Below are 57,671 nucleotides of genomic sequence, written 5' to 3'. Positions count from 1 at the left end.
CCGTGATCGCATCATCGCGGAAAAGCGCGATCAGAACACGCGCCGTGAAAAGGAACTGGTCCAGCGGCTGCGCAGTCTGATCGCGGACGCGCGGCTCTTCGTGCGGGGCACCGAACTGGAAATCGGGGGTGAGGACCCGCAGGATCGACTGGTCAAAGCCTTCCAGGTCCTGGTGGACAAAGTCTACACCAGCCTGCCGGTCCTGCGCGGCGCGACCTACACCGAAGCTGACCTTGGGCGCGCAGGCTGCGTCGATGGCGGACTTTTTGGCGGCGAAGGCAGCGGCCTGACCGAAGCCGAGCAGGACGTATTGAACCATGCCCAAGCCCAGATGCGCCTTGGCACACGGGTCTCGGCCAAGGCTTTGGTCGAGAAATTCGGCGCCAAACCCTATGGCTGGCCCACCATCGCGGTCCTGTGCCTGACCGCGAGCCTTGTCGCACGCGGCAAGCTTGAGGCGCGCGCCGACAGCAGCGTGCTGGAAGGGGATGCCCTGATCCAGGGGCTGCGCAACAGCCATGCGCTTGGAAATATCCTCCTCTCGCCACAGATCGAATTCACCGCCGCCCAGATCCGAAAATCGCGCGAACTGTTTCAGGAGCTGTTCGATCTTCCCGCCTCGGGGAATGACGCGCGCAGTCTGGGTGCGGAGTGGCAGACGCAACTGCGCAAGCTGCTTGGTGATGTCGAGCAGGAGAGTCGCGCCATTGCAGCCTATCCCTTTGCCGCCGCCCTCGATCCCCTGCGCACCTTGTTGGATGGGATGCGCGATCAGTCTGCCACCTGGTTCATCACCGGCCCGATAGGGCAGGAAGACCAGCTTCTGGATGCAAAAGAGGATGTCTTCGACAAAGTCCGCAGCTTCATGCGCGGGCCGCAAAAAGCCATCTATGATGAAGTGCGTTCTTTCCTGACCAGGCAGGAACAGAACCTTGGCTATGCCGAAGGCACCACCTCCGACAAGCTGCGTCAGGTTCTTGAGGATCCGCAGTGCTACAAGGGCACCGCGATTCAGGAACTGAAGACGGATTTCTACGCCCTGAAGGAGCGTATCGAGCAAACCGTTCTGGCTGAGCGCACAGCTGTCATCACGGCGATTGACGAGGTTGCCGGAAAAGTCGCCCAGACTTCGGAGTTTGGCGCACTGCCGCCCGAACAGCAGGCGCGCATCCGCGAAGAGCTTGTATCGCGGAAATCAGGCCTAGCCGCACAGAGCCTGATCCCGGCCTTGCGCCATCTGGTGACTGAAGTGCGTTCCAACCTTCTGGCAGACACGCTGACGCGCATTGCTGAACTGACATCTGCACCAGCTCCGACGCCCGCGCCCCAGCCCGAACCTTCCGGTGGCGTAGCCGAACCTCAGCCAGCGCCATATGTGCCACCGGTACCGGCCAAGCCCCAATATATCAAGGCGCAGTCGATCACCGTCCCCTTCGCGAAAACCTATCTCGAAGATGAGGACGATGTGACCCGCTACCTTGATGAGATGAAAAAGACCCTGCTGGCCGAGATCGGCGCGGGCAAGAAAGTGATTGTCTGATGGATACCAACGCCCTGAAGAAATTTGCGCAAAGCGCGCGCAACCTGCTGATCGATCAGGTCACTGCCCGGCTGGACATGGTGCTGGCCGAAGGCGCAGCGGCTCGCCGCGAGCATCCCAAGGCGATTGCGAAGCTCGAGGCCGCCGCCAACAGCAACCGCGCCCACGTGATCGAGCAAGCAGCCTACACCTGGTTCAACCGCTTCACCGCGCTGCGCTTCATGGATGTCACGGGCCTGACCAACCCGCGCGTGGTGTCGCCTGCCGATGGCGCCACCCGGCCAGAGATCTTGGCGGAGGCGATGGCAGGCAACCTGCCGGATCGCGCCCGGCCTGAGATTGCCGAATATCTGAACGGTACACGCCCCGCCCATGATGGGCAGGCGGAGGCCTATCGGCTGCTGCTGATCCATGCCTGCAACGAATGGCACGGCGCGATGCCCTATATGTTCGAGCGCGCCGATATGCTCGACCGGGCCGAGGATTATACCGAGCTGCTGATACCCGACGATCTTCTGTCGCCGGACAGCATCCTTGCCCGCCTGCGCGAGGTGATGACGGAAGAGGCCTGCCAGGATGTTGAGATCATCGGCTGGCTGTACCAGTTCTATATCAGCGAGAAGAAGGATCAGGTCTTTGCAGGCCTGAAGAAGAACCAGAAGATCACTGCGGAGAATATCCCCGCCGCAACACAGCTGTTCACCCCGCACTGGATTGTCCGCTACCTGGTGGAAAACTCGCTGGGGCGGCTGTGGCTGCTGAACCGTCCGCAATCGAAGCTGGCGGCGAAGATGGATTATTACATCGCGTCGGAAGAGCCGGAGACGGATTTTCTGCGGATCACCCGGCCCGAGGATATCCGCATCTGCGATCCGGCCTGTGGCTCGGGCCATATGCTGACCTATGCGTTTGACCTGCTCTACGAAATCTATGCGGAGGAAGGCCATGACTCGGCCGAGATCCCCGGCCTGATCCTGAAGCATAACCTGACCGGCATCGAGATTGACGACCGCGCCGGTGCCTTGGCGGCGTTCGCGCTGTCGATGAAGGCAGCGGCAAGGCTGGGGCGGCGGCGTTTCCTGCGGATGGAGGCGAAGCCCGACATCGTCGTGCTGCAGGATGTGCGCTTCACACCTGCCGAGATGCAGGACGTGGCCGCCGTGGTGGGCAAGGATTTGTTCACCGATGAGCTGCGCGAGACGCTGACGCAGTACGAGCAGGCCAAGAACTTTGGCTCGCTGATCGTACCGAAACTGCGCGACCCGGTCGAGGCGCTACGGGTGGTGGAGGCGCGGGACTTTGGGTCCGACCTGCTGCTGAAGGAGGTGCAGGCGCGTGTTGTGGCCGTGCTGCGCATGGCTGAGGCGCTGTCGCCCAAGTATCATGCGGTGGTGGCCAACCCGCCGTATATGGGCGGCAAAGGGATGAACAGTAAGTTGGATGCATTCGCGAAGGAACTCTATCCTGATTCAAAATCAGATCTCTTTGCAATGTTCATCGAAAGATCTGCCGAATTGTCTTTCGCAAAAGGCTTTGTCGGTATGATCACCATGCAAAGCTGGATGTTCTTGTCACGTCACCAAAAGCTGCGCGAAAAAGTAGTCTCTAGTATTCCGATTAGGTCTATGGCCCATTTGGGAACTGGTGCTTTCGACTCAATCGGAGGAGAAGTCGTCTCAACTACCGCTTTTGTGCTTTGCAAGGATGGCTCCCGCGAGTTTGCAGGGGATTTCATCGATCTACGCGATGGTCGCTCAGAAGCAATTAAATCAGAGAAGCTTGGCCTCGCAGCAAAGGGTCTCGCACCTTTCAAGCGCGCCAGTTCTGAGACATTCGAAGCCATTGAAGGCAAGCCGATTGCCCATTGGATCTCGGACAACTTTAGGTCCTGCTTCGGCAAACTTGATGCCGTAGAAGATGTATTTAAACCAGCAGTCGGCCTCAATACGGGGGATAATGACCGCTTTCTGAAACAGTGGTTTGAAGTTGAATTTGCTGACATCTGCTATGATGCATCGAGCATCGAAGATGCTGCCTCGCGCGAAGACAAGTGGTTTCCCTACAACAAAGGCGGGGGTCATAGAAAATGGTATGGAAACCAAAGCCATGTTATAAACTGGCAGTATGATGGACAAGAGGTGAAGGACTTCGCCACCCATAGGAATAAGGGAAAGCACTGGTCGCGCTACATTCAGAACCTCGACAAAATGTTCCTCGAATGCGTAACCTGGTCCGACATTTCGACAAGCTCTTTTGCAGCGCGTTTTTCGCCACAGGGATTCCTGTTCGATGTTAAGGGCTCATCGGGTGTCCCACATCACCCGGATGATTTGAGCCCTGTCCTAAGTCTTCTTTGCAGCAGCCTGATGCCGCAATTTATGCGTTGCGTGAATCCCACTTCGACGTTTCAAGTCGGTGACTTGGCTCGTGTTCCCTTCACGAAGCCAAGTCAATTTCGCAATTTGCGTGTGCATGACTTGCAAACTATTCGATTTGCTAGGTCTGACTGGGACGCCTACGAAACCTCGTGGGACTTCACCACCCTCCCGCTCCTCCAGCCCGAGCACCGAGCCGAGACGCTCTCGGCCACCTACGCCAACCTCCGCGCCCATTGGCAGGGCATGACGGACGAGATGCAGCGGCTGGAGGAAGAGAATAACCGCATCTTCATCGACGCCTATGGCTTGCAGGATGAACTCACCCCCGAGGTGCCAGTCGAGGAAATCACTCTCACCTGCAACCCGGCCTATCGCTATGGTATTAAGGGTTCGGAAGAGGACCGCGAGGCGCGGCTGCGCGAGGATACGGTGGCCGAGTTCCTCCACTATGCCGTGGGCTGCATGTTCGGGCGCTACAGCCTCGACGCGCCGGGCCTGATCCTCGCCAATCAGGGCGAAGGGATTGAGGAATATCTGGCGCACGTGCCGGAACCCAGCTTCGCGCCCGACCGCGACAATGTCATCCCGGTGCTGGATGCTGACTGGTTTGCCGATGACATCGTCACCCGCGCCCGCGATTTCCTGCGCGTGACCTTTGGCGAGGCGAAGTTCCGTGAAAACCTCGCCTTCATCGAAGCGGCCCTCGGCAAGGATCTGCGCAAGTGGCTCACGAAGGATTTCTTCGACTATCACGTGCGCCGCTACAAGAAGCGCCCGATCTACTGGATGTTCTCCAGCCCCAAGGGCAGCTTCAATGCGCTGATCTATATGCACCGCTACCGGCCTGACACCGTCTCGGTCGTGCTGAACCAATATGTGCGCGAATTCATCCACAAGCTGGAGGTGGAGCGCACCCGGCTGGAAAAGCTGGCCGTCGATCCTGCCGCTACGCCCGCCCAGCAAACAAAGGCGCAGAAGGAAACAGCCACGGTTATCAAGCAGATCGCCGAACTGACCGAATGGGAACGCGATGTCGTCTACCCGATGGCGCAGCAGAAGATCGCCATCGATCTGGATGACGGGGTGAAGCGCAACTATCCGCTGTTCGCCGGTGCACTGAAGCCGATCAAGGGGCTGGAGGCTGCGGATGACTGACCGCATCACCGCCGGTCTGATGCGGCTCTATGAGGATCAGGGCCATCGCATCGTCTTCTGGTATGACGCCTCCCGTGATTTGCGCGAGGCGTTCGATGCGGTTGACCTGCCCGGCGTGACCAAGCTGGAGATCGCCAATAATGAGTTCGGCCTGAAATATCGCATGCTGCGGCGGGAGCCGAAGGCGCGCTTCCTGCTCTACAAGGACGGCCCCGAGCCGCCGATGGTGGAAAACTGGCTGCTGGATGTGCAACTGGCCAGCGCCGTGTTCCGCGCCGATCAGGCGGCGATCTGGGTGGCTGATTTGGGCATCCCGGCGAAACACGAAGCCGCCGTGCGCGACCACGCCGAATTCTACCGTTCGGGCAAGCGGCTGGAAGCGTTGCGCGCCATCGAGCGCGAGCGGCCATCGCAAAGCGCCAACGATGTCCGCCGCAAGATGCTGGCGGTCTGCGCCGGTGTGGATGGTGATCTCGATACGGTGATCGAGGCGTTGCTGGCCGAACTAGCTGACGGCCATGATGATGTGTTGAAGCTGGTGGATCGGGTCGGGCTGGCAGAGTTCTTCTGGAAGGAAGTGACAGCGCGTTATGGCTATGCGGCGGATGCGCCGGATTTTCAGGATTTCGCCATCACGCTGTTTTCCAGCGCTTGGGCGCGGGCCATGGGAGAAGCTGCCCCCCTGAACACCGATGCCGCGCTGATGTTCCGCCGCTGGAGCGCGTCGCGCCGGTGGGGTGAAGCGTTCGAGAAGCTGTCGGGCGATTATAAGGATGTGCTGAAGATCAGGGACAATCTGGCTTCCCGCGATTTCCGCACCCTCATCCCGCATGATCATTTCGAGGAAGTGGATCGGCGGATCGTCGTCGCCATCGTTGAGGGGCTGGCCCGACAGAGCCTGTCCGCGACAGATGTGCTGAAATGGGTGCGCGATCGCCGCCAGAGCCATTGGTTTAGTCGTTACGCGGATGTCTATCAGGCCATTGGCTATGCGACCGAGTTTCAGCAGGCGCTGGCCGAAGCTGATTTGACGATGATCAGCCTGTCCGATGGTGTGAAGCGCTATTCCACAAGTTGGTTCCGGCTGGACCAGCTTTATCGCAAGTTCATCTATCACATGCAGAAAAGCGGCCAGTCAGGGCTGCTGTCAGCGCTCTATGAGGCGGTTGAGAACCGCTACACCACGAATTTCGTGCTGAAGCTGAACGATGCCTGGCAGGATCAGGTTGCTCGTCTGACCGATTGGGTGGTTCCAGGCTTCCCGCGCCAGATGGATTTCTACCGGGAACAGGCCGCCGAGTTTCGCCGCAAGGACCAAAAAGTCGTGGTGATCATCTCGGATGCGCTGCGATACGAGGTTGCCGAAGAGGCGCTGCGAGAGATCCGCAAGCTCAACCGGTTCGATGCCGAGCTGAAACCGATGATCGGGGTTCTGCCCAGCTATACCCAGCTCGGCATGGCGGCGCTGTTGCCGCACCGGCAACTGGCGATCCGCGACGACAATGATCTGGTGCTGCTGGACGGTGAAAGCACCATGGGGGCCGCCGCTCGTGAAAAGGCGCTGGCGGCAGGCAGGGCAGGGGACCGGGTAAAGGTTCTGGCGGCAAAGGACTTCATGAATCTGGGATCGTCCGAGGGCCGGGATCTCTTCCGGGATCATGATGTCCTGTACCTCTATCACAACCAGATTGATGCGATCGGCGACAAGCTCGCCACCGAGGAAAATGTGCCGGCGGCGGCGGAAACGGCCATCGAGGATCTGGTGAAGCTGGTTCGCAAGCTGACCTCGGCCAACTTCTCGAACATACTGATCACCGCGGATCACGGGTTCCTGTGGCAGCACAGGGCTCTGGAGGAGAGCGGCTTTGCACTGGGCGAGCCGGAAGGCGAGGTGGTGACACGCAATCGTCGTTTCGTGATCGGACGAGGGCTCGGCAGCACGGGTGGTATGAAGAAGTTCACGGCCGCCGAGCTTGGCCTGGGTGGAGATCAGGACATCCTGATCCCCAACTCCATCAACCGTCTGCGCGTCAAAGGGTCGGGCAGCCGCTTTGTCCATGGCGGAGCAAGCTTGCAGGAGATCGTCCTGCCGGTGCTGCGCGTCGGCAAGCAGCGCAAGGAAGATGTCGGGCAGGTGTCGGTGCAGATCATCCCGCCGGCCCGTGCCCAGATCACCACAGGGCAGATCCAGATGACATTCTATCAGGCCGAGCCGGTGACCGATAAGCAGCAACCCCGACAGGTCCATGCGGCGATCTTTGCCGGAGATGGCACGCTCATCTCCGACGAAGTCGAGTTGGATTTCGATTTTGTGTCCGAGAACCCGCGCGAGCGCGAGCTATCGCGCGGCTTCCTTCTGTCCAAGTCAGCAGACGCCTATAACAATCAGACGGTCTTCCTGAAGCTGCGTACGCGCATCGGCAAGACCAGCCATTTCGACGATCACGCTTCGCAGCCCCTGCTGCTGAAACGCGGGATCAGCACAGACTTCGATTTCTGAGGTGCCGATGTCGACCCTTGATGACAAGATCAACGAGCATTTTGCCGGTTTCGTAGTCCGCAAGGACCTGGTGAAGGCCGTGAAGGGGAACGCCATCGTTCCCACCTATGTGCTCGAATACCTGCTCGGCCAATATTGCGCGACCGACGACGAAGCCTCGATCGCGACAGGCATAGAGACGGTCAAGGATATCCTGCGAAAGCATTACGTCCATCGGTCCGAAGCAGGCTTGGTCCAGTCGACGATCAAGGAGCGTGGCCGCTACAAGGTCATCGATCAGGTCAGCGTGGCGCTGAACGAAAAGACCGATGCCTATGAGGCGGTGTTTGAGAACCTCGGGATCAAGCGGGTCGCGATCGACAGCGCCACGGTTAAAGCGCATCCCAAGCTGCTAGTGACGGGTATCTGGTGCATCGCCGATGTGCAGTATGAGTTTTCGGAAGACAGCCGGATATCTCCCTGGATCATCGACACGCTGAAACCGATCCAGATCGCCCGCGTCGACTATGATGGCTATCGCGAAACACGCGGCAAATTCACCACCGACGAATGGATCGACCTGCTGATGCAGAGCATCGGCTTTGATCCGTCCATGTTCGGACGCAGGTCAAAGCTTTTGCAGCTGTTGCGCCTAATCCCATTCGTCGAACGAAACTACAATCTCATCGAGCTCGGGCCGAAGGGGACGGGCAAGTCGCATATCTATTCCGAGTTCTCACCCCACGGCCAACTGATCTCTGGCGGCGAAGTCACGGTTCCCAAGCTCTTCGTGAACAACTCCAACGGGCGGATTGGCCTGGTCGGGTATTGGGATGTCGTGGCCTTCGACGAATTCGCCGGGCGCGAGAAGACGGCCAACAAGGCGCTTGTCGACATCATGAAAAATTACATGGCGAACAAGCAGTTCTCACGCGGGGTCAACCCGATGGGAGCGGAAGCGAGCTTCGCCTTCGTGGGCAACACAGAGCACAACGTTCCATGGATGCTGAAGAATACTGACCTGTTTGAGGCGCTCCCGCCGCAGTTCCATGACAGCGCGTTTATCGATCGACTGCACGCGTATTTGCCTGGGTGGGAAGTAGGCATCATCCGGGGCGAGATGTTCACTTCCGGCTATGGCTTCATCGTCGATTATCTCGCCGAAATCCTTCGACACTTACGCGCCGAGGACTTCTCACACCGGCCGGATCAGTTCTTCACCGTACCTGTTCAGACCCATATCCGGGACCGCGCGGCGATCAACAAGACGATGTCCGGGCTTCTGAAGCTGATTTTCCCGAATGGCGGCGAGACGGAAGCGGAAGTCGAAGAGCTTCTGAGATTTGCTATTGAATGCCGCAAGCGAGTGAAAGATCAGCTCTTGCGAATCGACAGCACTTTCGAGACGGCCAATTTCTATTACATTGCTCAGGATAGCTCAAAGCACATTGTCACGACGCTGGAGGAAGAGGAGTTTTCTCAATTATACCATCGGCGATCTGTTGGTCATGGCGAAGCAACCGGAGTACAGGAGAATACAGCGCCGGCTGAAGTTCAGCCCGCCAAGGTCCGAACCCGTTCTGAAACGCCAGCAAGCAACGCCTCCTCAGCGATTATCCCAAAGCCTGGGCATGTCGTCTTCGCCGAGAACCGCAAAGGTGTCAGTTTCGACAAGATCTTTGGCCCTTGGACGGATGGGGCCAAAAGGATCATCATCACGGATCCTTATATCCGCAAGTTCCATCAGGCGCGCAACGTCATGGAACTTATCGAAATGCTGATCCGTCGCAAGCAGCCGGAAGATCAGGTCTCAGTCCATCTCGTCACCGCAGCAGAAGATGTAAACATTCAGGAGCAGCGGGAATGTCTCGACGGGATCGCGGACGCTTGCACGGGCACGGGCATTGAATTCACCTGGGCCTTTGATGGAAGCGGAACGCTGCACGCCCGTGACATCACCACTGATACCGGATGGAAGATGGTTCTGGATCGAGGGTTGGATATCTTCCAGCCAACACCCCGCAAATTGAATGGCTTCTCCCTTGGGGAAAGAATGCAAGACCATCGTATGGTTCGCGGCTTCTATGTGACCTACGTTGAGAATCCTGTGATAAACAATGAACCGTTTTGAATTGTGCCGCCGCAGCGGGCGGGAGCAGAGTGACATGCCCCACCTCGCTGCCGGTTTTAGTAAAGATCGGACGCCGAGCGCGCTGCGCTGTGCGGTGGAGGGCAGCGGGACAGCACGTGGGGCCACATGGCCAAAATCGCAGCTTCGGTCCGGCGGGGCCATGATGGGGGCGTCACATAAAACGAACCATCCAGTACCAAGCCAACAATTTTTCAGTGCCACGCACCATGCTAACAAATTCGGCTTGCGGCACCTCCGAAGGCACGACATCTGTCGATCTATTCGACATTGACCCGAGGGAAGAATGGCCGACGCGATAGGACCGCAGTTATTAAAGCGAGCGTCTGAAGGTGAATTGGATGCTGTCCTTGCACTCAGCACACGGGAAGAACTCGATCCACTTGTGCAAATAATTACGTCTAAATTGACAAATTTTCTGGTCGTCGATTCATCTTATGCAACTCACAATCCCGACCATACTAAATATCACACAGCGATTGGCAAAGAACTTCGTCTCTATGGCGGCAATACGATAGCCAATATTGGGCGCGGAGGAGAAGGCCCTGCATACGATGAACTCGTGTCCGACGTTTGCAGGAAGTTGAAGATTCCCTTCGAGAAAGGGCAAACCCTCCAAAACGAGTCAAATCTGCTCGATATATTTCTTGAGCAACGATGGCTCGCACTGACGCCAGTCGAGCGAGAACAATTGGCCGCCAATGCCCGAGAAACGGCACTTGGACGCACTTCCGAGAAGGGCTGGTACTTGAAGGCTGGCGCATCGGCCCTAATGATCCCACTGTTAGCCTCTGGCGGTTGGGGACTGCTCGGCATCTCAATGCTTGATCCGAGCTACAAAGTGACTGTGCCATGCGTCTTCCATATCGCCTACCTTCGACGCAAAATCATTGGTGAGGGACGCGGGTTAAGTGTTGCTCAAACTTCACTTCGCGGCGTACCCGAAACCGCAAACTGTGGTGACGTAACAGCCTCACCACCGGAAATCGACGATACCAACGAAGTGGCCCTTCTCTCAATCACCGAAGTGTCTGATCCCGGGCATCAAGCGTGGCACTGGATCGACCCTGGTCACGATGGCGTTAGCAGGCTGAACTCGATCATACAGACTTTACCTGCCGTTGGCACAGCCGCTGAGATCGCCGGCGCAACGGGAACAAAATACATGGAGGTCGTTTGTAATGGCGACCTTGCCGAGGCAGCAAAAGGAGGCGGCTTTAGGGCGTTTGCCATTGGTTCTGATGGAATCAAAGAGCATGCAAACCTCTTCGCAACGGATAAGCTAGCGGCAATTGCTAACGCTTCAGCTCTGATGAACATTGCGTCCGTCGCACTCGCGCAAAAACACCTCGCGGATATCAGCAAAAAGCTATCTGACTTGAAGGATGACGTAGAAAGAGTCGTCTTATTTCAGCAGGATGGCCGTCGTGCGATCCTAACAAGCGCAATCCACTATTTTGAACAGATTGCGCCAGCAGTCGCCGCTGGTGAGCATTCAGCCAGCGCACTAGGGCAGATCGAGCGTCACGAAGCCGACCTGATCCAAGTCCAGCACCACCTTCGCGGAGACCTGACCGCAGGGATGCAGAAACTCGAAGCCGCCAAAGACGAAGGATGGTTCAGTTCCGGCCAATTCGTCAATGTCGTAGCGAGGCAACAACGAGAACTGGGCGATCTATTACAGCAGCTTGTGTTGTGCCTTAGGGCGCGGGCGCTTGGATGGCAGCTTATGTGTCAGTTCCCGGGAGGGGAGATTGGCAAACAGCGTCGCCGGGAAGACATTCTGCAATCGCTGAAGGAATTTGATGACCGCGGAGCAAACCTGGCAGCGTTTGATGCCAAGTTGCGCAATAAGCTTGAAAAAGCATCATCTCTCTGGTCATCGGGAGAAATAAACAGGCGAAAATTAGAGCTTCTTCGTTACGCAGACGAGACGCTCAAAGCGCTGTCGAGAGACACGGCCAAGATGGTGCTTGCAATGGCTGACGTTGATGAGATGCGCACCGCGTTACAAAGGCCATTCCGCCTCAAGTTAAAGGTCAGAAATGGCCAGATTGTAGGCGCAAACGATTTTAATTCATCTGAGGCATAGATTATACATAATGAATATCTGTAGAGATTATTCACACGTCGTGAATTTAAACTATTAGATGAGAATGGGGTGCAAATGAATAATAGAATATTTACAATCATGGCCTGTTCTGCCTTGATAACGGCTTGCTCTAACTCACCAGACGCCATGCTCAAGAAAGGTGACCCCAAGGTCTGCGCCTCGGACGAGATTCTCGAGCAAGTATATAGTATTGTTAAAGATAATGCACTGTCTCCGACCAATGTAAATATTTCCCCCGCTGAGTACGAAAGTAGCAAGCAAGGTTGGATCAGCAAACTGAAACTCAGTGCCGATAATGTCACAAGCTCATCAGTCGACACAGGAAATCAAAAGATTTCGTGCTCTGGAACGCTTACTTTATCAGCTGCCGATATAGGTGAAACTGTTAGCGCGCCTCTTGAGTTTGAGGTGCAGGCCAATCAGTCAGATCAAAGAAAACCGATCATCGTGGTTAACATGGGGCCGATTCAAGGACATATTTTCTCGATCCTGACCTCGATCGCCAAACCGGATTTTGACGCCGCTCAAGATAAGCTTGACGCACAGGAAGATGCATTAGTTAAACAGGATGAGGATTTAGTCCGCGACACTCCAGGTGCTACCGAGAAATTGCAAGCGAGATCTAGAGAAAATCTAGTCGCAAATTTATTCAGCGAGCAGGAGCTGGCCCTTATAGATCGGATCTACCTCTCTCATATGATGTGCATGAGTACGGATGCGCGTAACCGCGACGCTTTCTGCCGGAAAGAAAGAAGGCTGAACAAGGAAGCTAAGGAAGCAGACTTGTGCAGCACGGCAGGCAATGAATGGTATCACTGCTCGAAGGAAGCCGAGTTACAGCAGCAGCGCGACGCTCTTCAACAGCCCGAAAACGCAACCCCCTCAAATTCTTCCGAGTAGTGCCAAGAGGGTCGTCATACCTTGAAGGCCACTTTCAAAATGGTCGTCCGTGAAAAAGCCCGCGATGTCGCTGGCGCGTGTGCGCGTGTGCGCGTGGGGTTTCCTAAAGATTTGCGATGCAGTCCAATCTTCAGGGAATCTGAAGCACGAAAATTTTGCCACCACCTATGTCCGATAACATTCCTTATCGGACATAGGTGGGGGGCTTCAATTTTACACCAATCCTGTTTTGTTCTGGCGTAAAATCGCCACGTGATGTACACTGTCACTCCGCAACCAGCCAGGACATTCGCCATGACCATGCACAGCGTCAAGATCACCAGCGACGGGCGCATCCAGATACCGGCCCAACTGCGCCGGGAAATGAACCTGCGTGCCGGTGAGACACTTAATCTCGAACTGCACGACGGCACGCTTTCGGTGCGGCGCCCCTCCAAGACCCTGGAACGCATCCGCGCCAGGCTGGCGCCTTACCTGGCGCCGGACGCGGATCTGCAGGGCGACCTCAAGGCGATGCGGATCGAGGATGCGCAAAGGGATACCGGGCGTGGCTGACAAGATCCTCGACACCTCGGTTCTCGCCGCGTTCGTCCTTGGCGAACCTCATGACGTGGACGAGAACGAGCTCCTCGCCGGCGCATGCATGTCGGCGGTGAACCTCGCCGAGTTTCGCGCGGTCCTGGCAAAAAACGGCGTCGCCGACGAAACCATCGCTGCAACCGTGCGAGACTTCGCCTTCAAGATCCTGCCTTTTGGCGATGCCGAAGCAGACATCGTTGGCAAACTGATCGGGCCGGCGCGGAAATTGAACATCGGCCTCGGGGACTGCGCCTGCATCGCCACGGGCCAGATCGAAGGTCTGACGATCTGGACCGCCGATCGCGACTGGCTGAAACTCGAGGCGCCCGGCGCCGAGATCAAACTCATCAGGAACCAGACATGACCCGTCCCGCCCAGGATATCGAACTCGTGGCGCTGATCCGGCCCGGATCGGCGCTGGCGAGGAGCTGGAAGCTCGCCAAGCCGACCTACGGCATCTACCAGTACGACAAGGCCTTCGATCGCCATGAGCTCCGTTTCGGCGACGGCGCGTGGCAGAATCTGGAGCCCGAGCACATCCCCGACCTGGTGCTGCTCGAAGCCTACGGCACCGAACTGGTCGAGCGGCTGTTCGACGACTGATCCCGGCTGACCTCAGGAGCGCGCGTCATGACCCTTGATGAAGACGACGGCGATCATGGCTATGCCATGTCCGCGCATGTCGCGGCGCTGATCGAAAGCGAAGAAGACGAGGAGGCCACGGTCCGCGCCTTCATCGCCGACATCTTCACGCAGCGAATCCGATCGCACCATGCCCGCGCCATGGAAGGCCCGCGGTTCTCCGAATGTCTCGACCGCTTCATCGAGCGCGCACCGCAGATCATCGAGGTCGTCGTCATCACGATCGGGGTCGAGAGCTTCTCGATCCAGCAGGTGCAGCGCATCACCGACGATCTTGTCGAGCTCGAGGATCGCGAATTTGTCGCGCGCTATGGCCTCGAGGAGCTGTTCGCGGCGCTGACCGAGGCGCAAGCCGCAGGCGAACGCGATCCGGAGACACCCTACGAGGCCCTGGCCCGTCACCTGCGGCCCGACGATCCCGCTGCCGGCGCCCGCGAGGTCGACCAACTCATTCTCCTGGTGAAGCGGTTCCGCGGTGCGCAACACAACCGCCGGCAGATCGTCACGCTCGCCGCACCGCTCTTCCTGGCGATCGGGCTGACCAGTCTCGGCCTGCCGGCGCTCTTTCACGCCATCGAGCCGGCAACGCCCTTACCGCTTCCCACGCCCCCGCCGGGCGCCGCGACCGTCGTCTTGGCGCTCGGTGTCGGTCTGCTTTGGCGCATCTTCCAAGGGTCGGACGTGATCGATCCACCGCTTCCGGCGGCCGCCGCGCAATGGCTGGCGGCCCATGACCGGGACTATGGCCTGCGCTCTTGGGATGAGCTCTACTGGCCGACCGCAAAGCGCCTGGCGTGCGAGCGCACCTTCCTTGGGTTCGATTTCTGGAAGAAGGTCCCGCCGCCGGAAAGCGAGTGGCCCGAGATCCGCTGTGCCGACCCCGAATGGGATTATTGGGAGCATGGCCCCGGCAAGCCGGTGAGCGCGCGCTACTACCGGCCCTTCATGGCCCGCATCGAGCGCTGGGATCATCACGCGTCGCGTGTGCTTCTGGGCTGCCTGGTTCTCGTAATCGGCGCCGCGCTCGCGGACACTGTCTGGAGCATCCTCTCCCGCGATCATATCGGCCTGTTCGCCAATCCATCGTTGAAAGTCGGGGTTGTGCTGGTCGCAATGCTTCTGACGTTTGCGCTCGCGCATGGCGGTTTGCCACGGCTGCGTTGGCTTCCCCGCGCCCTGCGCCGCCACTGGTTCGGACCGCTCCCGGCCGATGCCGAAGCCTATCGCGACTATCTGCTCGGCCGGACCTGAGGCAACGATCGTGACGGGGGATTTTTCAGAGATCGCGCGGCAAGCAGGCGCCCGGATTGGCCCGATCGGCGGTCTGGCCGGCCTCTACACGTTTCTCGCTTCGCTCCACCGCCGGCGCCTGCGGGTCGCGGTCGATTATGTCAGCGGAACCGATCTCAGCGGCTCCTGGCATCGCTTCACGGTGACCAACCGCTCCGATCTCACCCTGACCTTTCGCACCATCGGTCCAGCCTGGTTCCTGAGCACGCCGCTCGGCCGCCAGTTCCTCGGTTTCACGTTCGATGCCGAAGACAATGATCCGCCCTTGACTATCCTGGGCGCCCACACTTCGATCGAGTGGCACATGAGCGATGACGACTGGCAATTGGCTTCTCCCGCGCGTCTGCGCGACCGTGCGCATCTGCGCGTCGGTGTCGAGATACCACGGCTTGGGCGTCTGGCGTGGATCAAACCGCGCCGCCCGACGTCCTGGGATCTGTCGCTGCGCGAGCGCACCATCCATCGCCTCTACGGCCTGTGGGGCGCGAGCCTGCCGTGAGCGACGAGCTGACGCCCCTGCCCCCGATGGCGACGTTGTCAGAGCGCCTCCACGCGGAAATCAAGACCGCGCAGGAGACGATGAAAGCCGCGCACGCCGGCGCCACGCTCCGCGCCTATGCGTCCGACTGGGTCAGCTTCTGCGAATATTGCGAGGAACGAAATTTCGAGGCGCTCCCCGCACACCCCGATGTCGTCGCGCTCTACCTCGAGCGGCAAGCCCGCGAGGGAATGAAGACGTCCACCGTCGGCCGCCGCCTCGCCGCCATCAATCGCTACCACCGCGATGCCGCGCTCGCACCGCCCTCCGCGCGCGACGCCGCAGGCACGATCACGACGATGCTGAAAGGCATCCGGAACACTTACGGGAGCAAAGTCCAGCAAAAGGCCCCGGCCGAGGTCGACATCCTCACGGGCATGCTGGCTACCATCGAGGGCATGGGCCTGCGCGCGGTGCGTGACCGCGCCATCCTGGCGATCGGCTTCGCCAGCGCGCTGCGCCGCTCCGAACTCGTCGCCGTGCAATACGAGGAGATGTCCTTCGTGAACTCCGGCCTCCGGATCTTCATTCCCCGCTCGAAAGGCGACCAGGGTGCGCAAGGCACGACGATCGCGGTGCCCAACGGCCGGTCGATTCGACCCGTAACCCTGCTGCGGCATTGGTTGCACCAAGCCGGCCATACCGAGGGCCCTGTGTTCCGCCGCCTCACCCGGTCCGACACCCTCACCGATGCGCCCATGACCGACAAGAGCGTCGCGCGCCTGGTCAAAGCGGCTGCGGCGGCCGCCGGCCTCGATCCCGCGCTCTATTCGGCACATTCGCTCCGTGCCGGCTTCCTGACGTCAGCCGCCGCATCACGCGCGAGCCTTTTCAAGATGAAGGACCACGCGCGGCACAAATCGCTCGATACCGTTGCGGGTTACGTGCGCGACGCCGCCCTGTTCGACGATCATGCCGGAGACGAATTCCTTTGATGCTGCTCTTCACAGATCTCCTGGCCAAGGCAGGCTTTAGCCCGGCCGACGTGCGGCTCCTGCGTCACCAGACAAAAGGCCCCAACGGCCGCACGCCCTATCTCTTGTGGCGGGATCAGAAACCGGCCTTCGAAGACTACCAATGCGTACAATCGACGCATAATCGCACCAGCCTCGCCGCGCCCATTTGGGCAAGCTTCGTCGCTCCACCTACGGGCGGCACGCTGTTTGCCGGACTCTATTCGGCAAAGCGTATCGGGCACGCTGGCGAGCACTGGATCGATCCCTTGCACGGCGTCCCGGGCAGCACACTCACGAGCCACGCTCTCGATCGCTACGAAACCGAACCAATTCCGGACCTCGCCGACTACGCCGGCCGGCTCTGGATCGATTGGGGATCCGGAACCCGTTCGTGGGTCCAGCGCGCGGACCGCCAAAACAAGACCATTTGCGAGTTGACGCGCGCGTTTCGCGAAGACGCCTTCCCGGGTTACACGCATTTTCTCGCGCGGATTTCTGAGCTTCAGGGCTTGCCGGCGACCTGGGTGACCGCTCTCAGTGCCGCTCGAGGCGTCTACTTGCTCACGTCATCAAGAACGAAGGAGCAATACGTCGGCTCGGCGACTGGAGCCAATGGGTTTTTTGGACGCTGGCTCAACTACGCGCAGGACGGTCATGGTGGGAATCTCGGCTTGAGGAGCAGCGAACCAAGCGATTATCAGGTCAGTATCCTCGAGGTCAGCGGATCCGCCGCTACTCAAGACGATATAGTAGCCATCGAACAGCTCTGGAAGCGAAAGCTTCAAAGCCGGGAAATGGGGCTCAATCGCAATTGAGCTGCTCCGTCCTTGACCATCACCGGCATTCGCAACGAATAACCCTTCCCAATGCACCCATAGGCACCGGACCACCCCCACGTCACAGATCGTTCTTTTTGGGACTCGTGGGCTGATTCCATGGTGAATTTCGTCGCTCAAAATGAGACTCGCGATTGTCGTCATTCGATACGTATCCCGGATCTGATCCGGACGAAGATCGCTCGCGGTGCAACCAGCGGCGAGTGGCCCGCAGCTCACTTCCGACTTTCTCGTCACCGCCTCTACATGCTACATCGACGTATGGCACACGAACTCGATGACATTCGAGCCCAAACCGAATGCCCCAATTGCGGCATCGTCATTTCGGTGAGCTACAAGACCCTTCGGCTTGCACGAACGGTGGAATGTCACGGATGCGGCGAGACAATTTCGCTGATCGACGATACTCCGATCAGCACAATCCAGAAACTGATCGACAACGTTTGACGGTCACGAAAGCGTTGGTCGTTCATAGACCGGAAACTGCCCGAGGTTGGATAGGGCGGATTGCCATATGTCGATCGGAATTGCGTCTGGCAGCTCAAACTGGATTGCCTCCGCGAGCTTCCCCCAAACCTGTTCCTCTTCCGCAACCAGCACCATGCGCTCGTCCCTGAAACCAAGGGCAAGAACAAGCATCGTTGATTGCTCGACAGGTATCCTCGCTGCTTGGATGTCGCTGACCGCGTCCCAAGGTTCGACCCACGTGCGTTCACCGTCGTGTAAGAACACGCCGTCGGTGTCGACATTGATGATCCGCACGACAGGGAGCGATGATGTGGCCGTCGATTCCGTCATGATTCTCCGACTCCTGACAATCCGATTCTAGAAGGCTATAATTGAGGCAGGCGCACAAGGGCCTCTGCTATGGAACGTTTTGCATATGTCATGGGACGATATCGAAATTTGGCGCGCGGACGCCCCTTTGACCCGCCCCAGTTCCTCTGCGGTCGACGGATTTCTCACAGGTTCAATACTTTCATTCGATGAAAGTGACGACGACGCCACCATCAATGCGATCATCGGGGCCGCGGAAGCAAGTGCGCCTGCGAACAAAAAACAAAAGCTGGCCGCCGAACATCTTGCCCATCGCCTCGATGAAATCAGGCGCGCGCTTTCTGACGAACGTAACAGCTATGCACCAATGCTAACGCTGCTCGATAACGGTGACATCGACCTGACAGAATGGGCTACCGGTTTCCTGGAAGCCGTGGGCCCGGATCTCGACCTATGGCTATATCTGTTGCAGGGAAAACGCGAAGCAGGCCAGTTTGGCCTCATTGGCGCGCATGCTGCAGGTCCGATGGGACAAGCCGCCCGAGAATGGATTGCCAAACACGAAGATCACGACCGGCTCAACGATATCGTCTTGAGGCAATGGGAATTCATTCCCAGTCTTCTGCGAACGCTCTATCGCACGAGACTTGCAAATGCGGCCAACTCCAGATGACGCTGCAAACCTCTACATCGCTCACGTATGCGGAGACACACCTTGCCGCCCCGCTTCCGACGCCACCGGCCAAAACCCCTCACAGATTTCGTCGTTTCGTTTGATGCAGCCCGGATCGAGCACGTCATCGCGGCGAACGATATGCGAGACGATCTCCCACCGCTTGTGGTAGCAACGCAGATAACGGCATGCGGTGCAGATTTCATGCACAATACAGCCCACCAGCTCAGCATACTGGCGGGCGACATAGATAGCGAAGTAGCCGCCTTTGAATCGCTCGTATTCTGCGCTTACCGGACCCGCATCGAGTTCAGTTCCATCCCCACGGCAATCGATCCACAGCAGATCACATCAATCTTCCAAGACGGCTTCAACCTATGTGTCGACGCCGTCGAAGAGAAATTGAACCGGCCAATTCGCGCGCTGTTTCAACAACGCCTTTTGCAATATGCCCAAATCGATCACCCAGCACGGGCCCAAGCGGACAAGTTGTTTTCACAGCTCTACGCCGCCGTCAAAGGGGCTTCAGAACCGATCGCTGACTACGGCAAGTGTGATCTGAGCGAGCGCGACATGAGGACGGCCACATTGTTCGTTAACGCATTCTCGATAACGGTGCCGGTTGAAGCTGCAAAAGCGATCCAGGGAGCACTATCCCACCGCGGCTTTGTATAACCCTGCGGCGGCCTCCCATTAATGTCGAAACTGATCCCAGTCTTGCCAGTCAGCTCCAGACGTCCCGCGCTTCACAGCTTGAATGTGAAAGGCCGTCGCAAGCACCATCAACACCACAACGATCGCCGTTGGCGTCGAACGGGTGATGGCATAAATCTGCTGAGCCATATCCAGTGATACCCAACGCGCAAAATGCGCACCGAGGCTAAGCAATTGAAGTGCAGTCGCCCAAAGCGGCCAAATTCGGCGCGCATTAAGCGCGAGAATGCCAAACCCGGCGAAACCCACGACGTCGGTCACCAGTGACCCGAGGTCGACAGCGTCGAAGCGGCTACTCCGCATAAATACCAAAAGCGAAAACTGCAGAACCGCCATCGCCACAACAGTTGCCGCACCCAATCGCTCAGGAACGCCTCCCTTCCAAAGGATAAAAATCAAGGCGACGACGAACGCGACCCAATAGATTTGCCTTAATTCTTCAAGCACCGATGTCCCCTAACCCGGCGTAAATAGACGCTGCAGCGCGTCGGCAACGGCTAAGCTCGACAGCAACATGAGCGAAATGAGTACGGCGATAACGAAAACCAGGACCACCCGCCCCGGCTTCCCGAATCTGTCGTCCACCCAATCCAAGCCGGCCCCATCGCGGTTCGAAATATCAAGCCAATCCCGATATGGTCGAAAACGCCGAGGCTTGGGCAAAACAAACATCGCTTGAGCATCAACGATAATCTCTCCTGTGTCGGCCCCCGTGACCGAGGAGTCCACGCCGAGCGTTATATGTGTGCTTTCTCCACATATGCTGGTCGCCTCTTCAAAGAGACGCGCGGTCTCTTTTCGGTTCGACGTACCCCATTTGTCCCGAACAGCCATAATCCGCTGATCGACGGTATTTGGCGATAGCCCAAGCTCGCGGGCGATCTCTTTCGTCGTTTGATGATGACTGAGCAAAACAAGCACTTCCGTCTGCTTTGACGTCAATTGCGCCAGCAAATCCTGTGCCTTCTGGGGGGTCAGCATAATGCTCGAAATCCAACAGCGTCATCCCCGCGAACGCCGTTCACGCTCCCGCCATGTCGCAAGATATTAACCAAACGAAGCCGCAATGCTTGGTCCTCATGTTCCCGCGCGCGCCATTTCCTATCTTCATTATGGCATAAAACCACATATGAAAATTTTGTAATAGTGGTGGTTTTTTCATATGCGCCACCACCATAGGTCAAATCACTGCACTAATTTTTGGCGTTGATCTCCCATTATATCATCGCGAACATAACACTGAACCCCGACTGCCGGGGGATTGGATTGGACCGCCGCGGGCAACGACGTGCCTCGACGTTCCCGCACCAAAGTGGACAACCGCAACATGTCTCAGGCGATCCCGGAATTCGAAGATGCTCCAATTCCTTTTACGCCTTCCTTAAGGCACGAGGGCGTTCCAGACGTGCACTTTTCGGACCTTAAATCTCTGCTTTCAGCATTCGACGACTTCGAGCGAACCCAGGACACTCGGGGCTTGCCTCTCGAAGCCCTTGAGACGACATGCCAACGCGTCCTGGACGCTGACCCATTTGAACCCCTCGCTCTAGCGATGCGCCGTATTCTAGGCCATGCAAGAGAGATCCTCTCGCTAGGCTCCTGATCTGACTCACATAGCTGATGCTTGGCAACGAGAGACGGTATGCTAACCCGAGCGCATGACCATCAATCTCGAACTTGAATCGTTCTATCGTGAAGCCTCCGAAGGCCTCTTGCCGTCGCGCGATCCCAAAATAGAACGCATGAAATGCCAGATCGCAAACTGCGAGCTGGCGATCGAGCCGGTCAATCCGACAAAACTGGCAAAGATGAATGATGAAGGCGAGGAATGGGGTAACGCCGCGTTCGCAACACTACGAGCAAACGGCTTCATCGACCACCATTCTGGACATTTCACATGGACGCGCTTGGACAATGAAAGTCGCGTTCGCGAATTTGAGATTCTTGCTGCAATCGAAGCCGTCGTGTTACTGCGGAGCCAACGCCTCGACATGGAGCCACTTGTTCCATCGTTGGAAAAGCAAATTGAGTTAATCAGGAGTCAGACCGGACGAGCGCACGCGTTGGAAACCTGTGTTCAAGCGCAAATGCTGCTACTCATGCTTGTCGCATCTATGAATGCGACCGAACTATTCCGTGAATATGCCTCGTTGGCCAAATCGAGTTGGGTTTACGCCTGGTCTGCTTCACTAGGGGCAAACGCAATTGAAGCTATGTGCTCTCGTGCAGCCGATATTGTGAAAGCCGTAACCAATCACGACGGATTAGCGGCCGCACGGGCGGTCACAGCCCTGCGCGGCGTTCACCTCGACACTCAATGCGAGGGAAAATCCGGCGTCCCTTTGGCCTAAACGCTAGCACTCACAACATAGGCCTGGGCCGCGTCTCCGGTCTCCACCAGCGGCAACATTATGGGGTGAGCAAGGTGGACTAGTGGGAGTGTCCTGGCCCTCAAATCGGCTTCCCGCACGCGATTGTGATCGGCTATTCTCGATCGATCCAGGATGATCTCCTCGCCGCCAAGCAAAACTTCAGTGATCGATGCTCGGACACTCAGCCATATCGCGATGAGATCCAGTCGCCCATCGGGCAAGCAAAAACCCGACGCCGACCGCAACTCGCGCAACCAAAGCAACCCGCCTGCATCAGCAAGAAGATTCCAGAGAATTCTGAAAAAGGCCTGAGGCAAGAGACGATTAGCTACCTCTCCGATCGTCCGGCGCTCGCCTGCACCAAAGAGCACGGCCAAGCACTCCATCGATTTGAGATAATAGCGCTCATCGCTGAATGCCCAAGCGTTCATCTCGCCGGCGAGCTGGACGAACTTGGCCAATCGATGACCGCTCTCCCGTAACAATCTCGTGCAGCAAATTTCGACGAAAATCTCCAGACGATCGACCCCTGCTTCGATCATGCAGGGCGTCCACAACACGGGCGAAAACGATTTGTGCTGCTTTCTGAGGTAACCGTCGGTCGCAAGCGCATTGAGAACGCCAAGTATAGCGCTGTTTGAGAGTCCGCTTTCAGCGGAGAACTGTTTGGTGACCAAACGCTTCTCCGCGGCGAACTCGCCAGCGAGGAGACGCCGGCGTAAGTCGAGATAGAAATTGAGCGGCTTGTCGGTCGGCATCATTGCCTCAGTCATGGTCTGCAATCCGTAACCGCGATACCGGCTCACTGGCAAGGGCTGCCATACCTCCATTCGATTTGAGTACCACAGCTCCAACTGGATTTTTGGGCGAAGCTGTGGTACTCAAATCGAAAGGATGAAAATCATGTATGCTCCTTATGACGGCTCACCGGAAGGCAATGCGCTCGGATTGCTCTTAGATGCCGAGCGAGATCGCATTGCAGATGTTATGGTTGATCCCTTTGAAACGGCAGATGTTGAGCCTTCGCTTCTTCATCTCATCGTTTTCGTCGTAGCGGCAATCATCTTCCTAGCCCTTTGTGTAATTTACTAAGGGTCGAGGTCTAGTCGCCTCGATCCTTTTCCTCAAACCATCTACGGTTCTGTTTGTCTGTTACCTGTTGGCCGAGATCCACAGCGCCTTGAACCGCCGACGTTCTGTTCGCTTCAGCTGAATCCCGTCGACCTTCAATCGACTGACGACCAGAACTGATCGCCTCCGCAACCTCGTCAGCCAATCCACTGGGGTCCGATTTGTCCCGACGGTGCCCTATCCCTCCGTGGCCGCCTAAGCTCGACCGTAAATCAGACTCCGAAAAGTTACCCGGGCCGTCCACATGTCCGCGCAATTCAGTAGGTGAAATGAACTCATCCCGCACAGGCGCCATAATGCTGTCGACATAGTCGCGTGCAATTCTGTCGACGATCATGTCGCGCGCGCGCATTTGCGTCGGCGTCAAATCCACGGACTGAAGCGATGGCGCGCCAAGGGCCCTGAATTCGGCGCTATGGGCATAGTCCTGATACCGGCTTGCCACGATTTGCGACATGTCCTGCGAGAACTGCGCACCACCGCCTTCTCGGAGTGTCCAGGTCGTACCCAGACTTCGCGATGCTTCCTCGATCTCGGCCAGGTTGTGGTCAATCGATCGAATCTCCTGAACCGTCCTGTCGCGAAACGATCGCGAATCCGAATAGCCTTCGCGCTGCGAGAAGGTGCCCGATCGCGCAGACGCCTCCTCCTGATGCCGAAAGTCTTGGCTAGCCTCCTCACCTTGGCGGCTAACGGACCCCGAACTTACACTGGCGCGGTCGCTACGCGATTGTGAAGCACCATCCGTGAAATATACCCCATCGGATGCATCAACTGAATAGTTGCCAGAAAGGGCGGCGTTTCCAACACCTGCACCGCCAACTTTGCCAATCTTGCTACCCTTTCCACCTCCCTTTGGGCCGCCGCCGGGAAGACCGACAGATCCTCCAAGACCCCATGTTGTATTCTCAGCAGAGCGGTACTGATCCTGCGCCAAGCGAGTAGCTTCAACGCCCTGCCCGATATCTCTGCTGGACCCGACCTGATCAGTTACGCCCTGATTTGACGAGTAGCCTTCTCCCTTGGAACTGCTCGAGCCTTGGCTCGTAGAGTTTTGTGAACCACTCGACGACCGGAACCCCGTCGATTCGCTAAAGCCCATGCTCTCGAGTGCCGCAACGCGCTCCTGGCGAGCATGGGTCAGCTGTGTACGGCGCGTTTCGAGCTCTGACGCGGCCTGGCTGATATCCGCCATCGTCGAACGCGTGACACTCGGATTGAAGCCGAGGCTGCTGATGCCCGGCCGGTTGTCGAAGATCGCAGTCCCATCAGATGTCTGACCAAACTGTGTGCCGTTGGGGTTCGTAAAGGACGAACGCGCGAAACCGCCCTCAAAAGAAGGCGCCGTGTTCCAATGATCGCGCTGCACGACGTTGCCAGTCAGATTTTGATAGCTCTGGTTGCCATAGGCGTAATTGCCGGTAGTCCGTTCGATCGCGGCAGCCTCGGCTGCCGACTGCGCCGGCGCCAGCATAGAGGTCGCCTGGCTCGACACCGCCATGGCCCCGCGCGCCAAGCCGGCCGCCAAGAAGGGAATCGACATCATCAGGAACCCCGCGATCGTCGCCGTGTCCGAGTTCACAGCGTCGATGCCCTCCATCGTCGCCATCGTGAAGCCCGTGGGCGCGGCCGCGGCCATTGCAGCTTCTTCACGCCCCATGATGAACATGTGAAGAACCGCATAGAGCGGGCCCCATGCGGCAAGGTAGAAGAAGCCCGTCAGGTAGCCCTGGAGCGCGCTCACGCCCGACTGAGGCATCAGGAACAGCGGGAAAATGACAGGGAACATCGCGTAGAACACAACCGTAAGCACGATGTTGAGCAGCGGAACCCACGTCATCGCCTGCTGCGCGATCGTCACATAGGTGTTCTTCGCCTGGGTCTCGGCGCGCAGCATCGCAAAGGTGTCCCCGTCAGTGCTGGACAGGTTTGCCCGCGCCTCGAGAAACGCGTCGGTTAGAGCCCTCTGCTGAAAAATCTGAGCGGCCGTCTGACCAACGCCATGAAACTGCGCCGCCACTTCGGGCAGATCGGCTTCCAGCTTGTTCTTGGCCGCGGCAGCGGTGAGATCTGGAAAGATGCTGCGCGCCGCAGTCGAGAGCTCAGTATCAGTGGCTGCAGGAACGCCTGCAGCCCCGGCGAGTGTGTTGTAAGCTGCCTCGCAGGTCACGATGCTGGTTGTGTTGTCGGCATTCCAGAACGTCATAGCGCGCGCCGGCGAGCCTGGTCCCATTGCGGCCAGCACGTCCGCCGAATTCATGACATCGCCAATATCCTTCTGCCCGAGCAAGAAGTCATAGAACAAGCACTGCTTGTCGTACTCGGTCAGATTGGCGTGGACGCGAGGATCGCGGAACTTGAAGTCTCGAGTCTTGTCGTACAGCCGCGCGCCATAAATCATCCCATTCGTCCGATACTCGAGCGTGTCCGGCATCACGAATACGGTCTCTGCCTGCTGGGTGAGCCAATCACCGATCTGGCTTGAAAAGGACGCTATCGCCGCAAGACCTATCGGAACGTTGGCCACGACAGCCGGCGCCAGACCGGGGTTGATCCGATCCGTCACTTTGACGCTCGTGGTCGGGACGATCAGCGCCATGTACATGAGCGTCGACGACAGGAACCACGAGAACCAGGCGCGCCAATTCAAGCTGAACGCCACCACGAGCAGCACGTAGGCAAAACCGATCACCATCGTTACCCGGAGCATGGCCCGAAAACCCCCTCCCCCGGTCCATGCGGCAACCGCGTTGAGGACATTGACGATGTACTCGCCGCCCCCGATGGTGAAGATCTCAAGCATGGATCGCCTCCGTCAGTTCAAGCCCTGGGCAGCCGCCCCAGATCTGAATGAAAGTGCCGCGGACATTTGCGGAGAGATTGTGTTTCGAAGTGTTCGCTCCAAAAACACGGCTCGATCGACAAAGATTTGGGTCCGCTGGAGACGCTCGTTCATCGAATAGCTGTAGCTATCGATGACCGAACTGACGTTCTGCAGCTGGTCGCGCCACTGCTGCAAGGTCGCATCGTCAGCTTCGCTGAACGATCCCTGCGCCTTCTGTACGTAGCTGTAATATTCCCGGACAATCGTTTCGAGCATGTCCATCGCCACGATCTCGGCGAGGCCTTGAATGTCGGCTTCTGTCATCCCTCCGAGCTGGGCTGCCGCGTTGACGGTAATAATCTTGTAGAGAGGGACGCTCGTACCACCGAGAATGCCGACCTCCTCGGCCGTCAGCGCTTCGTTGGTGCGAACCTTGTTCGCCATCGATCGGATTAAGGTGGCGATACGAGGCTGAAGAGCCTGACTGGCACTGATGGTGACGGTATTCGAATACGAAGGATTGAGGCAATCGTCCGTCTCATCGCAGCGCAGAACCTTGGTTTCCGTCGAACCGACCAGTAGAGCCTGGATCAAGTCGCGGTTTCCATGTCCAAAGTACTTGATGGTGCCGTTGGCATCGTCCGAATCGGCCCGCTGGTAGACGATCGTCCCGACCAGCGTCATCAGATATTCCTTGAACTCCCGATCGAACGACGGGTAGCTCTTGTTGAGCATGTGCCAGGTATAGTTGTAGGACTTCGACGGGATGGTATCATCGCCATTCTTATTGAGCGTCTCCGTTCGCTCCCCGCCAGCATTGCAATCCTGCCTCGCCTTCGCCCAATCGGTCGCAAAGCCCTGACTGTTCGCTATTGCCTTGCAGACTTCGGAATCGCGCCCCTGATTCTTACCCCATAGACCAGCAACCAGCCCCTGCGCCGCCTCGCAGGACGAGATGTTCATCTGATTGAGCTTCTCGATCTTCTGAGCCATCTCCTCGATGGTTTGCGAGATCTGTGGGCTGATCGACTTGATCGCCAACTGGAAAGCGAAACCAAGCGCGTTGCTCGCCACAGCTTTGAGCATCGCCACGATCTCGTCCGTATTAATGAACGAAAACGCCCCGCCGAAGATGTCGATGCCGCCACAGCCCGCCTTTACGCTCGGCAGCTGGACGTTGACCGGGTTGATGTCCTTGTTCTTGAAGCGCGTCCAGACGCCGCCACCCGTGTAGTACCCGGCCGACTGGCCCTGAAAAGCCGTCGGACCATATGCGTTGCCGGCACCGCCCATATCGTTGAAGAAATCGTTCAATTCCGTGCCCACATTGGCAAATGTCTGAACGGCGCACATCTGCGATGCTGTAAGCACCAGCACCGCAATCCTCACACGCTTCCGCCACGGGGCGCGCCCGCGCCTGTCGATCCCGGCCATCAGTAATCACTCCCTGGTTCGGTCTGCGTGAGTGTGAAAATCCGGTCCATGACCTCATCAGCAGCCATTAAACCGTAGCCGATCGGAATTGGCCGCTTGGTCTGGGTATCGAACAGAACAAGCGCCGGGACCTGATCTCCCGTCAGCCCCATCTTTCGATATTGGCCGGTGTCGACCACATAGTGCGGAAACTGGTCGTTCGGCCCGCCGTCCATGGAAACGGCAAGAACTTCGAGCCCATACTGATCTGAAAGTGATCGGACGATCGGACCGAAGACACGGCAAGCTGAGCACGCTGACGAGTAGAAATAGAAGACCCCGTAACGCTGCGACAGCTGCGCCATCGTCGAGGCCTTTGCGGCCTTGCGATCCTCCATCCAGGTTCGCTTACCAAGCGAATTTATCGGGCGCTCAAACGTATAGTCGAGCTCCGGATTCTGCCAAACCGTCCTTCCCCAAACATCGGCAAACGTCGAAGCACGATCCAACTGCGCGCGCTGATAATGCATATATGCCGCCAGGTTCTCGGTCGTCGGATTGAGAATGGCCCGCGCCTTGAGTTCATCGAGCTCTTCGCCAATGGCTGCCAATTGCTTGACTGCAGGCACCGCACTCGGCGTCTCTAGCAAGGTTGGATCCTTCTCCTTGTCAGGATCACAATAGAACCAGCTCCCTAGCTTTCGCTGCTCACAATAGAAGACATCGCGAACTGGCCCTGTGTCCTCCGCAAAGGTTGGTATCGCCGCGGCCGCCTGCGAGATAATAAGCGCGACCGCCGTCACACCATGAAGCGTTTTACGCATCGTCCGACTCCCGCGTCGTTGTGAGTAGATTGAGAATCATGCTGACGTTCAGAAGGCCCAGGCCCCGATCGATCATTCTGATGCAGCCGCCGTAGAGCGACGTCACAGCGTCGATTCCGTGCGGGGTGAGCCGATACTCGCAGAGCGTTTCGTCACCGCGGCGCACGATCCCTTTGGCGATCATCGTGTCGAGCGCGGCCGATACGTCCGGAACACGCACCTTGCGCTGGAACCAGTCGGAGAGAACCTCCTGCAGGTCTTCATCAGTTGAAATCTTCTGGCGAGAAATCGCATTAGCGACCGCCAGCTCGAACACGCTGAGATCGGGCACCCTTCGGTCAAAATGGATATGAGAAACGTCAGGCATCAACGTCATGACCCCCCGTGCAACTTGTAATATTCCTCGATCTTGTTCTGGATCTCGATCGACGTCTCGACTTCGTCGGGCACCTTCGCCGCATCAACGAACTCGTCATAGACTTCGGTGAAATCCATCTGCGACAGATCGAGTTGCTGAAACTCTTCGACCGTGAAGCCTTCGCAGTCGGGGTTCTTTGCCGTTCCCCAACTCATTGCGAGCTGCGCGCGCCCCTGTTCCTGAAGGATCCGGCTCAACTTGCTTTCAAAGCAGCAATAGCTCTTGCGCTTGCTGGTGCAGACCCCGAGGATCTTGTCGGAACAATATGTCCCGACATAGTGGCACAGCCCCATCCGGTCCTTCACATCGAGCAACTTTTCGTCGTTCGAGCACAGGAACATCGTCAGGAACGGCGTAGCCAGTGCCGCGATCGCCGTGGGCCCGCCCGCGATCGCGGCGGCGCCCGCGGCTGTTGTTATGAGGCCCGAAGTCTTGCCTGCGCAGCAATTGACCAAACCGAATACCGGCTTGTGACACCCTTCCTTGGCCCCATTGAACAGCGTCAGGTTATCTGGGTCGAACTGATCTCGGACATCGCCCATGGTCTGCACCGCGACCATGGCATCCTTGAATTCAGTAGATGCCTGCCGCTCAACCTGCATGCATTCGCCGTTGATGCAATAAAGATCGCCAGCGCACAGATAGGCCTGCGGATTTGTCGTGCCGCTCGCCGGCGTGACGCAGCGATACACGTCATCGTAGACATTGCATGACCCGTCGTCGTTTTCGCTCAGGCATTCCTTGTGATCAAACGTACATTGGGCGTTCGCCTGCAGCTCAGAACAGTCGTTGGCTGCCTTGCGCTCCGTGCACTGAAATGTCCGCGTCCAGGCCCAGCATGGCTGCGTTACGTCGACGCCGTTGATGTTGCGAGTCACCGGATCGCTGTCGCTGCAAACTTCGCTGCCCTGTTCAGCGCACTGCGCGTTGCCGGCGAAAGAAGCACAAGCAGACGTATTTCTGGTGATAACGGCGGGCTTTACCGTCTCGCCCTTCGACATCCAGAACGCCCCTGTCGATGGAACGATGCCCGTAAAATAGGCGGAAGAAGCCGCCGTAAGTCCGGAAATTTCCTGCGTACATTCAAGTATCTCGGTGCTGTAAGAAGAGTCCTTGCAATCGCCTGCAGCCTTGTATCCATAGAGACTCACATTACCACAATAGGAAAACGTTCCTTTGCTTTGACAGGTTCCAGACGTGACATATGAATTGAACAGCGAGCGTTTGGCATATGGACCTCTGTCCGCTGTGTAATAAACCCATGTCGTTATCTTCTCTACTTCAACATTTAGGGTCTCAGTGCACGTTTGCGTGCTCGTGATGATCTGGTCGCCCTCATTACATGTCTCGAAATACGTCGATGATGTCGTGCCGTCATTGGGCAGAGGCTCGCAATTACCGGTCGATCCGCCTGCCGAAAGGCCCGTTCCAACATATGCCTCCGGATCATATTCGATATCCTGAGCCGTGGAGAGGTCGATCGTTGCGGGGTCAAACTCCGGCCGCGAACTGTCGATAACAACACCGTAGTCCGGGTTGGAATATCGCTCGGAAATGCCCGCGTCAGTCAGTCCATCGGGGTCATCGAGATATTTCGACGCGTCAATGGCGCTGCCGCCGTAGCCAGGAACATCATTTTCGCTTCCCTCAGCTACCGCGCCGCTCGCCTGTGCGTCACGAACTGACTTCGCGAAATCTTCGCCCTGCTTGAGCGCGTCCGCCTGCGCCCAGCCAGGAACGGGTGCCAACAGCAAAACTGCTACAACAAAGGCACGCCAACCAGTCATTGCCGCGGTGTCAGGTTGGCAAGAGCGACACGCGCCGCAGGCGCACCAGGCCCCCTGCCCTCAACGAATTCCTGGAGAGCATAGGCCAAGCTGACGTTGCCCGAGATCCTGTCGTGTGGAGGCGCCGGAGTTACGCAGTCAAGCTGATCGCACGGCTCGAAATTCGTCGACGCCGCGACGATGGTGGGTACGCGGTCGACCTTGAACGCCCGAAAGAGCCGCGGATCGATCGCAATGTTCGACGCCGATTTCTGGTCTACTACTCGAGACAGCGCCTCGACAAATGGCTTAGGGCCCTCAGCCGAAAATCCCCGGAAGATCACGACACCGCCAGCTTTCGTCGTATCGGCGATCGTTCGGCGAAGCGATTCCCCTGGCATCGACAAACTCACGAACGCCATGATTAGCGGTGTCGATTTGGGCCCAGCGACGGTGCTCTTCGCGCCTGCCACCAGCTCATCCAGATTTACCGGACCTTCGCTCTTACCAATCGCACTCACATCAAGATCGGCGATCCGATCCCGGGCATTGTCGACCACCTCTCGTGCCGCAGCGGCCGGTGGATCGCCTTGGCCAGTGACGAAGTCGAACACGTCCTGCGCGTCCTGACGCCCGTTTTCCGCGCGCTTCTCCACAGCCTGCAAATCAAGCCCGTCGATCGTCTGCGCCAGTGCAGCGCTCACGATCCCGATCGCCAATACACCGCCAAGACCAACCATCGATTTGCGCATTTTCGTCCTCACAACACGCAGCAGTTACGCTTGCGCCAAAGTAGAAAGCCCATGTCTTCACCAGTCACTGGGTAAGTCCTCGCGGCACCGGGCAGCAAAACCGAACCGCCGATCGGGGAACAGGCCTCGCGCCCCGACACCATTGGCGTCGGGTTGACTTGCTGCAGCCGGTACTGACTCTTTTTGAGGATCGGCATGACATACTTACCGCACAGCGCCTTCGAACCCATCGTTCCCCATGCAAGCGCTTGGCGGTGCATCTTGTAGACCATGCGCTCTGCCGCCAATCGTCCCGACTGGGTCATACCCACGCTCGCACCCACGTTCCCGTTGAGCGGATACATCGACCCCTGGCAGCCATCACACCAAAACAGTTCATTGAGCGGCAGATGTGCCGTCGCGGCCACGCAGTCGGCCGCGCAAGCCGCCTGAGCTAATGGATTTGCAAAGATCAACGCCTCCGGATTAATCAGCGTCGTCAAGGTGTCGTCCTGCCAAAGCGGATCGATCTCGGTCATGTAAGCGATGTCGAAGCTGGCCTGTTCGAAACACACGAAATCCGTCAGGATCTCCAGCCAATAAAGCAGTGGATAGACGTAGTAGTGGACATGATACTTCGCCGTGTCAGTCCCGCCGTTCGAGCCCACATTGGCGGCATATCCACTGCCCATGGTCAAACCCGGTGACAACTTGATCCCACCCAGGTTCGGAAAACAGAAAGGCTTCGTCGTCACATCAATCAGGCGTGCCGGCTCCCAAAAACCCATTGCGACGCCAATGCGCGGAATGGGTGATCCGCACAGGCAGATGGGCGAGCTCGGATTGCTGGTGTCCGCTCGCGAAGAAGGCCAAATTCGCAGACCGCCAACGGATAGCGGGAACATGCACCCCCAGCACACATCAGTGATCGGATTGACAAAGCTTCCTGAGCAACTGCCTGTCGGAACTTGCGCGCGCGCCGCCCCGGGGATGATCAGGAGCAGGCCGAGAATGGCTTGGACAATCCACCTAGGCATCGTCATCGCAGCCGTCCCCGGAGAACAAATAGGCGTCGTCCGCTGCATTTTTCGCTCGAGCCCAAAAGAGGCCCTGGACGAGCACGAAGGCGCCGAGACCGGCAAACAACGCAGCCGCACCTAATTTCGAAACCGATACCGCAAGCGGCCACAGCCAGGTCAGGATAGCGACAGCGACGAGCGCTCCTATGAGCCGGCGTCGCGCAGAGCGAAGTTGACGCGTTTCCGGCGCCGCCATCGGATACGGCATATGCTTTTCGATGAACTTCCTCATGACCCCTGCCCCGGCTTGAGTGCAACTTCACGCACGATGAGTAGCTTGCCCTTTTGCTCGACGAGCGCAGGCGTATGTTCGATGCCGAACTTACCGGTGAGCGTGCCAGCCTGGTCGAAGTAGAACCGGCGCTGCTTGGCCTTCATGAGATCAAACGGAGACCCGCTGACCATGATGATCTTTGCTGCGCGTTCATCGCCCTGTCCAAGGGCCCACGACACCTGGGCTTCGTCGTCACCATCAATGAACAATAGCTTTTCGGACATTGTAATCTTGTCGAGGGGATTGATCCGCTGACCAGCCACCGCGATCAGGTTGCCCTTGGCGTCCCTAATGTCGCTCTCTAGAGTGATGGTCGGATCATATTCCCAAGTACGGCTCTCCGTAGCCGCGACCATCCCGGCGACAGGCGTTGGCCGCATGACTTTTGCCTTCACCCGCTCAGCGAAACGTGCGTTCAACTCGTCCAGCTTTCCGCTGGCCTTCGCCGCTTCGAGCTTCGCCTTGATCACGTCGAGAAAATCTGGCTCGATGATCGGCCATGCCTCGCCCACTTGCCCATGATCCACGGCCATCGCCGCGTGGAGGCCCGGCAAGCCTGCACCGCCGATCGCACCAAAGAGAGCGACTGCCGCGAGTGACCGAATCCTCACAGCACCGGGCTCCCAACGCCAGCAATGCGGTCACGGCACACAAAGCCTATCTCCGCATATCGGCTATCAAACCCGTCCTTGTGACCACTTCCTGCATAGACGCACCCATCAGGAATGCGGCCAGTCGGCCCCGCGGCCAGCGGGTCTCCCTTAAGTGTGAATGGCTTGAGCCGAGCGACCTTGTGACCGTTCACCAGGACGTCGCGGCCAACGTGCTCGACAACGTCACCGGGAACCCCATACGCAATCTTGGCGAACGCCGGCGGAGGACTTCCGAAATACTTGAGGACCATTGGATCGCGGCCCGGGTTGAAGATCACATAGTCCCCCCGGTGCGGGAATTGTCCTGCGGAAACCAGAAAGGCCCAATTGGGAAGCGACCCGCTTTCATTGATCATGAAGGCGTGCGTCCGGCTCCAATGGGAGAGCGACTGGCCGGCTACAGCAAGAACACACAGCCCGCCGATCGCCGCCATCTTGGCCCGAAACGACAACCGAACCGGCCGCGCCTTATTGTCTATGACGATCGTCACCGTGACCTCCGTTGCTGGCCATGAAGGATTCCATGCCCTGCTGTACCGGCGTTATGGCGGCCACCTTGGGCATGGGCACCTGGGCATAGACCTCGCTCTTCACTTGCGCTGTGATGTCCGGGATATCGCCGCCGACGATCGCTTCGTTCACCAGCACGATGCGGCCATCCTGGCCTGCGGCAGCCACAGCCTTGTCGAGCACCGCCATGAATTGGGCCGTCTGCTGCGCGGCCGTGCGATCGTCGCTCCCAGACCGGGCTTGCGCCTGAAGATACTCGGCTATCACACCCTGGAGTTGAAGCTTAACGAACCTGTCTTTACCCATGCCGTCATCGAGGAGGCTCTTCGTCACCCAGGCGCCCCAGACAAGGCAAACGGCCAAGCCGACAACCAGAGCGGCATCTTTCAGCTTCAGTCCCCCGGAATTTTTTGGCCGCTTCGCTCCCCGAGCAGACGCGCTGGCCGACGATACAGGTGCGCTTCTATGCTTCGCAACCAGCCCGTCTTCGGGAGAGCTCGCAGATCCGGCGCCGAGCTGGACTGCCATCGCTGAGGCATCCCCCCGGGAAGCTTCATCCTCGATGGCGCACGATGCTCCAGCATCCGCAGCAACATCCCCCTCTCTACCGCCTAGCAGGTCTCCTTCCATATCGCCCGATTGCAATGATAGGACCCCTGCAAGACCTCGCTTAACTCGCTGTGTCATCGTCAAATTCCTTCAGGAGAATGTGCGCCAGTGATTGCCGGCGAAAAATGCCAGCGAGTGCGAACACGACTGCCAGCACCCACAGGAGAATTGCATCGAACTGATGCTGCCGGGCTGCATCGGCCGTGATGTAGCGCGACGACAGATTGGCCAGCTGATGCATGAAGCCTTCGAGCGAGAAATTCGCGACGGCACACAGCGCCATCGTGACTGCACCGACCGCCACCAAAGCGTTGACCGAGACCCAACCGAGCAGCCTCAAGCCAGTGGCGAGAAACGATTGCGCGAACGCTTTAATGCTGGCCTGCGCGTTCGGGCGAGGAGCAGTTCTTGCGAACGCCATCACTCCGCTGCCTCCCGCAGGCCATCCTCGACGACATACCGGTTCGGAAATGCGACCATCTCGATCGCCTGCGCCATCGGATATCCGGCAGTGACATGGTCCTCGATCTTCGCGAAGACATCGGGACTTGAGGAGTAGAGCGAGGCGGAAAAGGCGTCGAGCACGAGGCGGCAAACCGTCTCGGTTTCCGGCCCGCGAACCAAAACGTCCGAATATTCGACGCCGTTGCGCTTCAGGGAACGCAAAAGCGCCTCTGTGTAATTCGACATCTCAAATCGATCGGACTTGCGGAAATCGGCGATGGTCTCCGATTTCTGCTGCAGGATCACGAACCAGTCGGAGTTCTCGAGGGCAGCGCGCGATCCGTCGGACTTGTAATAGTCATTGATAGACTGTGTCGCGGTGATCAATGACGCACCGTATTTGCGGCATGTGCGCGCATAGGTTTCAACGAAATCCGCCATGGCGCCGCCCTTCAGCATCTGCCAGGCTTCATCGATCATCAGCGCCTTGGGAATCGAGCGGCTCATGCGACGCATCGTCTGTGATGCAACGAACATGATCGACGTCAGTACTACGCCCCTTAATTCCTCGCGCGAGGCGAGATCGGAAAGCTCGAACACCGTCAGGTCAGCGGTCAGATCGAGATTGTTGTCGCCGACGAAGAAGCGGCCATATGTCCCTTGCTGCGAAAAGGGCAGCAGCGACGTCGCCAAGTCCCGCGCGTAGTGGTGCGCCTCTCCTTCGAGCGCGGTGATGATATGATCAACCGTGCCGTCCCGGTTGTGCTCGGTCCAGACCGTGTTGACGGCTCTGTCGATCAAGCCCCGCTCGGTATCATTCAGCCTGTTCTCGTTCCGCGCCATCTGGGCAATGATCGCCTTGAGCATCGCCATGCAGTCCACGAGGTAATCCTCATCCTGCTCAGCAACTTCTTGGTCGATCATCCGGAACGGATTGATGGAGATCCCCGACGAAAGCTTGAATTCGCTGAATGTGCCGCCCAACGCCTTTGCCATGTGCTCGAACGACCGTCCGTCGTCGATCACGATGACCTTTGCTCGCACACCGGCAAGACTTGCAGTCAGATCCTGCAGAAGCACGGACTTTCCCGAGCCGGACTTTCCCGCGATGGCCACGTTGTGGTTGCCCGCCTTGTTCTGGAATGGAGACCAGAACTGAGGCTGCCCCCGTCTACCGATGAAAAGCACATGCGGAATTTCGCCGCCGACATATTCACCCTGAAGCGGCGCAATCGCCGCCACGTTGGACGACAAGAGTGTGCGAAACCGCTTCATACGCTCCAAATCGGATTGCAAACCGTCAGCAATCATCAGCGGGAAGTGCGACATGAACGCGGGGAGCTGAATATGGGTCTCGTCGATGAGATCCCACCCGGCCGCCTTGTACATGCCCTTCACAAGCCGCTCGGCGGTTTCGGCCGTCCCACGCGGCGCAATGATACTGAGCGTATAGTATGTACGGATCAACTTCTCGCCCGATTTCACCCGGTCCTGGACCATGCGCCACTCGGCCGCCTGATCCTTGATCTTCGGAACCAGCTTGACGCCTTGCCCTTCCGACAGCGATTGCGTGCGCGCGAACTTGAACCCTGCCTTGGCCTCGGATGCCTCGACGCCCGGAATCACGCCGCAGACCGATTGAAGCGTAGGACATGGCAGGCAGAGCTTTGGGTTGAAGATATCGCCGATGGTCTTCTGGGTGTCCCATGGTGCCCAGCGATCGGGAAAATTGCGGATCGACATCGTTCGAACGTCAAACCGCTCCGGAACGAAATCGTCATACTCCGGCACGCCGTCAACGACATTCCCGGTAGGCCGCAAAGATTGCGCGTGGAGAAGCAACCGATCTTTCTCGACATGCGTCACAAGGTCGCGCCGGATGCACTGCTCGTTGATCGGATCGAAACGATTGTAGCCAGGCGCATCATCTCCCGCCCCTGTCGACGCGCACAGAATCTCGTCAAAAAAGCGGATAAGGTGCACAGGGCCCAGATGTCGCACCGGCACATTGATGGAATCGAGAGCCGAAACGACGCCTTCGCGCATCGTCAGCAGGTCCTCAACTTTCAGTCCGGAACCATCCGGCGCACCGACTGACAGCAACACGCGAAAGTTTCGCAAATTGAATGGCCCGTCACTCGCGAGACTCTTCCATGCCCCCGACCGCAGCTTATCCGCTCGATGACGTGCGAGCGTGCCGAATACTCCGCCCGCCTCGATCCGAGGCAACACCCATTCAGTAAGCTTCTCGGAAATGCGCGGACTGGCATAATTGACAATGCTAAACGCACACCCTGGCATGAGAACGTCGGAAAATATCGTACCGACCATCTCGGCTGTCCGCTCATCGCCGCCGATCAACGGCGCCAGTTCAAGCACGAAGCCTTTGGACCGAACCTGGTAGAAGAGCTGCCTTTCGTCGTCGTAAGAACGATATCCCAGGAAATTCGACAACATCGGGATCGATGCCGGCCGCATCGTCTGTTCCGGCTTTCGCCGATCGCCCAACATCAGTTCGGTCAAGTTTTCGATGATGCCCATCGAATTCACTCCTGCGCAGGGAACGATGCGGCCTGCCGGCGCGCGCGCTTGGCAAGCTTGGCATCGACCTCGGCCTTGATTTGATCGATGGCCTCCGGTCGCGCCTTTGGTGCAGCGTCACCGGCGGTGACGAGCGCGCTTTCCGGCTCGGTTGCCGGGCGAACCAAAGACAGCAGCGGCGGCGCGCTCTCAGCCGCCGCCAACAGGCCTCGCGAGTCCCCTCCCTCGCGGCCACGATTAGCCAGCTCGACGCTGCTAGCCGTCCGGCCCGGCAAACCGACCTCCGTTTTCACGACCGCGCGATCATGCGTGACGCCGGCCCCATCAGTGTAGGCCGGAAACACCACCGAAAGTTGATATCGCTGGTTGTCCTGCATCGGCGCGGATGACGCCGCCGCCTTCGCATCAGCCATGTGCGAACGATCCAAATTACCGTCATCGACTTTGTACGGCCCTGCCGGTGAGACGAAGCCGTCCGCACTTCCCGTGGCGATTTCAGCGAGCGCCTGATCGTCGATCGTCATCGACGGTGCGCACTGGCCGTCTGGCGCCGCGCATCGAAACGAGCCCTTGACGTTCGTCCCAAGCGACGTGCAGCCGGCGAGCGCGACAAGCGCAAGAACGGCCATACCGCCTTTGGCAGCGTAAGCTATCGCGGCCATCAGCTCGCTCCCTTCAACCATGTCTCGAGAAATTCGCGCGGCCTGAAGCCATGGACCACTTCTCCGTCGCTGCGGACGATGACCGGCGTCCCGGAGAATCCGTTCTTGCGAGCAAAAGCCTCATTTGCATCAAGGCCGCTTGTGTCGCACTTCCTCGCCTCCAGAGGCTCCTGCTCGTAAGCCTTCTGCAGAGCCTTCGCCCGATCGGTTGAACAGATCACCGCGTCTGAAATCGACCGTGTGCCCAGTACAGAAATTGGGCGTTCGACCACTTTGACGTTCATCGCCGCAAGCGTCTGGTGCAGACGGTTACAATACCCGCAGCGAAAATCGCTGAAGACCGTCACAGTGCGGCTGCCCGAACCCCATGTAATGGCGCCCGACGCCGGCAAGCCTGCAAGCGACACCTTCTCTGCGGGCGCAGCCACCTCCTTGGCTCCAGGTTGCGAAGAACTACCCGCGTCGGCATCCGGATCGCTCGCTCTCGCTGCCCCCCCAACGATCGTTTCCGGGCTGATTTCCAGTAGCCGCGCGGCGGTCAGATCCTGCCGGGTCTCCATGTCGTAGACTCGGCCGATGATAAGGAAGCGGCCGCCCCGGTCCGTATAAAATAGGTTCGACCCCGCCTGAATCTCGCACAATCCAGGAATCTTGCCGCAATCAACCGCCGCGATCTTCGTCTTGGGCAAACGCTCTGCAAGCGTCTTCAAAAGCGACGCATCGTCCCCGCTCATCGCGTAAACGGCGGAGCCTCCCGCCACTACGAGCAAAGACACGCCCAAAAATTTCGCCAGCTTGTACATGATCCACCTCAGTTTCGAATGAAGGTGCCGTCAAGGAACACCACCTCGACATCGGCGCCGGTGGGCATCTCGATGACCGGCTGATACTGCTCGGCCCGCTCGATCAGATAATCGGATACGGTATCGCCGGCCTTCGACACCCCTTCACCAAGACCGCCCTTGACGATGTCGCCTGTTGAAAGCTGCTGGCGCTGGCCGTTGACACTGACGTTCGCGCCGCTGAAGATTGAGTTCGCGTTTGCGGAGAAGCCGCGGCCGAAGCCACCCGCGAGCCCGGCCAGGAACGCCTGACCAATGAGCCCCCCTTCACGACTGACAACGCGCCCTCGCAGCCCGACTTTCCCTCCAAAGGAGATAAAGCCCTTCACTTCCGAGACCGCGAAGCGCCCACCGGGCTGCGGGCAGGTCATGCGCTGCAGCTTCACATAGACCTTCTCCGAGGAAAGATCTCCGTAGGCAGCCCCATTGACCATGCAGCCTTGGACTTGCGTCCTGTAGAGTTTCCCGTCCGAGAAGACCGACCGCGCAGGCCCGGTGATCCGCAGCAGAACGGGCAGAGGATCGCTTTGGCTGTGAACGTTTGTTGCCGCGTCAACGCCGACGACGACTTTGGCCGTCGCTATCGAATTAGGCGGCAGGAAATTTGGGCTGTCTGTATATGTTGCCGCCTGTTTTCCGCCCGCTTCGATCCTCTTTGCGTCACCCGAAGGACCCGGACTGCCACCATCAAACGAAACCAGCTTCACCTCATTGCTGCGACCTGTACCCGCTTGAACGCCGGATACGCCCAGCGCACGCGCCGATGCGAGAGCACCAGGCGCCGATGCTGAAGGGGCCGACTTCTGCAGGCTGTCCAGTTGCCCCTTCAGCTGATCGTTCTCGCGCTGATAGGCCTCCAAGACCCGCGTCGCGTCCGCCTTCATTTGCTCGTTTTCCTGACGAAGGCTCTGCACTTCATCCTGGACCTGATCGACCCGCGTCGCGGTCTTATCGACGCCCCTCAGCTGATTCTCCTGCGAATTGAGCTGCTGGTCGTACATCGTCATCCAATCACGATCGGCCATCTGCCGGTTCATGATCGCGTCGGTCGACACCTGCGTCTTGGCGTCGCCTATCACATTCTTGGTCGACTTCGAGCCGCTCCCGCCCAGAATATAGTACATCGCCAAAAGGCCCACGACGGCAACGCCCCCGTAGAGGATGAGTTTTTGACGCCGCTCCGCCGATGCATTCTCGGAGATCAGCCCGGTATCTTCGACGGCGTCATACTCGCCGCCCCGTTGCCCCTCGACGTCCTTGGCCTTGCGCTTGAAAATGTCCATCATAGCTCTCCTGCAGGAACCACCACGTAGGCTCCTGTCGCTTGGCCGGGGGCCAACGATGGGTTGGAAATGCTCACCGCGACAGCGCCGCGTGAGGCGATCAGGTCTTCGCCCAAAAGCACGGGCTCGCTTCCCGTGTTCTCGATGCGCAGCACCTTGCCCGCCAGCAACAAGCCGTCGTATTCGCTGACGAGCTGCACTTTCAGATTACCGACATTGACAGGCGCATGCGGCCGATCGTGGATCTCGAAACCTTCGGCCGGCTTCTGCTCGAACATCGCGCGCACCAAGCCAACCGCCTGCTGGTCGAGTGGCAAGCCCGATTTCAGAGCCATCGCCTCCCGTTTGGGCCTGTTGATCTCCGCATTGGCGACGAACACCTGTTTGGCTTCGGCGCCGGATACGCTGCAAACAAACTTGTAAACGAAGCCCTTCTTCGTCGTCCCGAAGAACGACAACGACGTGCGAACGTAGCCTTCGGGAACCGACAAGTAGATGTCACCTCGGGTCGCTTCGTGAACGACTGAAAAGTCCTCATTGGGATTGCCGCTCGATACTTTCGAGACCGACGCGAATTCATCGTCCTTGAGCGAGATTCTCGTGAGGTCCTGCTTAGAGGCATCGCATTGCACGGTTCCATTGTCGGCGACGGAAACTGTCTGATCGGCGAGAGCCGGTGCCGAAGACAGCAAACCTAGCGCCAAGATCACTGCTCCTAAGGAGCGCTTTGCCAGGCAATCGAGTGACGAGAGCAGCGCCGCTCCCGCGACCAATTCGCATTGGCCCAAGACGTTCGTCATTCGGTTTCATCCTTCTTGAGAACAACGCCAAAACCGAGAAGCTTGAGGCTCAGACCCTCGTATTTCCATGTGAAGCGGAAGACGCGATTCTCGCTGCGAACATCGCGCGCAGCGACAACCGTATGCAGAACGCCGCCGACCTCGCTGGTCAGCGCTTCGGGATCGACCCGTATCCAGTCGATCGTCACGAACTGGGTGACTTGGGAGCCCTGCTGCTCCTCGACGATCTTCGCGAGTTCCGCCTTCAACGGCCCGCGAGCCTCTGGAGCGGTAATCTTGAGGATGGAATCCATCCAGTACTGCAACGTCTCCGGCGATCGATTTAGAGTGAGGAGTGCCGCGTCGCGCGTCACCGCTTCCAGGTAGTCCGCCGAAACGCCCGCGGACGAAATCGCCATTTCCTTGGGCACGACAGGCTGAAGAATGACCTCGCGATCACGTCGGCTCGCGAACGTCAGAAGCGCGAAACAAGAAAGCAAGAGTGCGAGGCAAGCGATCGCCAGCAGATTTCGCTGCTTGAGTGCCCGCTGCGATTGCTCGTGTGCGAAAGCAAGATCCATATCAGCCCGCCATGACCCGAAGATGAGAGGGCGGGGCGACCTTCAGACCAAAGAAGCCGCCCGGCAGATGCCAGTAAGCGACATGCAGCACCCAGTGCATCGAGCGACCGGCTCGAAGTTTGCGATACCCCAGCCAGGCAGCCACTGACAGGGCGAGCCCGATGACGATGTGCTGGCTAAGAATCCCCCAGGTGAAAGGGATAACCATCACAAGGAATTCATCGAGCGTCCAAAAGCCAATAAGCTCCGGGTCGTCGAGATGCTTGGGAATGCTATACTGATCCATAAGACCGCCCCGAGGAGATTTCATGGGCCGCCGGAGACGTGCGGCCCATGAAATTGGTTCAGATGGTGGCGGTCACAGTCGACGTGACGATCGGCACGCCGGTGCCGGCGCCGACGCCGACCCCGACCGGAATCGCGACCTGACCGAGCGAGAAGCGACCCGAAGCCAGACCGACAACGCCGCCGGCGAGAGACAGCACCGTGATGATCTTGCCGCCCGAACCTTCGAGGAAGTCCGTGAACTTCGTCAGCGCCGTATCGAAGGTGCCGTCCGTGCCGGCGAACGCCATTTCCACACCGACCACCGACGCAAGCGCCGCCAAGCCGGCCGCGACGGCAATATTCTTGCCAACATTGGCAGCTTCCACTTTGAGAGCATTCATGAAGAGTACCTTTCCGTGTAATCCTGCGCATCTGCGCGAACACACCACGGAACAGACCCGGCGCTCGATCAATAACGCCCCGTCCTTTTTGTAACCACTTCTTAAATGAAGGCGGTCTATTTGATGAAATCGGGCATGATTCGGCACCCTGCACGGTTGCTTGCGGCACCACCTGGAGTCACGCAGTCTCCACTCCGGGTTCTATTTGCCCCCACAAGGAACAATATGCGCCCTCGCCTGGCGCTTTTGTGCGCCTCACGAGGCGAACATAGGTCGACCTACGGATACTCCGACCCATCGTTCCATGCCGAACCACATCGTTCAGCGCTCGAAGCAAGGCGCTTATCTACCGCCAGTTCCAGTGCTACCAGCGGCTCGGGATAAGCAGGGGCCTCCAGATCCGTGAACAGCGATTCAAGAGTTACCGTCTATAAGATGCGGGTAAACGAAAGTGCATTTGCGATGACACTGAACGCAATTCGGCAATTAAGCCGCCGTCATCTAAGATATGAAACCCTGTCCGGCGTTATAAACTACACGATATCGACTGATATCGCCCCCCCTTTCGAAGCCATTGAAGAATTACGTCTTGGAGCACCCTTTGATGGTGATATCCAGATTTTCCTCAGGCTGCATGCCAACAAGAGAGATCAATTCGAACACTTTCGTAAGCGGCTTCAAGAACTTGTGGATTTTCCTGTTTCCGCCCGAGAAACGGTAATCTTTTGCTGCTTGCTCGTGACACTCTCTGATTGAGGGCTTGCCAAAATCCTCTGTTTCCTCCCATAACAGCAATGCAAGTGCATTGGCCGTATAGGAGTCAGTCCCATACGGCTCAATGAAACCACACTTTGGGGTATTCATATGGGCCAGTTGATTCGGATGGACGCCGACGAGCAGAGCGCCGAAACCAACCCACGATCCAGCGCAGGCTTTGGGTATGCAGTGATCATCAGAGAAGCGATGGCCAGCCAGAATGTCAGCCTGCGCGAATTGCAACGACGAGGCGTCGTGAACGACCGGCTACGACGACAACTCTTCGAGAAAATCGAGGCAGGCCTAATAAGCGTTACCGAACTGCAGCAGGTCTACGATTGCCTCGGCATTGATCCCCTAAGAGCGATGGTCGCCGTCCAAGTCCTCAATAATCCGCAGGCCTATTTCGATCCATGCTGCGAAACGATCGCTGCCTACACCGAAGAACTGGGAATCGCTCTAAACGAGCAGCTCTCTGCGGTCCGGGGTGATTTCAAACCGATACGCAGAAACCTCTGCCGATCCCACGCGCAGAAGATCACAGAACAAATCTGCGCTCACCACGCGCGGGTCGTAGAGCGAGAGGAAACTCCGATCGCCTGACACTGTGCATCGGCCCTGCCATTGTTCAGCCTCCCCGTCCCTAGGAACAGCCGCGTAACGTTCCTCTCCGAGAGGAGTACCCACATGGCGATCGACCGAAAGGCAACGCACAGACAGCGCATGCGGGACCGCGGCCTGAGGCCACTGGAAGTCTGGCTGCCCGCGAGCCTCATCAACAGCATCGACGAATTGAAAAGGGACGGCGTAAGCCGTGACGCCGTCATTACCAACGTCATCAATTCCTACCTTAATCGAGAAAGGCACCAGAACGACGATGTAGCAATTCAACGCAACCCAGAATGAAAAAGGGCTCGGTTGGCGCCGAGCCCTTTTCATAACCCACTGGTGGGAAAAGCAGTCACTTTCTCCTTACCAGTCCAACCCTTTTGGCGCAACCGATTTTGCGCAGCGTTTTGCTGCGCTCCAACGGTACGCCAAGCCCGGCCGGGCGTATGCCCGACCTTCACTGGTCCACGAAGGAGGAGATAGCACAGACAAAAAAGACCCAGGCATGGCCCGGGCCCTTGGAAGGATGAGGCCTCCGCCTGAAAAGGCGGGCAGCGCCAAAAGTTCACGTCCGAAAATACGCCTCACCTTCGCATTCTACAAGATCTAACCCGCGCCTGCCGCGGAGTATGATCGCGTCTGTGCCGTCTCTCGCAACACGCGGGAGCGAACGAATGAGTATTGCCATATGTCCGGCCGGAATCGTGACGACCCACCAAACAAGTGCGTATCGCGGTCATTCCAGTGCGATCGGGGACTTAGTTAAACTCGCTGATCGGCTGCCTACCGAGATCCCGGAGTTGCTCACGCCGGCGGACAGATCTCGATGGGCGGCACTCGTGTATTCAAGTTTGAGGAACGCGGCTAACAACCTCGAAACCCCTAACAAACCACTTCGAGCACGACTGCTCTGTGCGCTGAATTACCTTGCGAAACGAGGTAGCGTGACCCATCCCATCACGCGAAACACCTGGGGTAAACTCTATGAGCTTTGCCTCATGTGCGCCCATGAACAGGACTGGTCAGCTCCAGCAGGTCCGGTAATGGGCGCAAGCAACAAAACACTCGAAGACCGCTGGAACATCCAGAACGCAAGGCGTGTGCTGCGCGAATTGGCGCGCTGGGGCATGATCATCCCCTTCTGCGCCAAGGGCAATGGGCATCGATCCTATCGTCGAACGGCAAGCGGGCCGATTGGATCTGGATGGTCATTGGCCCCCCTGCGCATCCTCGTGAAATCGATAGAGGACCTCGTTCAGACCGAGGAACATCTGAGGATGAAGAGAATCGAATTGCCTAGGCGAACCACAGACGCACTGCGGTCAGCCTCAACTCTCCTTCGCAGCGTAACCGACTGCTCGTGGGCGAACGAGGCAGAGCAAAAACTCGGAATGTTAAGGGCGCAAAGAGACCAGCTACGAAACGCTGACATAGCCGAGCTTCAGGCCATTTGCTCCGATGCTGAAGACTTCCTGCTCGAAGTAGAACAGCTACTGCAATCTGCGATCCGTTGCCCCGATTTTGCGGACGAGTCGTCCACTAGACCGGACGATACCGTCCACTACCAATACAGCGATTCAACAAACCAAGGTGAAAGTAGCAGCTCGGCAGAAGAGGAGTACGCGCACGACGGCCGCTCCCTTCCCGCTTCAAGGTCTTTAGGGGATACCTCTAAACCGGGTTTCGAAGATCCCTACGGCATCATTCGAAGCGGATTTTCGTGGCGTGAGACTTCTTGGCTTTTTCCCTTCACGCACGATCTGATCAATCTGCGTCATGGTCCTACCCGGTCGACACCACACGAACTGGCGCGGCTCATAGGCGTGTCCAACAACATCGCCGATGCCTCCGTCGCCGCGCTAGGCATCGCCGCAACGACACTGTGCTTGCTCATCACAGGCCAGCTCGTGGCGGAGAGTAAGATTCACAAATCAGCCGATGCCTATATGCGCGGAATAGTCCGTAAAGCCGCCGACGGCGATTTAAACATCGGGCATACTGTATTTGCGCGCAGGAGAACTGCGGAACACAAGCCCTTGGTTGCTTGTTAATGATATTTGCGTGAGTTGGGACTACACTTCAAGCATGAACCAAGCAGCGCTCATAGCCTGGACGTCCCTTTACATCGCGGTTGGCTGCATGGCGCTTATTTGCGGTGCTCTTGCCGCGGTAGCCACGTTTCTCGACCTGTTTCAAGGAAAATGGCGCCCCTCTTTTGCCACCCGCCTCGACATTGCCCTCGCCTTGCCCAAGATATGGCTGCGATGGCAACGAAACTATCTGCTTGGTACACCCGTAATCGCCTTCATTGCGCTGTATTTTGCCTATCATGTCGGCTTCGACGTCTTTTGGAACATCGAACCTACGGGATAAACGAAGCAAGCATCACCGATTGAGTTGGCACGCGCGTTCCGACCGGTTCATCACCACGACCCTGCTGGTGCTGCTCGATAGACGCCAAAATCTTACGAACATAGGCCCTCGTCTCGCGAAATGGCGGGACACCGCCATATTTCTGCACGTTGGCAGGGCCGGCATTATAGGCGCTCAGCGCCAGTGCCCAATTTCCAAACGCATCGAGCTGCTGCCGCAGATATCTCGCCCCACCTTCGAGATTGTCCGAGACATTCCACCGATCGGCAACGCCGAGAAGCCGCGCGGTGCCTGGCATAAGCTGAGTTAAGCCGGTTGCACCCTTCGGACTTAACGCCGCCGGATTATAGCGACTTTCCTGGACGATGAGCGCATCAAACAAATCTACGGGTACGCCGGCGCTGCAGGCGGCCGTGACCATCCGTTCGAAAAATCTGGCTCGCCGTACCTGCTGCTCTGCCGTCAACCCCGGGTAGGCCCGATATTGGCGTTGACCACATTGGGTTTCGGAGAGCCGCGCTGGAAAATCCCCAGTTACCCCGGCTCCGCCGCCACGCATCCATGACGGTATATACACCAAGTCTCCCGCAGATGATCGACTCGGCAATTCATCATCACCAAATCCGAGAAACTCCGACTGAAGGTTCAGTCCCGCAGATGCGGACGGATCATTTTCACGTCGAACCTCCGCCGCCGGCGTGTTGCCCGGCTGCAGCAATTGAAAGCCAACCGGTTGCCCTGAGAATGTCTGAACATCGGCTTCGCGAGCCTGGGCAGACCCTAGCCACCCCAAAGCACACGCCAGGGCCGTCATAATCGTCAACGTCTTCACATCAGACCTCGTTTCCAAAGCCTGGCTGTGGGTATCGCCGCGATGGCCTACACCCCCTCCGAACTGACATCAATCCGGTTTGTTCGCTGCGAGCCTTTGAGAACACGAGCGGTTGATGTCGCGGCTTTGCAAAATCGGGCTATTTTGAACAGCAGTTTGACATTTGACGCTGAATACTGGCATGAATATCAAAGTTGTTCGAAATTCTCGAATCAGGCCGGAGTGGTTCATCCATGCCATCGTATACCGTCAAAACACTTCGCGCTCTGACTCGCTCGTGCGAGGACATGCGCGACCGAGTCAAACAGATCGCATTCGAACCCGAAAATACCAAAGTGCTCAACCTTACGTTCGGTCCTGGCATTGCCGCCGAACTGGTCGGGCGTTCTGTTGAAGCTATCCGGCAAGCCGAAAAAGACGGTCGCCTGCCGCAGCCCAAGCAGCTGGGGAACGCTCGTCGATATTATACAATCGATGACCTCACACATATCCGAAAGGTGTTCGGCATCGAAGTCGGTAAAGCGTCCGATGAAGATGCTGTCGTCGTTGCAGTTCAGAATTTCAAAGGCGGCGTTGGCAAGAGCACCATCACCAAGCACTTTGCAGACTATCTGGCACTGCATGGCTATCGTGTTCTTGTGGTAGACTGCGATCCTCAAGCATCCACGACCACAATGTTCGACATCCAACCCGAATCGCTCCTCGACGACGAATGTACTCTAGGCGAATTTTTATCGCCTCGTAGTACCTTCGATGAATTCCCGAAGGCAATTCACGACACCGCTTGGCCGACGACCAAAATTGTCCCTTCCAGTCTTGGCCTGCAGGACGCTGAATGGGATCTCACTTCGACACTTACCGAAGGAAGCCAAGCTGTTCGAGAGAGCCTTCAACGGCTCAGGATCGGCCTGCAGACGGTCATCAAAGATTTCGACGTCATCCTACTCGATCCTCCGCCAGCCATGGGCTTTTTGGGCCTCAACGTAATGGCAGCTGCCTCGGGCATCCTTATTCCAGTGCCTGCCCGCCAACTCGATTACCTCTCGACCATACACTTCATGGAAACGATCGCTGAAAATCTCGAGATCCTGGATTCCCACGGAACGCCAGTCGACTACGGTTTCATTCGAATTGTGTGCTCCGCCTTCAACCCTGGCAAGCCGGGCGAACACGAAATGCTGCAGATGATGCAAGCGACCTACGCCAATTTTCTCCTGAGCCAGCCCATTCTGTCATCAGAAGAAATAAAGAACGCTACGCAAGCATTCCGCTCGATCTACGAAAGCAAGCCATCGGCTGCCACTGCGACATATCAGCGTTGCCGCGACAACCTTGATTCGGTCTTTGGCGAGGCTCTGCAACAAATTCGCCAACAATGGCCCTCTAAGAATCTTGCGATGCAACGAACGACGGACGATTCCGGGAGTATTGCAGCATGAGCCGTCCCCGCCGTCGATCAATTATCGGTGAGGCTTTGGCCTCCACTCCGGAAGCGGCCACCGATCAAAGCGAACCAGCGGCCCCCACAGCGCCGGAGCAACGAACCACGTTTACCGCGAAGCGTCTTGACGCATTCAGCGAAGCATCGCGCATGGTCAAGCGGCCCACCATCAAGCTCAAGCCCGCGGAATGCTCGATCTGGCCGGGCAACGCCCGCGACTATCAAGAACTGTCCGAAGACCGCCTACGAACCCTGATCGAATCCATTCAAGCCGAGAACGGAAACAAGATCCCCGTAGTCGTTCGACGTACCCCAAAAGCCCCCCTGCCCTATGAATTGATCATCGGCACCCGGCGACATTGGGCAGTTTCCTGGCTCAACGCCAACCACTACCCCGATATCGATCTTGTCGGCATCATCGATGATCTCGACGATGAAGCTGCATTTCGTCTCGCTGACATTGAGAACCGCGAACGCGAAGATATCTCCGACCTCGAGCGCGGACGAAATTACAAATTCGCTGTCGATACGTACTATGGCGGCGTCCAGACCCGCATGGCCGAGCGTATCAAAGTCTCAAAATCGATGCTGGCCCGCTACATCAGCCTGACCGAAATCCCCAGCATCATCGTATCCGCCTTCAATTCGCCGATGGACCTGCAAGTCCGTCATGCTGACAAGATCCTTCCTGCTCTTCGCGATCCAACCAAACGCCACAAGATGGAAGAAGCAGCTAAGGCCATTGCCGCAGAGCAAAGTTTCCGTCAGTCCGGTGACGAAGAGCCCATTGCAGGCAGCGCCGTCGTCGATCGACTTATTAAAGCTACGGCCAACCGCCCAAGAGGCAACACAAAAACCGTCATCCAGTCGGGCGACGTCGCAATCGGCCAGGTCGACCGTGATCGCTCAACCGGCCTTACGATTACGCTCAAGCCAAGCACCCTGTCCGCGGATGAAATTCTCGACGCAATCAAGCCGCTGATCGAACAGTCGAAAATTTTCCAATTACCGCCGCCCTCGTAGCGCCTCGACATTGACGGCATTCCCGGCACCGCTTGTCGACATTTTGAACGCCAAAATTGCACGGTTTCGTCTTGATTTTCATATACATACGTTGAATTTCCCACGCGTGGGAAACGCCGCTCCTCAGATAGGTTCACGCAGTGTCAAACAAGAACACAACCACGATCATAGACGGGAGGCCCGTCCAGTTCGAAATGTTCTTCACGCTGCCCGATTTCAGCGACATATCCCTTCGCGACTATCAGGAGACAATGCAGCGACCCTTCTTCAGCCTCTCCAAGAGGAAGCGGCTAAAGCCTATCGACTACGTCAGCCCCGACAAATCCGTTCGCGTCAACGTCTCGGCCAATCCTCAATACGGCATGGCAACGATCTGGGACGCGGACATCATGATCTACCTCGCCTCGCACCTTAATGAGCTGCGCGAGCGAGGGGAAAACGACCTCTCCCCTTCGATCCGCATCCAACCTGGCGACCTCCTCAAGCGTATCTGCTGGGGTGTGAGCGGCCGTGCCTATGAACGCCTGGTTGCGGCATTGGACCGCCTTCAAGCCACGACCATCAAGACGAACATCCGCGCGAACTCAAAGACCCGCGAAACGACATTCTCCTGGATCGACAGCTATACCCATCTTGTTGACGAGCGCACGCAACGCTCGCTCGGGATGGAAATCACGCTGTCCAAATGGTTCTTTGATGGCATTATGGACCAACGCAACATCCTCGCCATCTCTCCTCTCTACTTCGAGATCACCAGCGGTCTTGGCAAGTGGCTCTATCGCGCGAGCCGAAAACACGCCGGCGGCAACGGAGCAAACGGCTTCACGATCGGATTTGAAACACTCCATCAAAAGAGCGGCAGCGAAAGTTCGCTGCCCTCCTTCAAAAACAAGATTATCGAGCTCGCCAGAGCGAACAGCCTTCCAGACATTAGCCTTGAGGTCATCGATCCCGACACCGCAAGGCCAAAACTCAAGATGGTAATGCGCAAGTTCCTCAAGGAGGAGCCGCCATGTGATGATCAAGAGCCCCCTGCCCTGCGCTCCGCTTCCCGGGCCATTGAACCCGAGCGCACCGCCGTCTCGCGTCCTGCACAACAACGTACTTCAGATGCACCCGATAATGAATTTGTGAGTGTCGAAGCCGCTCGAAACGTGATTGCCAACGTAGCCGACCTGCTGAAGGCAAACGACCTCGAAACTCCTGCAGGAGCGGCCTCTAGCGAACCGTCGGGCCAAAGGAAACGGAGCGCCACCACCCGAGCAGAGCGAATACTCGATCCAGGCGTATACCACGCCATAAGAACCGAGTGCCCTGGCTGGGACCTCGACGTTATGATGAAAACCTTCGACGCGTTTCTCAACGCAAATCCCGAGGAATTGCCGCACAACTACTCGAAGCGCTTTCTAGGGTTCATGCGCAAGCATCACGAGCGCAACAAATATCAACTTCGACAAGGTTAAACGTCTCGCGCCTCTCGCCCTGCACACGAGACCGCTGCCCTCATCCTCTGCCCTCCCGGGCCCCTCCCCACGCAAATGCCTGGCCCACGGTCGCGCCGACGTGTTTTCAGGAATCGGACAATTCATCGATCCGCCCGCGCCTACCTTTGCAACGCCGTCGAAGGTAGACAGTGTGTTAGGCCCCCTTCCCTGCCTAATTCAAAGGTACGGAGCCATCACTCGAACGTGGAATAGATCGCCAAAATGCGCGCGATTGAGGCGCTTATGCCTCCTCTCGCGCGTTCACACCGCGATTCATGTCAACAACCACGCCAACCCGACATGAACCGCCGAGAATCGAGAAGATCGACCTTCCCGAAAACACGATACGACGTTTGACACACGTTCCCGAAAACACGTTCCTCAAGCCTTCGCAGATGCCAGACACCCCATACATCCGCCGCAATTCCAACATCATAAGCCATCATGCTCGCGACATCCGGCTGAGTTATCCACACCGCGCCCTTGGCCAACGTACTTTCAGATGCGGATCGACGTGTTTTCAAATCAGCCGCAACGTACTTTCAGATCGAATCCGACGTGTTTTCAGAATCTGTCCACAACCAGCGACTCGCCGGTTTTCTGGACAAGTTCTGCGCTGGGAAATGCCGCTAACTCTTTAACTTCACCCTTAACACCACTAACGCGCATTCCGCCTGCGGCGGGATCTTCGATATGAGATCAGGAAAGGAGATTCTCCTACCTGCAGCACATCAACGCATTGTTAGGGCAGGGCAGGAGGCTCCTGCAAACAATCACCTCCCCAGCATTTCATCAACCTCCTCAGCCCTCAACCATTCGAGCCTTGGACAGTACCGCTTTCCTTGATATGAGAACATACTTGGAACGGCTTGCATTTCCCGGGATCGGAAACCGTGTGGATCGTACCTCGTGACACCAATGGCCTCAAAAGCCGGACTGCTATACCGGAGGCCTTACGCAGCGCCCTGGTGCGCTGGTACGTTGGAAGCGGTTCCGACGCCGATCATCGAGCGGCTGTTTCTCTCGTCGTCACCGCTCGAGAAAACGCTCAATGGATCGCCTGCGACTGTTTGAGCCACGAGCAGACACCTCCGCTCATCAGCCCGGCATATCTGTCGGAAGCTGAAACCTATTACCTCCGCCGTCTCACCGGCAGACCGCATCACCATCGTCGCTGCCCTCTCTATCTCCCCCCTTCACCTGACAGGATTCGCGAACGCCCAAACGACAGCCTTTTTGAGATCGAATATCCCAAAGGACTCTTCTCAGCCCACAAAGAGGCGCCTGAAAAACTAGCCCAGAAGCCGCTTGAGGATGATCCTGACGATCGCAGTCGCGGAGTTGCCATACCACGTCTGGGTCGCTTGATGTGGATGCTTCTGGAGGCGGGACACACAAATGTCTTGCCCCCGCTTCCTCCGCACGGATCACCTAATCACGGGTTGAACCATGAATTCGCTCGTCTTCATGCCGCGGCCGAACGTTTTGAAATCGCGCCCCACGTCAAATTATCGGATCATCTCTATTTCAACGTGAAGCAATGGGAATCCCGTCGGGTACAAGCACGATTGCGCGAAGCGGAACGCGCCTGGCCCGAAGGACATGCACCACAGGCATTTCTCGTCCTTGAGGCTCATGCCATTTCAGGCACGACCATTCACACGGGGTTGGGCGACCTCGATATTCGAAATCGCATACAGCACACCGGCATCATTCGCGCCAAGGTCGAACCACCCTTCATCGCTTTGGTCGTTATCGGCGAACACAATCCGCGTGAGGGATACCTGCCGTTACGGGCCTACGCGCAGCCAGTGTTCAAGGGAAACAGGTTCATACCCGTCGACCGGCATAGTGATCGCGTTCTCCTTGAAACGCTCACCACGCTTCAATACAAGATGCGCCGCAAACGTGTCGAACTAGCCGTCAAAAAACCGCTATTCGACGTCGTCACGCATGCCGGGATGGTAAGACCAGACGCGATCGTGGCATTTCTCGATCACAGGACAGGGCTCGAGGCTGACTTTGCGATCCAGCTCCTCAGGGAGCGAAGCCCACAATATCTTGAAATGAAAGCCCTTGAACGCAAACGTTTCGAGGAGTTTCACCGGACTATGACATTGGATGTCCGTGATCTCGAAAATGGCGATGTCATGGCATCACTAGAACAGATGATAGATGATGCTTAAAATGAAGCCCCGTCACTCGTGAGAGAAACAGGGCTCCCCCATGTGGATGTTGGGTGATAGCCTTGGAGACACCTCTATAGCAACACCCCTGTAATTAAATATTATTAACCAATCTTATCCCCAAATACTCAAAATATATAAAATATGGCTCAATGCATAAATATAGTATTCACGAGAAATTTTCTAGAATTAGATGTACTACGCCGGTTTGGTAGCAGTACCACGCTGCAACAGCTTTTGAGGGAAGCGAGGAAAGGGAAGGGCGTAATTTGAGGAGAAGATCCCGTGACGCACAACCCGACATCGGAAACCCTGGATATTGTCAAACGTCTCGGCGGCCAATGGCACGGCCATTACGCCTTGTGCAGATGCCCCGCGCATAATGACCGGAAGCCCAGCCTCAGCATCAAGCAGGGCCGCCGGTCCATCCTCGTCCACTGCTTTGCCGGCTGTTCCGGGCAAGCAGTCATGTCATCGATCCGCCGCGTCCTCGGGCGATCGGTAGAGGACCAGAATCCAACGGTCGCTCCACACCGCTTACCCAATACCTCATTTAGGCAGATCTGGGAGCAAGCCGGGCCGATCAGTGGAACACTCGCCGAGCGTTACCTGAAGGAGATCCGGGGCATCACGTTCATCCCCAAAGACGTCCGTTTTCATCCGCGTTGCCCAAAGGGGAAGGGGAGGGACGTCCAATACCTCCCGGCACTCATCGTAGGCGTTTTCAGGTTAGGCCAACTTTGCGCAATCCAGCGTCAGTTTCTCGATCCCACTACTGCTGAGCGGACCGCACGAATGATGCTGGGCAATTCCCGAGGCGGTATCTGGCCAAGCTATCATCCCGGTACGAAACTCCATCTTGCGGAAGGTTTCGAGACGGCCTGCGCTTTCCAACAGATCAAAGCGCTGCCTGGCGCCACATGTTTTGGCGAGCGCAACTTTAGTATCGTCACGCCTCCAAGCCACATCAAGGGTATCACACTGCTCCCGGACAATCAGGCCCAAGCCATCTCCCTGGCCAACACGGCAATTGCGGAACGCAGCACCGAAGATGTCCCCATCGACATGCTTCCATGCCCCGATGGGTTCAACGATTGGGCCGACATCATCGCGCCGAAACGACCCTAACGATCATTGCCCGCGGTCACGTATCCTCGCAGCCGCGTACATCCGACAACACAAAATCGGCATCCGCACAGAACAATCGCTCGCCGGCCTACGGCAGGCGAACATCCCTGGTTCCTAGCCGACCCAAATCGTTCAACACGCATCGAAAGCAAAAGAGGAGAGGGGGGAGTGTGGGGTGATCTGCGAAGCCGCAGATACCCCAAGGAGACCTCCATGTCCGATCTTCTCGATTACACCGTCGTCAACGACGCGCAGGCCGCACGCAAGATCGCAGCGCACTTTGCAGTAGGCGGGTCCGTTACGCGACGCCAACTCAACGCGACAATGTCCGAGACGTTCGGAGGCAGCGACGCAGACGGCTACTGGACCCAGCGTGACAGTTTCGAAATGCTCGAACACGCTCTTGCCCTTCACCTCGCCAGCGATGTGCATCGTATCGACAAACTGGCAGACATCGCCATCTCAAGCGCGCTGATGCAGCGCCTGCCGACCCAGACCGTGCGAAGCGAGGAGCAAATCGAGCTTCAGCAGTTCTCGACCCCCGCAGACATCGCGGCGCTGGCCATGCTGCTCGCCGCGATCGGCGACGACGACATCGTGCTCGAACCGAGCGCTGGCAACGGCCTCTTGATCGCCCAGGCCCCGCGCGGTCGCGCGCTCCAACTCAACGAAATCGACCCGCGCCGCCGTGATCGGCTCGCTCACATCTTTCCCTATGCAACGATCACCGCCAATGATGGCGCGTCGCTGGTCGCGCTTCACGCGGATCTTCCGCGCCCGAGCGTCGTCCTCATGAACCCGCCGTTCTCGCGCAGCATCGGCCGCGGCGCCGATGACCTGGCGGCGCTCCGCCATCTGCAGGCCGCGATCAAGCGGGTCAGCCCGGGCGGCCGCGTCGTGGCCATCATGCCCGACTGGTTCGGACCCTGCGCCCGCCTGCGCACGGCCTACGAGGCGATCCTCGCCGGTTGCACCGTGCGCGCATCGCTCCGACTCCAGCACTGCTACAGGAAACACGGCACCGACATTGCCGTTCGCCTCTATGTCATCGACAAGATCGCCGGCAACCTCATGCCTGCGGTCATCGAGCGCGCGGCCGTCCTCGACTTCCTCGATACCGTCGACATCCCGGCTCGCATCAAGCTCGAGCCCGTCGCGAACCTTCCGGTTCACCATGTGCCTGCGAAACCGACTTCGCTGTTCGGCGCCGCGCGCAAGACCAAGCTGGCCGCTCCGCGTCCCTACCACGCGCCCAAGGCCAATGCGGTCCTGCCGGTCGGCTATAGCAAGCTGAAAGAGCCCGCACCTCTGGCCGAACAGGTCGGCGTCTACTTGCCCTACCGGCCAAGCCGCATCGTCTTTGACGCCGCCGGCGAACACCCGACCGCGCTCGTTGAATCGGTCGCGATGGGTTCGATCCCGGCACCGATCCCCACGCACATCCCGCATCTGCCCGAGCGCACCGTCAGCGAACGCCTCCTGTCCTCCTCCCAGCTCGAGACCGTCGTGTATGCAGGCCACGCATGGAGCCAGACGCTGCCCGGCACCTTCAAGCCTGCCAAGGAGGGCGTTGGCCTCGACATCGATCCTGAAGGTCGCAAGTACCGCAAGGGCTTCTTCCTTGGCGACGGCACTGGCGCGGGCAAGGGCCGCCAGATCGCTGCCTGCATCCTCGACAACAAGCTGCAGGGCCGCCGACGCCACATCTTCATCACCAAGAACGAGCCGCTGCTCGAGGACATCCGCCGCGACGTCACCGCGCTTGGCGGCCTCTCGGCCGACGTGCAGCCGCTCTCGAACTGGAAGATCGGCCAGCCCATCACGATGGACGAAGGCACTCTGTTCGTCACTTATCCGGGGCTGCGATCTGGCCGCTCGGACGCAACCCGCCTTCAGCAGATCCTCGATTGGGCAGGGCCCGACTTCGATGGCGTGATCGCTTTCGATGAGGCTCACGAGATGGGCGGTGTCGCAGGCGGCGAGGGCGCCCTTGGCAAGACCGAAGGCTCCCAGCAGGGCATCTGCGGCGTCCTTCTGCAGAACCACCTTCCTGATGCGCGTGTCCTCTACGCTTCCGCCACTGGCGCCTCTGACGTCAATAACCTCGCCTACGCCGTGCGCCTCGGCCTCTGGGGGCCGGAAACCTCCTTCCCCGACCGGGAATCGTTCATCTCCAATATCCGGCAGGGCGGCATCGCGGCGATGGAACTGGTGGCCCGCGACCTCAAGGCGCTCGGCCTTTACACGGCGCGCGCGCTCAGTTTCGCGGGCGTCGAATACGAAGTGCTGCGCCACGAACTGACACCTGCCCAGATCGAGATCTACGACACCTATTGCCGCGCCTGGCAGGTCATCAACACCAATCTTGCCGCCGCACTCGAAGCGACGAACGTCGTCGACGCCCTTGAAGGGAAGACGCTCAATTCGGGCGCGAAGGCCGCCGCTCGCTCGCGCCTGGAAGGCACGCGCCAGCGCTTCTTCGGTCAGGTTCTGCTTTCGATGAAGCTCCCCACCGTGATCGCGGCGATCGAGGAGCACCTAAAGCAGGATCATTCCGTAGTCGTGCAGCTGGTGACGACGGCGGAGGCCATCCTCGACAGGCGCCTTTCGGAGATGACGGCCGAGGAACGCGCCGAGCCGCAGATCGAGCTGTCTCCCACCGACCAGATCGTCGATTACCTCAAGCGTGCCTTTCCGACTCATCAGATGGAGGTCTTCACGGACGATACCGGCGCCCAGCATTCCAGGCCCATGCGCGATAAGGACGGCAACCCGGTCCACAATCCCGAAGCCATCGCCGCGCGCGACAACCTGATCGAGCATCTTTGCGCGCTCCCGCCGATCAAGTCGGGTCTCGATGCCCTGATCGAACATTTCGGGCCGGATCGGATTGCTGAAGTCACCGGGCGTTCCAAGCGCCTGATCACCGGGCCGGACGGCCGCCAGAAGGTCGAGACGCGCACGCCGCGCACCAGCCAGGCCGAGGCCAGCGCCTTCATGAATGACCAGAAGAAGGTTCTCGTCTTCTCCGATGCAGGCGGCACGGGCCGATCCTACCATGCCAGCCTCGACGCGGTGAACCAGCACCGGCGCGCCCATTTCCTGCTCGAGCCGGGCTGGCGCGCTGACCGGGCCATTCAGGGTCTCGGTCGCACGCACCGCACCCATCAGGCATCGACGCCGCTGTTCCGGCCTGTCACCACCGACTGCAAGGGCGAGCTGCGCTTTACCTCGACGATCGCCCGCCGCCTCGACAGCCTTGGCGCCCTCACGCGCGGCCAGCGCCAGACCGGAGGGCAGGGCCTCTTCGATCCCGCCGACAATCTTGAAAGCGATTACGCGCGCGACGCCCTCGTCTCGTGGTTCCACCTTCTCTATCTCGGCAAGCTCAAGAGCACGAACATGACCGAGTTCATTGACCTGAGCGGGCTCGAGATCACCGAGGGCGACGGCGTCCTGAAGGAAGACTTGCCGCCGATCCAGCGCTGGCTCAATCGCCTGCTGGCCCTGCCGATCGGGCTGCAGAACAAGATCTTCGAGGAATATCTCACCCTCGTTGAAACCCGCGTTGCCGCGGCACGCGAGGCCGGCACCCTCGATGTGGGTGTCGAGACGATCACGGCCGACAGCGCCCGCGTCATCAGCGACACGATCCTGCGGACCGATCCCGGCACCGGCGCCACCACGCACCTTCTCACGATCGAGATCGCACGGCG

At 58.1% G+C, this 57,671-nt stretch carries 54 protein-coding genes (1 of these 54 running past the window's edge); 29 read left to right on the top strand and 25 right to left on the bottom strand.

The window, feature by feature from the left end; genetic code table 11:
* From brxC to MTR64_RS16225, 14 genes are all read left to right on the top strand, one after another.
* On the top strand, window positions 1-1,540 hold the final stretch of the coding sequence (brxC, locus tag MTR64_RS16290) for a BREX system P-loop protein BrxC (RefSeq protein WP_243995499.1). It extends 2,000 nt beyond the left edge of the window; only the last 1,540 of its 3,540 coding nucleotides appear in the window; its start codon lies off the left edge, out of view; its stop codon occupies window positions 1,538-1,540.
* Window positions 1,540-5,073 (top strand): BREX-1 system adenine-specific DNA-methyltransferase PglX, encoded by a 3,534-nt coding sequence (gene pglX / locus MTR64_RS16285; protein WP_243995497.1) that lies wholly within the window; start codon window positions 1,540-1,542, stop codon window positions 5,071-5,073. The genes brxC and pglX overlap by 1 nt, the downstream gene beginning before the upstream one ends.
* Window positions 5,066-7,573: a BREX-1 system phosphatase PglZ type A gene (pglZ, locus tag MTR64_RS16280; RefSeq protein ID WP_243995495.1), complete on the top strand. Its 2,508-nt coding sequence runs from the start codon at window positions 5,066-5,068 to the stop codon at window positions 7,571-7,573. The genes pglX and pglZ overlap by 8 nt, the downstream gene beginning before the upstream one ends.
* Window positions 7,574-7,580: 7 nt before the next feature.
* A complete protein-coding gene (gene brxL / locus MTR64_RS16275; RefSeq protein WP_098108305.1) occupies window positions 7,581-9,683 on the top strand; it encodes a BREX system Lon protease-like protein BrxL in 2,103 nt (700 codons plus the stop codon).
* Window positions 9,684-9,987: 304 nt separating this feature from the next.
* Window positions 9,988-11,793: a hypothetical protein gene (locus MTR64_RS16270; RefSeq protein WP_243995493.1), complete on the top strand. Its 1,806-nt coding sequence runs from the start codon at window positions 9,988-9,990 to the stop codon at window positions 11,791-11,793.
* Between the two features lie 147 nt (window positions 11,794-11,940).
* Window positions 11,941-12,714, top strand: a complete 774-nt coding sequence (locus MTR64_RS16265) for a hypothetical protein (protein ID WP_188821287.1) — start codon at window positions 11,941-11,943, stop codon at window positions 12,712-12,714.
* A gap of 294 nt (window positions 12,715-13,008) precedes the next feature.
* Window positions 13,009-13,269 (top strand): AbrB/MazE/SpoVT family DNA-binding domain-containing protein, encoded by a 261-nt coding sequence (locus MTR64_RS16260; RefSeq protein ID WP_243995491.1) that lies wholly within the window; start codon window positions 13,009-13,011, stop codon window positions 13,267-13,269.
* A complete protein-coding gene (locus MTR64_RS16255; protein WP_243995488.1) occupies window positions 13,262-13,657 on the top strand; it encodes a type II toxin-antitoxin system VapC family toxin in 396 nt (131 codons plus the stop codon). Before MTR64_RS16260 ends, MTR64_RS16255 begins: the two co-directional genes overlap by 8 nt.
* On the top strand, window positions 13,654-13,896 hold the full coding sequence (locus tag MTR64_RS16250) for a hypothetical protein (protein WP_098108337.1): 243 nt from the start codon (window positions 13,654-13,656) through the stop codon (window positions 13,894-13,896). The genes MTR64_RS16255 and MTR64_RS16250 overlap by 4 nt, the downstream gene beginning before the upstream one ends.
* Before the next feature lie 27 nt (window positions 13,897-13,923).
* Window positions 13,924-15,186 carry a hypothetical protein gene (locus tag MTR64_RS16245; protein WP_243995487.1) on the top strand — a complete coding sequence of 421 codons (1,263 nt, stop codon included), beginning with the start codon at window positions 13,924-13,926 and terminating at the stop codon, window positions 15,184-15,186.
* A 10-nt stretch (window positions 15,187-15,196) separates the two neighbouring features.
* Window positions 15,197-15,724 (top strand): hypothetical protein, encoded by a 528-nt coding sequence (locus MTR64_RS16240; protein ID WP_243995486.1) that lies wholly within the window; start codon window positions 15,197-15,199, stop codon window positions 15,722-15,724.
* A gap of 26 nt (window positions 15,725-15,750) precedes the next feature.
* A complete protein-coding gene (locus MTR64_RS16235; RefSeq protein ID WP_098108394.1) occupies window positions 15,751-16,698 on the top strand; it encodes a site-specific integrase in 948 nt (315 codons plus the stop codon).
* Window positions 16,698-17,534, top strand: a complete 837-nt coding sequence (locus MTR64_RS16230; RefSeq protein ID WP_243995580.1) for a GIY-YIG nuclease family protein — start codon at window positions 16,698-16,700, stop codon at window positions 17,532-17,534. The genes MTR64_RS16235 and MTR64_RS16230 overlap by 1 nt, the downstream gene beginning before the upstream one ends.
* Before the next feature lie 120 nt (window positions 17,535-17,654).
* On the top strand, window positions 17,655-18,002 hold the full coding sequence (locus MTR64_RS16225; protein WP_229710496.1) for a hypothetical protein: 348 nt from the start codon (window positions 17,655-17,657) through the stop codon (window positions 18,000-18,002).
* A gap of 3 nt (window positions 18,003-18,005) precedes the next feature.
* Here MTR64_RS16225 and MTR64_RS16220 read toward each other — a convergent pair whose 3' ends face one another.
* A complete protein-coding gene (locus MTR64_RS16220) occupies window positions 18,006-18,353 on the bottom strand; it encodes a hypothetical protein (RefSeq protein WP_098108342.1) in 348 nt (115 codons plus the stop codon).
* 85 nt (window positions 18,354-18,438) lie between these two features.
* Between MTR64_RS16220 and MTR64_RS16215 the strand changes: the two genes are divergently transcribed.
* Together MTR64_RS16215 and MTR64_RS16210 are read left to right on the top strand one after the other, a co-directional pair.
* Complete coding sequence (locus tag MTR64_RS16215; RefSeq protein WP_243995485.1) at window positions 18,439-19,005, top strand: UPF0149 family protein; 567 nt, start codon at window positions 18,439-18,441, stop codon at window positions 19,003-19,005.
* 42 nt (window positions 19,006-19,047) lie between these two features.
* Window positions 19,048-19,680 (top strand): hypothetical protein, encoded by a 633-nt coding sequence (locus MTR64_RS16210; RefSeq protein WP_141521624.1) that lies wholly within the window; start codon window positions 19,048-19,050, stop codon window positions 19,678-19,680.
* Between the two features lie 18 nt (window positions 19,681-19,698).
* On the opposite strand, the gene MTR64_RS16205 is transcribed toward MTR64_RS16210, so the two are convergent.
* Both MTR64_RS16205 and MTR64_RS16200 read right to left on the bottom strand, forming a co-directional pair.
* The gene (locus tag MTR64_RS16205; protein ID WP_098108345.1) at window positions 19,699-20,166 is read right to left on the bottom strand and encodes a hypothetical protein; all 468 of its coding nucleotides are present in this window, start codon (window positions 20,164-20,166) and stop codon (window positions 19,699-19,701) included.
* A 9-nt stretch (window positions 20,167-20,175) separates the two neighbouring features.
* Window positions 20,176-20,700 (bottom strand): helix-turn-helix transcriptional regulator, encoded by a 525-nt coding sequence (locus MTR64_RS16200; RefSeq protein ID WP_098108346.1) that lies wholly within the window; start codon window positions 20,698-20,700, stop codon window positions 20,176-20,178.
* Window positions 20,701-21,377: 677 nt separating this feature from the next.
* Here MTR64_RS16200 and MTR64_RS16195 point away from each other — a divergent pair.
* Window positions 21,378-22,070, top strand: coding sequence for a hypothetical protein (locus tag MTR64_RS16195; RefSeq protein WP_141521625.1), 693 nt, complete (start codon window positions 21,378-21,380; stop codon window positions 22,068-22,070).
* Here MTR64_RS16195 and MTR64_RS16190 read toward each other — a convergent pair.
* Window positions 22,067-22,852, bottom strand: coding sequence for a hypothetical protein (locus MTR64_RS16190; protein ID WP_243995484.1), 786 nt, complete (start codon window positions 22,850-22,852; stop codon window positions 22,067-22,069). The two genes, MTR64_RS16195 and MTR64_RS16190, sit on opposite strands and share 4 nt — an antisense overlap.
* A gap of 133 nt (window positions 22,853-22,985) precedes the next feature.
* Here MTR64_RS16190 and MTR64_RS16185 point away from each other — a divergent pair, with 133 nt between their 5' ends.
* Window positions 22,986-23,183: a hypothetical protein gene (locus MTR64_RS16185; protein WP_243995483.1), complete on the top strand. Its 198-nt coding sequence runs from the start codon at window positions 22,986-22,988 to the stop codon at window positions 23,181-23,183.
* Between the two features lie 10 nt (window positions 23,184-23,193).
* On the opposite strand, the gene MTR64_RS16180 is transcribed toward MTR64_RS16185, so the two are convergent.
* The 20 genes from MTR64_RS16180 to MTR64_RS16085 all read right to left on the bottom strand — a co-directional run bounded on the left by MTR64_RS16180 (window position 23,194) and on the right by MTR64_RS16085 (window position 42,123).
* Window positions 23,194-26,025: a conjugal transfer protein TraG N-terminal domain-containing protein gene (locus MTR64_RS16180; RefSeq protein WP_243995482.1), complete on the bottom strand. Its 2,832-nt coding sequence runs from the start codon at window positions 26,023-26,025 to the stop codon at window positions 23,194-23,196.
* A gap of 12 nt (window positions 26,026-26,037) precedes the next feature.
* Window positions 26,038-27,480, bottom strand: a complete 1,443-nt coding sequence (locus MTR64_RS16175) for a conjugal transfer protein TraH (RefSeq protein ID WP_098108349.1) — start codon at window positions 27,478-27,480, stop codon at window positions 26,038-26,040.
* On the bottom strand, window positions 27,480-28,283 hold the full coding sequence (locus MTR64_RS16170) for a conjugal transfer protein TraF (protein ID WP_243995481.1): 804 nt from the start codon (window positions 28,281-28,283) through the stop codon (window positions 27,480-27,482). Before MTR64_RS16170 ends, MTR64_RS16175 begins: the two co-directional genes overlap by 1 nt.
* Window positions 28,276-28,614 (bottom strand): hypothetical protein, encoded by a 339-nt coding sequence (locus MTR64_RS16165; protein WP_098108351.1) that lies wholly within the window; start codon window positions 28,612-28,614, stop codon window positions 28,276-28,278. The genes MTR64_RS16170 and MTR64_RS16165 overlap by 8 nt, the downstream gene beginning before the upstream one ends.
* A 41-nt stretch (window positions 28,615-28,655) precedes the next feature.
* Window positions 28,656-30,488 (bottom strand): conjugal transfer protein TraN, encoded by a 1,833-nt coding sequence (locus MTR64_RS16160; protein WP_243995479.1) that lies wholly within the window; start codon window positions 30,486-30,488, stop codon window positions 28,656-28,658.
* Window positions 30,485-31,219 carry a type-F conjugative transfer system pilin assembly protein TrbC gene (trbC, locus tag MTR64_RS16155; RefSeq protein ID WP_098108395.1) on the bottom strand — a complete coding sequence of 245 codons (735 nt, stop codon included), beginning with the start codon at window positions 31,217-31,219 and terminating at the stop codon, window positions 30,485-30,487. The genes MTR64_RS16160 and trbC overlap by 4 nt, the downstream gene beginning before the upstream one ends.
* 8 nt (window positions 31,220-31,227) lie before the next feature.
* A complete protein-coding gene (gene traU / locus MTR64_RS16150) occupies window positions 31,228-32,241 on the bottom strand; it encodes a conjugal transfer pilus assembly protein TraU (RefSeq protein ID WP_373290160.1) in 1,014 nt (337 codons plus the stop codon).
* Window positions 32,228-32,509, bottom strand: coding sequence for a hypothetical protein (locus MTR64_RS16145; RefSeq protein WP_098108353.1), 282 nt, complete (start codon window positions 32,507-32,509; stop codon window positions 32,228-32,230). The genes traU and MTR64_RS16145 overlap by 14 nt, the downstream gene beginning before the upstream one ends.
* Entirely contained in the window at window positions 32,506-33,084 is a 579-nt protein-coding gene (gene traW / locus MTR64_RS16140) for a type-F conjugative transfer system protein TraW (protein ID WP_098108397.1), read from the bottom strand. Before traW ends, MTR64_RS16145 begins: the two co-directional genes overlap by 4 nt.
* Before the next feature lie 74 nt (window positions 33,085-33,158).
* Complete coding sequence (locus MTR64_RS16135; RefSeq protein ID WP_229710484.1) at window positions 33,159-33,695, bottom strand: S26 family signal peptidase; 537 nt, start codon at window positions 33,693-33,695, stop codon at window positions 33,159-33,161.
* Window positions 33,673-34,242 carry a TrbI F-type domain-containing protein gene (locus MTR64_RS16130; RefSeq protein ID WP_098108399.1) on the bottom strand — a complete coding sequence of 190 codons (570 nt, stop codon included), beginning with the start codon at window positions 34,240-34,242 and terminating at the stop codon, window positions 33,673-33,675. Before MTR64_RS16130 ends, MTR64_RS16135 begins: the two co-directional genes overlap by 23 nt.
* A gap of 142 nt (window positions 34,243-34,384) precedes the next feature.
* The gene (locus MTR64_RS16125; RefSeq protein WP_188821196.1) at window positions 34,385-34,747 is read right to left on the bottom strand and encodes a hypothetical protein; all 363 of its coding nucleotides are present in this window, start codon (window positions 34,745-34,747) and stop codon (window positions 34,385-34,387) included.
* Window positions 34,744-37,308 carry a type IV secretion system protein TraC gene (traC, locus tag MTR64_RS16120; protein ID WP_098108400.1) on the bottom strand — a complete coding sequence of 855 codons (2,565 nt, stop codon included), beginning with the start codon at window positions 37,306-37,308 and terminating at the stop codon, window positions 34,744-34,746. The genes MTR64_RS16125 and traC overlap by 4 nt, the downstream gene beginning before the upstream one ends.
* A 5-nt stretch (window positions 37,309-37,313) precedes the next feature.
* A complete protein-coding gene (locus MTR64_RS16115; protein ID WP_141521629.1) occupies window positions 37,314-37,970 on the bottom strand; it encodes a hypothetical protein in 657 nt (218 codons plus the stop codon).
* Window positions 37,970-38,773, bottom strand: a complete 804-nt coding sequence (locus tag MTR64_RS16110; RefSeq protein WP_243995476.1) for a DsbC family protein — start codon at window positions 38,771-38,773, stop codon at window positions 37,970-37,972. The genes MTR64_RS16115 and MTR64_RS16110 overlap by 1 nt, the downstream gene beginning before the upstream one ends.
* Before the next feature lie 8 nt (window positions 38,774-38,781).
* Entirely contained in the window at window positions 38,782-40,095 is a 1,314-nt protein-coding gene (locus MTR64_RS16105; RefSeq protein ID WP_098108357.1) for a TrbI/VirB10 family protein, read from the bottom strand.
* On the bottom strand, window positions 40,095-40,895 hold the full coding sequence (locus tag MTR64_RS16100; protein WP_243995474.1) for a type-F conjugative transfer system secretin TraK: 801 nt from the start codon (window positions 40,893-40,895) through the stop codon (window positions 40,095-40,097). The genes MTR64_RS16105 and MTR64_RS16100 overlap by 1 nt, the downstream gene beginning before the upstream one ends.
* Entirely contained in the window at window positions 40,892-41,455 is a 564-nt protein-coding gene (locus MTR64_RS16095; protein WP_243995472.1) for a type IV conjugative transfer system protein TraE, read from the bottom strand. Before MTR64_RS16095 ends, MTR64_RS16100 begins: the two co-directional genes overlap by 4 nt.
* A gap of 1 nt (window position 41,456) precedes the next feature.
* On the bottom strand, window positions 41,457-41,741 hold the full coding sequence (traL, locus tag MTR64_RS16090) for a type IV conjugative transfer system protein TraL (protein WP_098108360.1): 285 nt from the start codon (window positions 41,739-41,741) through the stop codon (window positions 41,457-41,459).
* 58 nt (window positions 41,742-41,799) lie between these two features.
* Window positions 41,800-42,123, bottom strand: a complete 324-nt coding sequence (locus tag MTR64_RS16085; protein WP_243995470.1) for a hypothetical protein — start codon at window positions 42,121-42,123, stop codon at window positions 41,800-41,802.
* A gap of 402 nt (window positions 42,124-42,525) precedes the next feature.
* On the opposite strand from MTR64_RS16085, the gene MTR64_RS16080 reads away from it, so the two are divergent.
* The 5 genes from MTR64_RS16080 (at window position 42,526) to MTR64_RS16060 (ending at window position 45,861) form a co-directional block, all read left to right on the top strand.
* Window positions 42,526-42,879: a hypothetical protein gene (locus tag MTR64_RS16080; RefSeq protein ID WP_141521630.1), complete on the top strand. Its 354-nt coding sequence runs from the start codon at window positions 42,526-42,528 to the stop codon at window positions 42,877-42,879.
* Window positions 42,880-42,987: 108 nt separating this feature from the next.
* The gene (locus MTR64_RS16075) at window positions 42,988-43,482 is read left to right on the top strand and encodes a hypothetical protein (protein WP_098108363.1); all 495 of its coding nucleotides are present in this window, start codon (window positions 42,988-42,990) and stop codon (window positions 43,480-43,482) included.
* A gap of 84 nt (window positions 43,483-43,566) precedes the next feature.
* Complete coding sequence (locus MTR64_RS16070; protein WP_141521631.1) at window positions 43,567-43,785, top strand: antitoxin MazE-like protein; 219 nt, start codon at window positions 43,567-43,569, stop codon at window positions 43,783-43,785.
* A gap of 647 nt (window positions 43,786-44,432) precedes the next feature.
* The gene (locus tag MTR64_RS16065; RefSeq protein WP_243995468.1) at window positions 44,433-45,539 is read left to right on the top strand and encodes a helix-turn-helix domain-containing protein; all 1,107 of its coding nucleotides are present in this window, start codon (window positions 44,433-44,435) and stop codon (window positions 45,537-45,539) included.
* Between the two features lie 34 nt (window positions 45,540-45,573).
* Window positions 45,574-45,861, top strand: coding sequence for a hypothetical protein (locus MTR64_RS16060; protein WP_098108366.1), 288 nt, complete (start codon window positions 45,574-45,576; stop codon window positions 45,859-45,861).
* On the opposite strand, the gene MTR64_RS16055 is transcribed toward MTR64_RS16060, so the two are convergent.
* Window positions 45,851-46,675, bottom strand: coding sequence for a lytic transglycosylase domain-containing protein (locus MTR64_RS16055; protein ID WP_243995466.1), 825 nt, complete (start codon window positions 46,673-46,675; stop codon window positions 45,851-45,853). The two genes, MTR64_RS16060 and MTR64_RS16055, sit on opposite strands and share 11 nt — an antisense overlap.
* A gap of 212 nt (window positions 46,676-46,887) precedes the next feature.
* On the opposite strand from MTR64_RS16055, the gene MTR64_RS16050 reads away from it, so the two are divergent.
* From MTR64_RS16050 to MTR64_RS16025, 6 genes are all read left to right on the top strand, one after another.
* On the top strand, window positions 46,888-48,132 hold the full coding sequence (locus MTR64_RS16050; protein ID WP_327194282.1) for an AAA family ATPase: 1,245 nt from the start codon (window positions 46,888-46,890) through the stop codon (window positions 48,130-48,132).
* Window positions 48,129-49,157, top strand: coding sequence for a ParB/RepB/Spo0J family partition protein (locus MTR64_RS16045; RefSeq protein ID WP_098108369.1), 1,029 nt, complete (start codon window positions 48,129-48,131; stop codon window positions 49,155-49,157). Before MTR64_RS16050 ends, MTR64_RS16045 begins: the two co-directional genes overlap by 4 nt.
* 194 nt (window positions 49,158-49,351) lie before the next feature.
* Entirely contained in the window at window positions 49,352-50,620 is a 1,269-nt protein-coding gene (locus tag MTR64_RS16040; protein ID WP_098108401.1) for a replication initiator protein A, read from the top strand.
* Between the two features lie 914 nt (window positions 50,621-51,534).
* Window positions 51,535-52,827, top strand: a complete 1,293-nt coding sequence (locus MTR64_RS16035; RefSeq protein ID WP_243995464.1) for a hypothetical protein — start codon at window positions 51,535-51,537, stop codon at window positions 52,825-52,827.
* Between the two features lie 285 nt (window positions 52,828-53,112).
* The gene (locus MTR64_RS16030; RefSeq protein ID WP_098108371.1) at window positions 53,113-53,955 is read left to right on the top strand and encodes a DUF7146 domain-containing protein; all 843 of its coding nucleotides are present in this window, start codon (window positions 53,113-53,115) and stop codon (window positions 53,953-53,955) included.
* A 213-nt stretch (window positions 53,956-54,168) separates the two neighbouring features.
* A partial coding sequence (locus MTR64_RS16025; protein ID WP_243995463.1) for a strawberry notch family protein occupies window positions 54,169-57,671 on the top strand: 3,503 nt, incomplete at its 3' end.

Origin of the sequence: Novosphingobium album (ex Hu et al. 2023), from assembly GCF_022832385.1 — a bacterium.
In the GTDB taxonomy this organism is placed as follows: domain Bacteria; phylum Pseudomonadota; class Alphaproteobacteria; order Sphingomonadales; family Sphingomonadaceae; genus Novosphingobium; species Novosphingobium album.
This window is presented reverse-complemented; position numbering and strand designations above follow the sequence as displayed.

What these genes read in the sequence shown, in the direction of transcription:
- MTR64_RS16040 (WP_098108401.1), top strand. Translation starts at nt 49,352, where the DNA reads ATGTTCTTCACGCTGCCCGATTTCAGCGACATATCCCTTCGCGACTAT.
- MTR64_RS16060 (WP_098108366.1), top strand. Translation starts at nt 45,574, where the DNA reads ATGAACCAAGCAGCGCTCATAGCCTGGACGTCCCTTTACATCGCGGTT.
- MTR64_RS16110 (WP_243995476.1), bottom strand. Translation starts at nt 38,773, where the DNA reads ATGTACAAGCTGGCGAAATTTTTGGGCGTGTCTTTGCTCGTAGTGGCG.
- MTR64_RS16215 (WP_243995485.1), top strand. Translation starts at nt 18,439, where the DNA reads ATGTCATGGGACGATATCGAAATTTGGCGCGCGGACGCCCCTTTGACC.
- MTR64_RS16095 (WP_243995472.1), bottom strand. Translation starts at nt 41,455, where the DNA reads ATGGATCTTGCTTTCGCACACGAGCAATCGCAGCGGGCACTCAAGCAG.
- MTR64_RS16190 (WP_243995484.1), bottom strand. Translation starts at nt 22,852, where the DNA reads ATGATGCCGACCGACAAGCCGCTCAATTTCTATCTCGACTTACGCCGG.
- MTR64_RS16180 (WP_243995482.1), bottom strand. Translation starts at nt 26,025, where the DNA reads ATGCTTGAGATCTTCACCATCGGGGGCGGCGAGTACATCGTCAATGTC.
- MTR64_RS16235 (WP_098108394.1), top strand. Translation starts at nt 15,751, where the DNA reads ATGGCGACGTTGTCAGAGCGCCTCCACGCGGAAATCAAGACCGCGCAG.
- MTR64_RS16185 (WP_243995483.1), top strand. Translation starts at nt 22,986, where the DNA reads ATGAAAATCATGTATGCTCCTTATGACGGCTCACCGGAAGGCAATGCG.
- MTR64_RS16070 (WP_141521631.1), top strand. Translation starts at nt 43,567, where the DNA reads ATGGCGATCGACCGAAAGGCAACGCACAGACAGCGCATGCGGGACCGC.
- MTR64_RS16160 (WP_243995479.1), bottom strand. Translation starts at nt 30,488, where the DNA reads ATGACTGGTTGGCGTGCCTTTGTTGTAGCAGTTTTGCTGTTGGCACCC.
- MTR64_RS16225 (WP_229710496.1), top strand. Translation starts at nt 17,655, where the DNA reads ATGGTGAATTTCGTCGCTCAAAATGAGACTCGCGATTGTCGTCATTCG.
- traW (WP_098108397.1), bottom strand. Translation starts at nt 33,084, where the DNA reads ATGGCCGTGGATCATGGGCAAGTGGGCGAGGCATGGCCGATCATCGAG.
- MTR64_RS16105 (WP_098108357.1), bottom strand. Translation starts at nt 40,095, where the DNA reads ATGGACATTTTCAAGCGCAAGGCCAAGGACGTCGAGGGGCAACGGGGC.
- trbC (WP_098108395.1), bottom strand. Translation starts at nt 31,219, where the DNA reads ATGCGCAAATCGATGGTTGGTCTTGGCGGTGTATTGGCGATCGGGATC.
- MTR64_RS16245 (WP_243995487.1), top strand. Translation starts at nt 13,924, where the DNA reads ATGACCCTTGATGAAGACGACGGCGATCATGGCTATGCCATGTCCGCG.
- MTR64_RS16175 (WP_098108349.1), bottom strand. Translation starts at nt 27,480, where the DNA reads ATGGCCGGGATCGACAGGCGCGGGCGCGCCCCGTGGCGGAAGCGTGTG.
- MTR64_RS16145 (WP_098108353.1), bottom strand. Translation starts at nt 32,509, where the DNA reads ATGAGGAAGTTCATCGAAAAGCATATGCCGTATCCGATGGCGGCGCCG.
- traC (WP_098108400.1), bottom strand. Translation starts at nt 37,308, where the DNA reads ATGGGCATCATCGAAAACTTGACCGAACTGATGTTGGGCGATCGGCGA.
- MTR64_RS16100 (WP_243995474.1), bottom strand. Translation starts at nt 40,895, where the DNA reads ATGACGAACGTCTTGGGCCAATGCGAATTGGTCGCGGGAGCGGCGCTG.
- pglX (WP_243995497.1), top strand. Translation starts at nt 1,540, where the DNA reads ATGGATACCAACGCCCTGAAGAAATTTGCGCAAAGCGCGCGCAACCTG.
- MTR64_RS16230 (WP_243995580.1), top strand. Translation starts at nt 16,698, where the DNA reads ATGCTGCTCTTCACAGATCTCCTGGCCAAGGCAGGCTTTAGCCCGGCC.
- MTR64_RS16055 (WP_243995466.1), bottom strand. Translation starts at nt 46,675, where the DNA reads ATGACGGCCCTGGCGTGTGCTTTGGGGTGGCTAGGGTCTGCCCAGGCT.
- MTR64_RS16270 (WP_243995493.1), top strand. Translation starts at nt 9,988, where the DNA reads ATGGCCGACGCGATAGGACCGCAGTTATTAAAGCGAGCGTCTGAAGGT.
- MTR64_RS16045 (WP_098108369.1), top strand. Translation starts at nt 48,129, where the DNA reads ATGAGCCGTCCCCGCCGTCGATCAATTATCGGTGAGGCTTTGGCCTCC.
- MTR64_RS16260 (WP_243995491.1), top strand. Translation starts at nt 13,009, where the DNA reads ATGACCATGCACAGCGTCAAGATCACCAGCGACGGGCGCATCCAGATA.
- MTR64_RS16265 (WP_188821287.1), top strand. Translation starts at nt 11,941, where the DNA reads ATGCTCAAGAAAGGTGACCCCAAGGTCTGCGCCTCGGACGAGATTCTC.
- MTR64_RS16130 (WP_098108399.1), bottom strand. Translation starts at nt 34,242, where the DNA reads ATGGCAGTCCAGCTCGGCGCCGGATCTGCGAGCTCTCCCGAAGACGGG.
- MTR64_RS16115 (WP_141521629.1), bottom strand. Translation starts at nt 37,970, where the DNA reads ATGGCCGCGATAGCTTACGCTGCCAAAGGCGGTATGGCCGTTCTTGCG.
- traU (WP_373290160.1), bottom strand. Translation starts at nt 32,241, where the DNA reads ATGACGATGCCTAGGTGGATTGTCCAAGCCATTCTCGGCCTGCTCCTG.
- brxL (WP_098108305.1), top strand. Translation starts at nt 7,581, where the DNA reads ATGTCGACCCTTGATGACAAGATCAACGAGCATTTTGCCGGTTTCGTA.
- pglZ (WP_243995495.1), top strand. Translation starts at nt 5,066, where the DNA reads ATGACTGACCGCATCACCGCCGGTCTGATGCGGCTCTATGAGGATCAG.
- traL (WP_098108360.1), bottom strand. Translation starts at nt 41,741, where the DNA reads ATGGATCAGTATAGCATTCCCAAGCATCTCGACGACCCGGAGCTTATT.
- MTR64_RS16085 (WP_243995470.1), bottom strand. Translation starts at nt 42,123, where the DNA reads ATGAATGCTCTCAAAGTGGAAGCTGCCAATGTTGGCAAGAATATTGCC.
- MTR64_RS16200 (WP_098108346.1), bottom strand. Translation starts at nt 20,700, where the DNA reads ATGCTGACCCCCCAGAAGGCACAGGATTTGCTGGCGCAATTGACGTCA.
- MTR64_RS16195 (WP_141521625.1), top strand. Translation starts at nt 21,378, where the DNA reads ATGACCATCAATCTCGAACTTGAATCGTTCTATCGTGAAGCCTCCGAA.
- MTR64_RS16220 (WP_098108342.1), bottom strand. Translation starts at nt 18,353, where the DNA reads ATGACGGAATCGACGGCCACATCATCGCTCCCTGTCGTGCGGATCATC.
- MTR64_RS16170 (WP_243995481.1), bottom strand. Translation starts at nt 28,283, where the DNA reads ATGCGTAAAACGCTTCATGGTGTGACGGCGGTCGCGCTTATTATCTCG.
- MTR64_RS16075 (WP_098108363.1), top strand. Translation starts at nt 42,988, where the DNA reads ATGGGCCAGTTGATTCGGATGGACGCCGACGAGCAGAGCGCCGAAACC.
- MTR64_RS16250 (WP_098108337.1), top strand. Translation starts at nt 13,654, where the DNA reads ATGACCCGTCCCGCCCAGGATATCGAACTCGTGGCGCTGATCCGGCCC.